We start from the raw sequence: 57,671 nt of genomic DNA, 5'->3' as shown, positions 1-57,671 counted from the left end.
TCGTTGGCGCGCCTGCCGTGAGCTTGGTATCGCGGTTAAAGGTTTTGTCAAAGCGCTCAGCGATGAAGAGTTGCTTATTGCTCAAGGTCAGGAAAACCATGAGCGTAAGAACCTTTCTTTCATCGAGACGGCTCTGTTTGCCCATCGCTTGTCTTCAGATTACCCGCAGACCGTTATTTCCAAAGCCATTGGCAAGGACGCGACTACTGTTTCCAAGCTTTTACGCCTTACCAATGGCTTGCCAGAAGAGCTGATCCGTAAGATTGGCCCTGCACCTAAGATCGGCCGTCCGCGTTGGGAGGAGCTTTCCGGCTTCTTTAGCAACGGCGCTTTGCCAGCGGGGCTGAAGAAAAAGGTTGATGCGCTTGTTGTAGAGCCGGCCTTTGACCAGCAGCCAAGTGACGAGCGCTTTGCAGCCGTTCTGGAAGCTGTGAAAGTGGCCGCCTCCCCTGCCCCGAGCAAGGATGAGAAGAAGGCACCTGCAGCGAAGAGCTGGCTTGGCAACAAGCAGGTCATGCTGAAGGAAAGCGACAGTGCGCTTAACATTCAGGTTGATGTGAAGAAGTCGCCAGCGTTGGCGTCGTTCCTTAAAGCGCGTTTGCCAGAGCTTTTGAAGGAATTCGAAAAGACCAGCAAGGAGGGATCTTGATGGTTTAATCGAAGCTGCGGGAAGTTCCCGCGCAAATGAAAACGGCCTTGCAGACGGCAATCTGCAAGACCGGTAATCATTGGTCAGACAAGTACGCAAAGCACTCGCCGTAACCGGATGTAGCAATCTCAACCTACTGCGAGACCTGCCACGAATCAACCGTCCATTGACGTGTTGAAGCGGGTTTTTTGTGCTTTCTTCCTGTTTGCCCTGAGATTTTAGGGAGGGATCGGTGTGAAACCGTATTCCCCACAGGATCACTTGTGCCTTAGCGCAAGTGGGGAGCAGTAACATGCACGGGCATGCAGGGACCGCAGGGTTTAGAAAACTCACGCCAGCTATGATCGCCAGCCAGCGTTTGGCGATGGCAAACGATATCGTCAAAACCACAAAGGCTGAAGTCGCGCTAGCGCTTAAGAAGGCGGCTCCGGCTCTCGGCATTGATGGCACGACCTATCACATTCTGGATATTCTCATTGGCTTGACCGTTGCCGACGACTGGCAGCCAGAGCGCCGCCCTATTGTGGCGATCTCTAATGAAAAACTCTCTGAATATGTTTGTCGCTCTACCCGCACTGTTATTCGTTCAATTCGTAAGCTCGTGGAAGCGGGTGTTCTTGCCTACAGAGACAGCCCGACAGGTCGTCGCTATATCCATCGTGGTGAGTTTAAGAACGGTAAACAGGGAGAGATCCGCAACGGTTTTGGCCTGGACTTCTCTCCATCACGTCAACGCATTGCAGAGTTAAAGCAAATTGGTGATGCTTTTGCACGCAAGCTGGCTGCTGAAAAGGAAGCTAAGCGTACGGTTACCCGGTTGTCCCGTGCAATAGCTGATATGGAGCGTTTGGCTTTCGCTGAGGGCATTGACCTTTCTGCAGTGAGCGAGGCTATGGAGCGTCTCTCACAGTCGGCTATGATGCCCGTAGAGCGTGCCGAAAGCCTGACCATTATCTTTGAACTGGCAACTGACATCATTTCAGAGCACGCAGAAGCTAGCGCACAGGGGAATAGCGCTGAATTTTCTAATGAAATGCCATGCGCGGATGACATTGAAGTCACTTCTTATAATAATACAAACCCTCAAAACTCTTTGATAAATAGTAAAATTGAGCGGAGATCGTCTAACGACGATCACTCAAAAAACAACTCGCCTGCAAACAGCAGTCTCGATATGGCTCCTGAAAAGGACCCAATTAGCAACTCTCGTGCCAGTGCTTCTTTTGCCGCGAATGCAGCAACCTCTGCAGAACTTCGTGGTGCTCTATCAAGAACACTGAAGCCTCATAGTTCATACCAACCTGTGGGTGAGGCCGATCTATCTCTCGTTTCCATCGGTCTCCTCAGCGCGGCAACTTCGCAAGTTCAACAGGTTTTGGGGCTCCAGTTGGATAGTTGGAAGGATTTGGCGGCGGCGAGCGATGATTTGCGGTTAGCTATTGGTCTATCTGCAAATGGTTGGGACAGCGCCTGCGCGTCGGTTGGTGATTATTTGGCCGGAGCTATTCTCGCGGTTACCGTCGAAAAGGCAATGCGCGATCCTGATGCAATTTCCTCTCCTGCCGGCTATTTCCGAGCCTGTGTGGACCGTGCCCAGGACGGTAAACTTGCATTGCATAAATCCTTGTTCGGATTGGCTGCTTCGTAGGTGTTGGTCTTATGCGAAGCTTGAACTGCGGCGAGTTGGGCAGGCTGGAATCGCGTAAGTTTTTGGCTGGGAAGAAGGAGTGCTGGGCTGCGGATTGATCAAGCCCCTCACTCGGCTCAATGCATATTTGGAAGCCCTACCCTGCCTTCATAAAGCAACGGCTCAGCTATCCGTTGAGGTTAGATAGAAAAGTTGCGCTGGGTTTTGTTGCTTGCGGCGGTGAGTTTAGCTCCGAAACACGTAATCGATCAGCAATGCAGGTGCTATAACTCCACGTTCAAAATGATGTTTCTCGCAGGGTTGCAGTACAATAGGCCCTACTCCCCTACCCTCTTTACCGTTAATTCTATGAGGGCTTTCGGCGTTGTTCTCCGTAGAACAACAGCGAGTGATTGTCTGCAAATAGCAGTCGCTTGAAACCAACCGAACGGGATCTCAGTCTCAGGATCTACGTCCCTTCCCTATTTACTTTAGACACTATTCATCCCTGACTATTGTAGTTAATGGTTTCTGACGATTCGAGCTTTTAAGACAGTTCTGTAAAAGAAGGAGTACCGATTGAGTGAAGGCACCTTTGCTGTAGCGGGTAATAAAACCATCTGTTTTCCGCCTTGGGAATTTGTTCTTTCGCCGCTTTTTCGCAGCGATCTGACTTCCTGATTTCTCCGAGATTTACTCGCCAATTATTGGAAACTTGTTGGGTGATGTTGAGCCGTAGCAGTGTCATTTTGGGCAACAAGCTGGGGCGTACTCCCCTCACCTCGTCGGTCGAATATCCGTTCGAATTATCACTATTTGGTTGTAGATTGACGCTGACGACCGATGACTTTTGGAACAATTTTTCGATGAAAATCGTTCCAAAGATAGACGCCAATTTGCTTTCCTATTTGGTTTTTTCGACCAACATATTTAGTGGTGTTTCGGTCTCTTCTTGGTCTCATAAATACGCTCAGATCGGGAAGTATTTATGCGTTTTACCGGCGTATGAATTTGGACCAATTTCCGTATCAAGTTACTGATTGATGAGGGAAAAGTGAACTAGTTTTCGGTACGACTTGGCAACTGCCAAGTGCCTGTAGTTCGTTCGGCTCTCGTGCTCTTGCAGGAGCCGAGAAGTCAATAAACTTGGCAGCTGCCAAGTCCCGATAAACCGCAGAAAACAGCCGTTTCCAAGAGAACTAACTTATTTGGAATTGATCTGGAAGAACCGACTTGGCAGCTGCCATACAGACAGATGGCGTCAGTTGTCAGGGCAAAATCGGAATGGTTCTATCGAAGTTTTCCAGCTCCTGCGAGGGAGTTGATCTGTGTGTTCTTTATGCCTTGAACTACACCAGATACTAATTGGATTTGGAGACATAAACGCAGACCATATTGAAGAATTCGGCGGGAGAAACGGGAGGGAAATGAGCTCAATTGCAGATGATGTTTACAGCGATTAATGGACGTCGAATCCACTATTGCGGCTCCCTACTCCACTAGCCGGATCTACAACCTCAGATCATAGTTTTCGTTTCTCGGTGGTTGTATTCTTTTATGTGTCACGGGCCTGTTTCAGAGCGAAGCAGAGGCAACTTTGAATGACCATCGCTCGCGCATTTCAGGTCACTGGCTGCAGTGCGCAAATACACCACGTAGAAGATTTCGCGCGGGCCCGCTCCGCACTCTTCTTCTGCAACCCAGCTCCCTAGACGATCTTATAGAGCAGCGTGGTTGAAGCTAGAAAATCGCTGTCCGGGTCTTTAGCGAAGTTGGGAATGGTGCCGCAGATTTCATAGCCCAGAAGCGTATAAAGTTTCTCGGCGCGATCGCCAGTCTTCGTGTCTAGCAAGATGTGGTGACGGTCAGCGATAATCGCTTCTTCTTCCAAGGCGGCCATTAGTGCCTTGGCAATGCCACGTCTTTGGTAATCAGGATCAACGAGGAGCTTTGAAACATCCGCGCGGTGTTTCTGGTTCGGCGGTTGTTCCAAAACGAGTTGCACCGTGCCGACGACTTTGCCCTCAAGCATCGCTGCAAAAAGGATGACGGCTCCGGTGGAAACTTTCTGGTGAACATTCTGCAGCCAGTAGGTCTTAGCGTCATCCATTGTAAAAGGCAGCACGAAGCTGACAGAGGCACCGCTCAAAACATTGCTATGGAGAATGTGAGCAAACGCATCGATGTGATTACTGAGGTCATCTGCGGTTAGTTTCTTGATTTGTAGTTCTGCCATATCTAACCCCCAATGCATTTAATGAGCGCTTTATTCAAAGGCGGTGATCTGAGCGTCCGACCCCAAGAACAGAGCGTTTATGCTTGCTGCTATAATGCTGCCCGTAAGGATCTTTGAATACAAGATCTCCAATTGGATAAATAATTGGCAGCTGCCAATAGATTTTGAGAGCGCAATAGTAGTCTTTTGGATGTTCTTTTAGTGCGTTCAGAGAAGTTCAGTTTAAGGGGACGTCTGTTTGGCTATAGATGCGTGAAAAACAGGCATATTTCTGCGATTTTCAGGTTGTTTTTCCTAGTTTTACAGGAGCAATGCTCTATAATCACAACGTAAGCTGCTCTTTAAAGGTCTCTACCTTCCGGCGTTCCAAAATTTACGCCGTTTTATTCAGCCTTTCGCCACTGCACAAAGCTTGGTTGTGCGCTGCAGCTATTTTATGCATATAAATTTCATGCTTGAACTAAGTTGATTCCCTGATTACCGTCTAGGTGTTGCCACGCAAGCGGTCGGCTTTGGCTGACATAGGGGGGAAGCTTTGCGTAGAGTGAGAAATCTAGACGGGTGTACTGGGTGTTTTGGCCAGTTTTGCGCAGTTTGTTTTGTCAGCTGCCAAGTTTTGCAGCTTAAGCGGTTTGAAAACGACGCTGATTTGAGCGAGGGCTACGCTCATGGATAGTGTTGTGACATCCAAATCCAGATTGCGCCTTTGGCTTCGCGTTTTGAAACTGAGCCGCCTCATCGAAAATGAACTGCGAGAGCGCTTTCGCAAGGAGTTCAACTCCACCTTACCACGTTTTGATGTGCTGGCCTCGCTAGAGCGCCACTCAGATGGGCTACGCATGAGCGAGCTGTCTACGGTTCTGCGCGTCTCCAATGGAAACGTGACCGGCATTGTTGATCGCTTGGTGGAAGAAGGTCTGGTCGTGCGTGTCGCTGTGCCGGGAGACCGGCGGGCGTCTCTTGTAAAGCTAACAGATGACGGACGTTCCCAGTTCGCATTGCAGGCAGAAGCTCACGAGCGCTGGATAAACGAACTGCTGGCGATGTTTCCTGAAGAGCAAGCAGAACTCTTGGCAAAACAATTGGAATTGGGCCTGCCGTTTGGCAAGGCATTGGGAGAACAGGTTTGAAAACGGCAAATACCAACACGGTCAACTTCAACTGCAGCATTGAAAATGGCATTGCGACTGTCTCCCTTGATCGTCCTGAGCGCAAAAACCCACTGACGTTTGAAAGCTATGCTGAGCTTCGCGATTGGTTCCGTGACTTGCATTACTGTGATGATGTGAAGGCGGTGGTGTTTGCCTCCAACGGCGGCAATTTTTGTTCTGGCGGCGACGTGCACGACATTATCGGCCCGCTGGTGAAGATGGATATGAAGGAGCTGCTGGCCTTCACTCGCATGACGGGCGATTTGGTTAAAGCGATGGTCAACTGCGGTAAGCCGATCATTGCTGCGGTAGACGGCGTTTGCGTTGGTGCCGGTGCTATTATCGCCATGGCTTCTGATCTGCGTGTTGCGACGCCGCAGGCGAAAACAGCGTTCCTGTTTACCCGTGTAGGCCTTGCGGGCTGCGATATGGGCGCGTGCGCCATTCTTCCTCGCATCATTGGGCAGGGCCGCGCTGCAGAGCTTCTCTACACCGGCCGCTCCATGTCTGCTGATGAGGGTTACAACTGGGGCTTCTTCAACCGACTGGTGGAAGCAGATGCGCTCGTTGGTGAAGCTACGGAGCTTGCCAGCCGCATCGCGAGTGGTCCGAACTTTGGAAACATGATGACCAAGACAATGCTGGCGCAGGAATGGTCCATGTCCATTGAGCAGGCTATTGAAGCAGAGGCACAGGCGCAGGCGATCTGTATGCAAACGGCGGACTTTGAACGCGCCTACCACGCCTTTGTCGGCAAGCAGAAGCCGGTATTCGAGGGTAACTGATGACTGACAAGAGCTTCTTGAACTGGCCGTTCTTTGAAGATAAGCACCGCACACTTTCAGCGGAGTTGGAGAGCTGGGCAGCTGCCAACCTGAACGCGCTGGATCATCACGATACCGATGCCACTTGCCGCAAGCTGGTGAGTGCACTGGGTGAGGCGGGCTTCTTGCAGAATACTGCAGTAGACCCTGACGACCCATTGGCGGTGCTGGATGTTCGCTCGCTGTGTTTGTCTCGTGAGACGTTGGCCCGTCATGATGGCCTTGCAGACTTCGCGTTCGCCATGCAAGGGCTGGGCACGGGGGCTATCTCGTTATTCGGAACGCCCTCTCAAAAAGCGGAGTGGTTGCCGCTTACCCGTTCAGGAAAAGCGATCTCTGCCTTTGCGCTGACTGAGCCAGAAGCAGGCTCAGATGTTGCGCGTTCATCTATGACTGCGGTGAAAGATGGTTCCAGCTACGTGCTGAACGGTGAGAAGACGTGGATCTCCAACGGCGGCATTGCGGATGTCTACACTGTCTTCGCCCGCACCGGTGAAGGTGAGGGCGCCAAGGGGCTTTCCGCGTTCATTATTCCGGCCAACACACCTGGTCTTGAAGTGGTTGATCGTCTCGCCACCATCGCCCCGCATCCGCTTGGCCGGTTGAAGTTTACCGACTGCCGCATTCCGACAAGCGCTCTTCTGGGGCAGGCTGGTAGTGGCTTTAAGGTCGCTATGTCCGTGCTGGATGTATTCCGCTCTACCGTTGGAGCAGCAGCACTTGGCTTTGCCCGCCGCGCTTTGGATGAAGCCCTTGGCCGAGTTTCTACCCGTCAGGTGCAAGGGGCTCCGTTGTTCGAGCTGCAAATGGTGCAAGGGCATATCGCAGACATGGCAATGGACGTAGATGCAGCCGCGCTGCTCATCTACCGCGCAGCATGGACCAAAGACAGCGGCGCACCACGCATCTCCCGCGAAGCAGCAATGGCAAAACTCTACGCCACCGATCAGGCTCAAAGTGTCATCGATAAGGCAGTCCAGCTTTTCGGCGGTGATGGTGTTCGCTGCGGTGAAACCGTTGAACGGCTCTACAGAGAAATTCGCGCCTTGCGCATCTATGAAGGTGCATCGGACGTGCAGAAGGTAATCATCGCCCGTCAGACAATGGGCGCATTCACCGGTTCCTGAGATAGGGGCTCTTGGAACTGGTTGAGGAGGGGAACAAACATGTTGGGACCAAGCGCACATACCGATACCTTTGCGCGTGATAATCTGCCTGCCGCAGACCAGTGGCCGGAGCTGCTGCTGGATCGCTTTGCCTATCCAGAATACTTGAACGTTGGTGTTGAGCTGACAGATGCCATGGTCGAGAAGGGCTTTGGTGATCACACAGCGCTGATCGGCAACGGGCGTCGTCGCACCTATAAGGAGCTGACGGACTGGACCAACAAACTGGCCCGCGCTCTGGTGGAAGACCTCGGCGTTAAACCCGGCAACCGCGTTCTCATCCGCTCGGCAAACAATCCGGCCATGGTGGCGTGCTGGCTGGCTGCGACCAAGGCAGGGGCGGTGGTAGTGAACACCATGCCGATGCTGAGGGCAGGGGAGCTGACGCAGATTGTCGATAAGGCTGAGATCACCCACGCGCTGTGTGATACCCGCCTTATGGATGAGCTGACAGCATGCGCCAAAGAAAGCAGCTACCTGAAAACGGTGGTCGGCTTCGATGGCACGTCCAACCACGATGCTGAACTGGACCGCCTTGCACTGGAAAAGCCGGTGAAATTCGACGCTGTAAAGACGGGCCGTGATGATGTGGCTCTGCTGGGCTTTACATCGGGCACCACTGGCATGCCGAAAGCGACCATGCACTTTCACCGCGATATGCTGATCATCGCTGATGGCTATGCAAAGGAAGTGTTGGGCGTAACTTCTGAGGATGTGTTTGTAGGCTCTCCGCCGCTGGCGTTCACCTTCGGCCTTGGTGGACTGGCAATCTTCCCGCTGCGTTTTGGGGCAGCGGCCACGCTGCTGGAGAATGCAGCGCCGCCTAAGATGATTGAGATCATCGAGAAGTACCGCGCCACCGTCTGCTTTACCGCGCCTACCGCCTACAAAGTGATGCTGACGGCGATGGAAGAGGGGGCTGACCTTTCCTCCCTGCGTGCCGCTGTATCGGCAGGAGAAACGCTTCCAGCACCTGTCTATGAAGCATGGATGGAAAAAACCGGCAAGCCGATGCTGGACGGGATCGGCGCAACGGAGATGCTGCACATCTTCATTTCCAACCGGTTTGAAGATCATGCACCCGCCTGTACCGGCAAGCCAGTGAGCGGGTACGAAGCCAAGATCATCGGCCCTGACGGGGAAGAGCTGCCTCGCGGTGAAGTGGGCCGTCTTGCGGTGCGCGGGCCAACAGGGTGCCGCTACCTCGCTGATGAACGCCAGAAGAACTATGTGCTGAATGGCTGGAACATTACCGGCGATGCGTTCTGGATGGATGAACAGGGGTATCTGCATTTCGCCGCCCGCAACGACGATATGATCGTTTCCAGCGGATACAACATTGCCGGACCAGAGGTGGAAGCCGCACTGCTTGCGCATCCTGCTGTGATGGAGTGTGCGGTAATCGGTGTGCCGGACGTGGAGCGCGGCTCTATCGTTCAGGCGCATGTGGTGGTCAATGAAGGCTTTGATGCGCAGGAGGGGCTTATAAAAGACCTGCAGGACCATGTGAAGGCAAAGATCGCTCCGTTCAAATATCCGCGCTCCGTCATCTTTTGCGATGAGCTGCCAAAGACGCAGACTGGCAAGGTGCAGCGCTACAGGCTGAAGGAACAAACACCCGCATAAAATACGCAATCATTGGGTGTAGGCGGAAAAGCTATCAATTCATCTATTGACGCAGGAACGTTTCTTTTCTTTGTTATATACCTGCGCAATTTTACGGAGGAGTGAGAGCGCCAAAGGCGCTTCGGGGAATTGCAGAATAAATAATTTCTAGAGGAGAAACCTGATGTTTTTGAAGAACTTGGGAATGGCCGTTTCGGCACTGGCCCTCATTGCGGGTGGGGTTACAAGCGCTGCGGCAGACAATGGCAATGTTAAAGTAGGCATGATCACCACTTTGTCTGGCGGCGGTGCCGGTCTTGGTATCGATGTACGCGACGGCTTCATGCTGGCAGTCAATCAGGCTGGCAACGAGATGCTGGAAGTTGTGATTGAAGATGACCAGCGCAAGCCGGAAGTTGCTGTTCAGCTTGCAGACAAAATGATCCAGTCCGAGAAGGTCGATATTCTCACCGGTATCATCTGGTCCAACCTTGCTATGGCTGTTGTTCCGGCAACCACTGCGCAGGGCAAGTTCTATCTGTCTCCAAACGCAGGTCCATCTCCTCTGGCGGGTAAGGGCTGTCATCCTAACTACTTCAACGTTGCATGGCAGAACGACAACCTGCATGAAGCCGCTGGCGCATACGCAAACGACGCCGGCTTTGGCAAAACCTTCATGCTCGCGCCGAACTATCCGGCGGGCAAAGATGCGCTGACCGGTTACAAGCGCCTCTATAAGGGTGATGCAGCTGGTGAAGTTTACACCAAACTTGGCCAGACTGATTACGCAGCCGAGATTGCACAGATCCGCGCGTCTGGCGCTGACAGTGTTTACTTCTTCCTGCCGGGCGGCATGGGTATTTCCTTCCTCAAGCAGTATGCAGGCTCTGGCGTTGATATTCCGGTAATCGGTCCTGCATTCTCCTTCGATCAGGGCATTTTGCAGGCTGTAGGTGCGGCAGCACTTGGCGTGAAGAACACCTCCCAGTGGAACAAAGACATCGACAACGAAGCAAACGCTGCGTTTGTTGCAAGCTTCCAGGAAGCGTATGGCCGTCTGCCATCCCTTTACGCAAGTCAGGGCTTCGATACGGCTAACCTTATCTTGAGCGCAATGGACAAGGCGGACGTGAAAGATGCTGATGCTTTCCGCGCTGCGCTGAACGAAGCAGATTTTGATTCCGTTCGCGGTGACTTCTCGTTTGGTAACAACCAGCACCCGATCCAGAACATCTACGTTCGTGAGGTCATCAAAGAGGGTGATGTTTACACCAACAAGATCATCGCTACCGGTCTTGAAAACCACGCAGACGCTTACGCGGCAGACTGCAAGCTTTAAGTAACGCAAGAAGCGCAGGCGGGTTTTGGGTAACCGCCTGCGCTTTTTCTTTTCAGGAATGCTTCCTCGCTATGTCACTCGTTCTTTTGATCGAGCAAGTGCTGAACGGTTTACAGTCCGGCGTTATGCTCTTCCTTATGGCTGCGGGCCTAACGCTGGTGTTCGGCGTTATGGGGTTGATTAACCTCGCTCACGGCTCGCTTTATATGGTCGGCGCGTTTGCCGCTGCTGCCACCGCCGCTGCCACCGGCTCGTTTCTTTTGGCGCTCATTGCAAGCCTTGCTGCTGCCGCTGCTGCTGGCGCGGTGATCGAACTTGCTGTTATCCGGCGGCTTTATAACCGTGATCACTTGGACCAAGTGCTGGCGACATTTGCCCTAATTCTGATTTTCTCTGAAGGAACGCGCTGGCTGTTCGGCTCGTTTCCGCTGTTCCTTGATGTACCGTCCTATCTCTCCGGTGCGGTAACGCTGCCATTCGGCATTCAGTACCCGCTTTACCGCCTCACCATTATCGGCGTTGGCCTTGCTGTTGCTGTTGCGCTGTTCCTGCTGGTGTCGCGCACCCGTCTTGGTATCCGTATCCGCGCAGGTGAAAGTGACCGCGAGATGATTGCTGCGCTTGGCGTTGATATCTCCCGCCTTTATACGGTGGTGTTTGCTCTGGGCGCTGCTCTTGCCGGTCTTGCTGGGGCAATGGTTGGCGCGATCCAGTCTGTGCAGGTAGGTATGGGTGAGCCTGTGCTGATCCTCGCCTTCGTGGTGATCGTAATCGGCGGTATTGGCTCGATCAAAGGGGCGCTCGTCGGCTCTCTGCTTGTTGGCCTTACCGATACTCTGGGTGGGTTTTTGCTGCCGCAAGCCTTTGGCTTGTTCATGGATGCTTCCAGCGCGACTTCGATCGGCTCTGCGCTTGCCTCCATGCTCATTTATATCCTGATGGCGGGTGTTCTCATCTTCCGCCCTTCTGGTCTTTTCGGGAGGGCATAAGATGAGCCGCGAAACATCCCTCAACTCGGTGATTGGCCTTGGCCTGCTGCTGGTTCCGCTCTGGGCCTATTGGGCAGACGAGCCGTTCATCATCACCCTTTCCACCAAGGTTGCCATTTTGGCCCTTGCTGGCGTTGGCCTTAACATTGCGCTTGGTCTTGGCGGTCTGGTCAGCTTTGGTCATGCGGCGTTCTTCGGCATTGGCGGCTACGCCATGGGCATTCTGGCAGCTCACGCGCAAACCTATGTACCGCTGATGGAATGGCCGTTTTTGATTGATGGCACCAAGTCCATGCCGATCATTTGGCTGGTTGCCATGGTGGTGAGTGCTCTGGTTGCCGTACTGATCGGAGCTCTGTCACTGCGCACCTCCGGCGTTTACTTCATCATGATCACGCTGGCCTTTGCGCAGATGCTCTACTACTTTGCGATCAGCTGGCCTGCTTATGGCGGTGAGGACGGGCTTTCCATCTACCTCCGCAACAGCTTCCCCGGTTTGAATACGCTGGTGCCAATCCAGTTCTTCGGTATCTGTTACGCTCTTCTGATGATCGTTATCGCGTTCTCCGCCCGCCTTGCTCGCTCGCCATTTGGGTTGGCGCTCGCAGCGGCACGCCAGAACGAGGAGCGCGTGGAAACGGTGGGCATGCGCCCCTATAACCTACGCCTTGCAGCCTTCGTAATTTCAGCTGCCATTACCGGTCTTGCCGGTGCGCTTTATGCAGACCTCAACCGCTTCGTCAGCCCGACCATGTTTAGCTGGCACATGAGCGGCGAGATCATGGTGTTCATCATCCTTGGTGGTGTCGCCCGTCTTTATGGTCCGGTTGCTGGTGCTGCGCTTTACATCATGTTGGAGCACTTCCTCGGCCCGATCTCCGAATACTGGCAGATCTATCTTGGCGCTCTGCTACTGCTCGTCGTTCTGTTCGCCCGTGGCGGTCTCATCGGTACGCTCGCCGGAAGGGAGGTTGCCCATGACTGATCTGGTTCTTGAAACTAAAGGCATCAGCAAGTCATTCGGTGCGCTGAAGGCCAGTAACAACATTTCGCTGGATTTGCGGGTAGGGGAGATCCACGCGCTCATCGGCCCTAACGGTGCGGGTAAGTCCACCCTTATCAAACAGATTGCGGGCGGTTTGACACCTGACAGCGGCTCGGTTCACTTTCTGGGTGAAGATGTAACCACGCTGGACCGTGTTGCCCGCGCCCGTAAGGGCCTTGGCCGAACCTTCCAGATTTCATCGTTGGCGATGGACTTCACTGTGTTGCAAAACGTTGTGCTTGGCGCGCAAGGGGCTAAGGGCTCTCCGTGGCACTTCTTCCGCAATGCCATGAAGGACAAACGGCTTCTGGATATTGCTTGGAATGCTTTGGAGCGTGTTGGCCTACAAGACCAAGCCAAGGTTCGTACAGCAGACCTTTCTCACGGCCAGCGCCGCCAGTTGGAAGTTGCCGTTGCGCTGACCCTTTCACCAAAAGCGTTTTTGATGGATGAGCCGATGGCGGGCATGGGCGCGGCTGGTTCTGCCCAGCTCACCACATTCTTGGAAAACCTGCGTACCGAAGCGCCGATCCTGCTGGTTGAGCACGACATGGATGCTGTGTTCGCCCTTGCTGACCGTATTTCCGTGCTTGTGTACGGCGAGATTATCGCAAGCGGAACGGCTGATGAAATTCGCCGCGACCCGCAAGTACAAAAAGCCTATCTTGGGGAGGAGAGCCTATGAGCTTGCTAGAGCTTTCCGGTGTAACCGCTTTTTATGGCCCCGCGCAGGCCCTGTTTAAAGTGTCGCTGAGCCTTGAGGAGGGCGAGGTGCTCGCCCTTATGGGCCGTAATGGCATGGGCAAGTCGACAACCATCAAATCCATTTGCCGTATGGTTGCGGTGAAAGAGGGCGAGCTGACGTTTGACGGGCATGACCTCAAGAGCTTGCCATCTCACAAAGCCGCTCGCCTCGGCATTGGTCTGGTGCCTGAAGGGCGGCGCTGTTTCCCAAACCTCAATGTGGAAGAAAACCTCAGCGCGGCGGCGCGCAAAGGGGCTTGGGACTTTGAGCGCGTCTGCAAGCTGTTCCCACGGCTGAAAGAACGGCGCACCCAGCTTGCAGCGTCCCTTTCCGGCGGCGAACAGCAAATGCTTGCCATTGGCCGTGCCCTGATGACCAACCCGCGTCTTCTCATTCTGGATGAAGCGACAGAGGGCCTTGCCCCTGTTGTGCGGCAGGAAATCTGGCAGGCGATCAGCGAGCTGCGCAAAGAAGCGGGCCTTTCCATTCTTGTGGTTGATAAGACCGTCAAAGAGCTGGAGAAGATCGCCGACAAAGCGGTAATTCTGCAAAGAGGCGAAACGGTTTGGTCTGGCGCTATGGCCGACATGAGCCAAGACATCGCTGCAGAATATCTGGGGGTTTAGAAATGGCGTTTCACTTTGCTCAAAAGGTTTTGTTCAAGCACTGCGATCCCGCGGGCATTGTGTTTTATCCGCGCTATTTCGAGATGATCAACGATACGGTTGAAGCGTTCTTCGATGAAGCGATGAACGAACCGTTTGAAGATATGCATCGCGGCGGACGGGGCGGTGTCCCGACCGCTCACATCGAGACGGACTTTAAAGCCCCGAGCCGCCACGGTGACCGGCTGGATATTGCGCTCGGCGTGACCCGTGTGGGCCGCTCCAGTGTGAACCTGTCTTTTCTTTGCACCTGCGGTGATGAGGTACGCTTTATGGCCAAATCGACCCTTGTCTACATCAATGACAAAGGCCGCCCTCAAAGCTGGACAGATAAGCTGAAAGCATCGCTCAACGAGGTGTTGGAGAGCGAATAAGATTGGGAAAATAAAGCTATCCACCTTAAGAGACATTGGCTGGTCAGAATGGGACCCAATTGGTCTTCTCGCACCTGGGGAAGTTTGGGATCATCTCGAATACGCAGATGAATATGACTCTTGTCTTATAGGAGTCGCCCAACGTCTAAGACGCGGTGATCCCGTGGACGATGTTATCAAGCATTTGGTAGAGATTGAGTGTAACCATATAGGGTTGGGTATGAGTAGTTGCACGATTGAGCGAGCCACCCGAACAGTCCTTCGAATACAGAACAGTAAAGAGGTTTGGGTCGAAAGTAGTTCGTAGATAGTTCAACTAGCGAGTTTCGTTGAGGGCTTTTCTATCCAGCATATCCGACCAGAGCTAATTTATAGTTACCTTTTCTGATGGGGTGAGTTTTGATCATATTCTTCCCGAACATGAAGCCAAACAGCTAATTTTATTCCTTAGCCGAAGCTCGCTAGACTGGTCACAAAGCTGGGCAGATAAGCTTAAGGCATCGCTCAACGGGGTGTTGGAGAGCAAAGGTTATCAAGCTTTGATTGTATAATAGGTGGAAATACTCTCCCGAATTGAATATATTAATTTCCATTAAGATTTTAAGCATAATGGATTTTTAGATGCCTTCCGCCGTATCTCGGTTACCCGCCGCTTTATTTTTTGCAGCGGGCCTGACTAACCCTGCCCATTCAGCCGAGTTTTTCTCACAATTGGAGTTAGGAGCGGCAGTTCTGGTCGGCGAGGAGAGCCAGTTTTTTGCTGAGCGTGGAGAGAGTACTCCCTTTAAAAGAATTCGCGATCTGAACGTAGACAATGGCGTATCAGGAGGCTTTGCACTTAGCGGCGTCTATGGTGCCATGTTGCGGCCGATGGAACATGCCAACGGCGGCATCTCACTGTCCGTCCAAGGGCGCTTTACAGCAACCCAATCAAACTCAGATGATGCGTTCTTAGATAGTGGACCAGGAGAACGATATGGTTGGGCTGGACTAGATAACGGTGGTGGATGGGGCACCAGTGACGGACACACTCTCTTCACCGATGTTGAAAGAGACTTCTTCTATAGTGGTGCAGCGATACTGCTCTCTATTCACCAAGTTGTCGGGACTGAAAGCAGCTTTGTGTTTGGCGTTGGTCCTTCCGCGCGTCGTTTAAGTGAGGAACGAAATCATCACGGGCTGATCAGCTCCACTGCTGTTACACAGGTGATGCAAAGCGACGAGCTTCGAACAGACTACTGGGGTGGTATCGTATCCGCCCAATTCCAGAGAGCTCTTAGGCCGGATCTTTCTGCTTCGCTTAAAGGTGAGTTCGGCGTGTTTCAGAGTGCGACCAAGTTCACGGCGGATCAAAATATATGGACGAACTCTGGTCCTGAAAGCGAAATATCTGCTTCATTGAAAACCAACAAGGCTGCGATGAGTGCAAGTCTCAAAGCCGCGCTGGATTACCAGTACACTGACGCAATCAATCTTGGTGGTTTTGGTGAGGTTTCCTACCTGTCTCACGCACCTCAGGTAGACTATGGCTCGGTTCCTACCGATGCAGCAGGTGGAAAGCTTCGACTGGTTGATGGTGACTTGCTTGGCTTTACGGTTGGCGTGCGGGCGACCATGACCTTCTAGACTGCGATCTTAATGGGATCAGAAATGCAAAAAGGCCGCTGGGAAGGCGGCCTTTTCTTATGTAGGGGAGGAGTAAAGGGGGGAGCCCCTACATTGCATTGACTAGCCAAAGCGTAACCGATGGCACCGCAATGAGGATAAGAAGGCGCACGATGTCGGAGGTCCAGAACGGCAGCACGCCTTTGAAGATAGTTGGCAGGGAAACATCGCGCAGCACATTGCGCAGGATGAAGACGTTCATGCCAACCGGCGGTGATATGAGGCTGATCTCCGTCACAACAACCACGATAATAGCGAACCAGATGAGCACAGATTCAGGATCGCTTAGCGCTTCCACGCCAAAGTCCAACTCCATGATAACCGGATAGAATACAGGAACGGTCAGCAGGATCATGGAAAGGCTCTCAAGCACACAGCCAAGGGCAATGTAGATGAGAACGATGAGCGCGATCACCAGATAGGCGTTGATGTCCATATCCAGCACCCACTCCAGCAGGTAATCCGGCAGGCCAGCAAAGTTCACGAAGTTGGCGAAGATTTCTGCACCGATGATGATGATGAAGATCATCGCGGTGGTGCGCACGCTGTCCAGCGTTGCGTTGAAAAGCTTCTGTGTTGTGAGACCGCCCATTCCCAAAGCGATGAGGAAGGACACGCCAGCACCAATACCTGCAGCTTCTGTTGGCGTGAAGAACCCGCCATAGATACCGGTCATGATAAGGGCGAACAGGCCAATTACTGCGCCCACGCCTACTTTTTCGCGGGTGGTGAATGGCTCGGTGTGGTTACTCTTTGGGGCAAGTTCCGGCTTGATCAAAACAGCAATGTAGATGGCTGCAAGATAGAGAACGACGCCCAGAAGGCCGGGAATAACACCAGCGATGAACAGCTTGCCGATGTCGGTCTCGGTAATAAGGCCATAGATGATGAGGATCACGCTTGGCGGAATAAGAATGCCGAGTGTTCCGCCCGCTGCGATGGAGCCTGCTGCAAGACTGTCAGCATAGCCGTATTTGCGCATGGACGGCATGGCAACCTTGGACATGGTTGCAGCGGTTGCAAGGGACGAGCCGCAAACAGCGCTGAAGCCGCCACAGGCCACAATGGAGGCCATTGCCAAGCCACCGCGTGCACCGCCGGTTAGACGGTTTGCAGCAGCATAGAGGCCATGACTTACACCGGAAATGGTGAGCAGGTTGCCCATGATGATGAATAGCGGCACCACCGAAAGGGAGTAGGACAGGCCGGTTTCAAACGTCGTGGTACTAATCATGGACCATGTTGCGCTCCAGCCGCGCAGGTAGGCAAAGCCAACTGCACCGACGGCGATCATCGCAAACGCGATAGGTACGCGCAAAAAGATTAGGGTCAGCAGCACAGCGCCGCCAAGGAGCGATTCAAACATGGATTAGTACCCCCGACGAAATGCAGTAAAAATCAGCTGGAAGGCGTAAAGAGCAGCAAGCGCGGTGCAAAGTGCAGCCAGCCACGCAAGGGGTGCGTATGGAACGTCCAGTGCATTGGTAACTGCACCGTCATGACCAAGCTTTAGTCCTTCAGCTCCGAGGCGCCACGCCAGAATGCCCAGAACCACGCAAGAGAACGTGGAGGAGACAAAACGCATGAAGTTTTGTCCAACTGGCGGAACGAGGCCGTAGAAAATGTCGACTTCTACATGGCCTTTCGCATGGGTTGTTAATGGAAGGGCAGCAAATACCAGCGCACAGAGCATGAGCTGGGTTAGTTCAAACGCACCTCTTACCGGAGCGTTCAACCAGTACCGTCCCACCACGTCAGCAAGTGTTAGAACCGTCAGGCCCGCGATAAGCAAACAACAGCCGATGCCAACACCAAGGTTTATCATTTTGGTGAGGGAGAGCGCTTTACGCGCCCTCCGTTGCTCGGTGCGTGCTTTCGTCACTTGGCAACTCCAGACTGTTTGCGCATTTCAGCAAGAGCTGCTGTGCCGTCAAAGCCATCTTCAGCAATTGCAGCAGACCATGCTGCTTCATAAGCGGCAGCCTTTGCCTTGATGCTGTCAACGAGGGCATCTGGTGCGTTGTAAAGCTCGATACCTGCTGCGGTGATCTTCTTGGTCGCTTTCACGTCTGCATCGTTCCATGCCTTACCAACGCGCTCAGCGAAGGCAACGCCGGAGATCGCTTCAATAGCAGCCTGATCTTCAGCAGAGATATCGTTCCACTTGCCTTCGTTCATCACGAGGAACCAAGTGGTGTTGTAGATGCCGCCCGGTACTTTCATGGAGTACTTGACGTGTTTGGTCAGGTTGAAAGCGGTAAGCGCTTCGTAGGTGAAGGTCGCGCCGTCAATGATGCCGCGGGAAAGCTGCTCGTACACTTCAGAGGAGGACATGAAAACGGAGTTTGCGCCCATGTCTTTCACGAGGTCTGCAATGTAGCCACCTGGAACGCGGATCTTCAGACCCTTCATGTCGTCAGCGGTTTCAACCTTGCGAACGTTGTTGTGCAAGAGGCCCGGGCCGTGAACAAAGAGGCCAAGAACCTTGGTGCCCTTGTGTTCTGCCTGCGCATCCAGATCACCAGCGTAAACATTCCAAAATGCCTTGGAGCCAGCAACAGCATCATCACCGATGAAGGAGAACTGGCCAATGCGCGAACGCTCAAAGCGGTTGTCTTTGGTAAAGGAGTGCAGGCCGTAGGTGATGTCTGCAACGCCATCAACTGCCATGTCGTAGTGGGCAGGTGGTGCGCCAGCAGGCTTTGCCAGAACGCGAACGCTTACGCGGCCGTCAGTTACCTTTTTGATTTCACGTGCCCAAGGCTTGATCGCGTTTACAACGATCGGGTGCTTTGGAGGCAGCCAAGAGCTGAGAATGAGCTTGGTGTCAGCGCTTGCACTGCTGGCCAGCGCGAACGGGGCCATCAAACCTGCAATACCTGCGGCGATAAGGGTCTTCTTCAAAAACATATAATCCTCCCAGAATGTCTGGCCTGAAAAGAGGCTTTCCTCCTCGCTCTTCTCAGGCCCCTTTGTGTTCGATGGGGTGCGTTATTGCGTTAGTCAGTGAACTCTTTCTTATGAAGCCACTCAGCGTGCTTTGGTGCGCGCTTGGTTTTGCTCCAGTCTTCAAGCATCTGCCACTTCACGGCATCCAGCTTTTCAAGCATTGCTTCTTCCTGCGGATCCGGACAGGCCAACTCAATGCGGTGGCCGTTCGGGTCGAAGAAGTAGATGGAATGGAAGATGGAGTGATCTGTTACGCCCAGAACCTCGATGCCGTTGTTTTCAAGGTTTTCCTTGAATTGCAGCAGGGTTTCACGGTCCTTCACCTTAAAGGCGATGTGCTGCACCCAGATAGGGGTGTTTGGATCGCGGCCCATCTCCGGCTTGGTCGGCAGCTCGAAGAACGCCAGAACGTTGCCCATGCCTGCATCAAGGAAGATGTGCATGTATGGGTCCGGCTCGTGGGTAGAAGGAACCTTGTCTTCAGCGATTGCCAGAACGAAGTCCATGTTCAGGTTCTTGGTGTACCACTCGACGGTTTCTTTCGCGTCTTTACAGCGGTAGGCAACGTGATGGATTTGCTCGATTTTCATCAATGAAACTCCCGAAATATGGTGCCCGAAGGGTTTAGCTGTCGCTGGCCAGAGCAAGTGCCTCCCGAAGCACCGCTCTGTCGCCCACATGGTTTGCAAGGATAAGAACAAGCTTGGCGTTGATCTGCTGGCTCTCTTCCAGTGTCTTGCCTTCGTGCGCTTTCAGCAGCTCGGAATAAAACCCGTCAGGGTCTTTCAGGTTTGGCTTGGTTTGCAAGGTGCTCATGGTCTTGTCTCCCCTTACCGGCCAGTTGCGCGCGCTAGTGCCTTGCGCACATCGTCTTCGTCGTAGGATGTCCAGCGGGCCGCAACGTGCTGATCCGGACGCATGAGGTAAACAGCGCTTTCGCTGTCGCCCAGATAACGTTCAGCCAGCAGCTCGTCCTTGCCACAGGTGGCGTGAACTGCGGTGACTGGAATACCGTCAAACTCCAGAGCCTCAGGCACAGTGGTGTTGATGGCCAGCAGCTGGAAGCCGTTGCCCAAAAGGTCCATCAGCCAGCCGCCCTTGAACGGAGCATCACTTGCAGGAGAACCAGGACGGGACCGCATTGGCAGGTCTGCCGTGTCCGGTGTGTTCAGGCGGGAACCGTCATAAACACACGGAACAGACAAGCGGCCGGAGTTAACCAACGGACGGGCAAACTCTGCTTTTTCTGCCAGCTCAAGCACGCTATTGCGGAAGATGCGGCTCATTTCTGACTTCGGTGTAATGAAGTCGGTAGAGCGGGATGAGTTCAAAATGTTCTCGTCCGCACCAAAGATGCGCTCTTCGTCGTAGCTGTCCAGCAGGCTTTCAGGCGCTTTGCCATCCATAACCAGCTTCAGCTTCCAGCCAAGGTTGTCGGTGTCCTGAAGACCGGAGTTCGCACCGCGTGCACCGAAAGGAGACACCTGATGGGCACTGTCACCGGCAAAGATGACCGAGCCTGCACGGAAGGTTTCCATACGGCGGCACTGGAAGGTGTAGATAGACACCCACTCAAGTTCGAACTTCACATCCTCGCCCAACATTGCTTTCAGGCGCGGGATGACGTTTTCCGGCTTCTTCTCTTCTTCCTTGTCGATGTCCCAGCCCAGCTGCAGGTCAATTCGCCAGACGTTGTCCGGCTGCTTGTGCAGCAGAGCAGACTGCCCGCGATTGAACGGCGGATCGAACCAGAACCAGCGCTCTGTCGGGAACTCGGCATCCATCACCACATCGGCAATAAGGAAGTTGTCTTCAAAGATGCGGCCTTTGAAGTCTAGATCGAGCATCTGGCGGATTGGAGAGGCAGCGCCGTCACAGGCGATAACCCAATCCGCTTCCAGCTTGTAAGGACCCTCTGGCGTTTCCAGAGTAACGGTGGCAAAGCCGTCACCGTTTTCAACGCCAACCACCTTGTTGCGGCCGCGAATTTCGATTGGCTTGCCTTGCTCTTGAAGCTCGGTAACGCGCTCTACAAGGAACTGCTCCAGATAGTACTGTTGCAGGTTGATAAAGGCAGGGCGCTTGTGGCCTTCTTCCGGCAGCAGGTCAAACTGGTAGACCTGACGCTCGTCAAAAAACACCTTGCCGATATTCCACTGAACGCCGGTATCAACGAACTGGTCTCCACAGCCCAGTCGGTCGAGAATTTCCAGCGGGCGCTTTGCATAGCAAACCGCACGGGAGCCCCAGCTTACCTTGTCGTTGTCGTCCACCACGACAACCGCAACATCCTGCATGGCCAGATCAATGGCAGCGGCGAGGCCGATAGGGCCTGCGCCAACCACCACCACCGGCTTGCGGACAGGCATCGGAGAATCCTGATCCGCACTGCGGGTGTATGGGTAGAGGGGGACTTCAAAGATTTTCGTCATGAACCGTACCTCCCGAGTGGTTCTCGATTAGCCCTGAAGCGCTGCCCACATGTCCAGATCGCGCTGAGCAGTCCAGATGCGTGGGGTATCGATGCCGCGTGCTTCGTCGTAAGCGCGGGCAACGTTAAACGGCAGACAGTGTTCATAGATGGCGAAGTCAGAGAACTTCGGATCACACTCGGCGCGTACTGCGTCCCATGCTTCTTTCAAGGAGCCGCCACGCGCTGCAACTTTCGCTGCTGGCTTGTAGGTGCTCTCTACAAAGTCACGGGTACATTCGATGGCTTTGTTCACCATCTCGCTGCCGACGAGGGCATCACCACGACCCGGTGCAATTGCATCAACGTCGTAAGCCTTGATGTTGTCGAGGGTCTTGCCCCAGTCGTTGAAGTGGCCATCACCGCAGTAACAAGCGGAGTGGTACTCAACGATGTCACCGGTGAACATCACGTTCTGGTCTGGCACATGGATCACCGCATCACCTGCGGTGTGCGCACGGCCCAGATGCTTGATGTCTACACGGCGGTTGCCGAGGTAAACGGTCATGCTGTCGGAGAAGGTGGTTGTCGGCAGTGTCAGGCCCGGAATGCTCTCATGACCTTCAAACAGGCGAGGGAAACGCTGGAATTCACTGTCCCAGTCTTCCTGACCGCGTTCCATTACCATGGCGCGGGCCTTGTCGGACATGATGATCTGCGATGCACCGAACGCGCTGGCACCCAACACGCGTACTGCGTGGTAGTGGGTGAGAACCACGTGGGAGATTGGTTTGTCGGTTACGGTGCGAACGCAGTCGATTACCTTCTGTGCAAGGCGAGGGGTCGCCTGCGCTTCTACGATCATCACGCTGTCGTCGCCGATGATCACGCCGGAGTTCGGGTCACCTTCTGCGGTGAAGGCATAAAGACCTTCGCCAACTTCGGTAAAGCTGATGTTCTTTTCGGTCATATCACCTTGAGAGGCAAATGCTTTAGACATGACGTTATTTCTCCGCGCGTGGAAATTTGTTTACGAGAGCTGGAAGAATGGAGCCGGTGCACTCACCAAAGCCGATGCGGTATCCATCGCCCTGTGCCCAACCGGTCAGGGTCATGGTGTCGCCATCCTCAATGAAGGTGCGGGTCTCGCCGCTGTCCAGAGTGAGGGGCTCTTTGCCACCCCAGCTGATTTCAAGCAGGGAGCCGTACTGGGTCTTTTCAGGACCGGAGATGGTGCCAGAACCCAGAAGGTCGCCTGTGTTCATTTTACAGCCGCTAGAGGCGTGGTGCGCCAGCTGCTGGGCTGCGGAATAGTACATGTTGTTGTAGTTGGTGCGGGCAATGGTCGTTGCCTTGTCACCGCCGTTTGGCAGCATGCTCACTTCAAGTTCAATGTCGTAGAGCATCGGTCCCGGCTCTGCGAGGTAAGGCAGCAGCTCCTTTTCACGCTCTGGCGTAGAGGTGCGGAACGGCTCCAGCGCAGCCTTGGAAACAACCCAAGGGCTGATGGAGGTCGCAAACGCCTTTGCCTGGAACGGGCCAAGCGGCTGGTATTCCCACGCCTGAATATCGCGGGCGGACCAGTCGTTCAGCAGAACGTAACCGAAGATGAGATCATCAGCTTCCTGAACGGAGATCGGCTCGCCCATCTCGGTTGGCAGGCCAACGACGGCGCCCATTTCCAGCTCGATATCGAGACGCGCACATGGGCCGAAGCGAGGTGCAGTGTCATTCGGGCCTTTGAGCTGGCCCATCGGGCGGCGTACCGCAGTGCCAGAAACGATGACGGTTGAAGCACGGCCATTGTAGCCGATTGGAATGTGCAGCCAGTTCGGCGGCAGTGCGTTTTCAGGACCACGGAACATGGTGCCCACGTTGAATGCATGCTGACGACCGGCGTAGAAGTCGGTGTATTCGGAAACGGTGAATGGCAGGTGCATCGCCGCTGCATCCATTGGGATGAAAGCAGCTTCCTTCAGCGCATCATTACCCTTGAGTGCAGGGTTGCCGCCGTCTTTCAGCAGGTCTGTCAGCTGTGCACGCACACCATCCCAAGCCGTTTTACCAAGGCCCATGAAGGCATTCAGCGCTGGCTGGTCAAAGACCGGCTTGTCGCCGCCTGCGTTGATGAGACCTGCCTCTTCCAGAGCGGCAAGATCGACGACGTAATCTCCAATTGCTGTACAGCAACGAGGGCTTAGTGCTTTTGTACTGAAGACGCCAAAAGGCAGGTTCTGAATTGGAAAGTGACAATTCTCGACCGCGGCGCTTTCAACCCAGCTTTTCATATGACTGTGCTCCCACCCGTGCGAAACCCTTAAGTGATTCCGCTTTCCTGTTCGCTTTCATCCAAAAATAGTTTCATACGAAACCTTGTCAACGAGAAAGTAGGTCTCCTTAGACGTTATTACTAAGATGACAGTTGCGTAAGTTTGGTGGAGAGATTAAAATGCTATATATTTGATATAAATCAATGTATCGCTACGAATGGGCAAAAGGAATAATTGACTTTTGGTTTCAATCGTAACTATAGAAGTTAAAATAGTGCGTACATATTTTCTAGTACGCAATGTAACAGTATGAAGTATGGGCCATAACGCGATGGTGTTCGAGCTAGGAACCTTCTTTCCCTACCGCGTTCGTAAGTTCGCAACGACTGTAAGTGAGGCGTTGCAGCAGATTTACAGCGTCGAATACGGGCTAACGACCTCCGAGTGGCGCACTATGGCTATTTTGGGGACTAAAAACATTCTTTCTGCCAGCGAGATTGTTGAGCGCTCGTCTATGGACAAGGTCAACGTATCGCGGGCTGTGCAGTCACTGAGATCACGGGGCTATCTCAAACGGGACATAGATGGAGACGACCGGCGCAAGTCGGTACTGCGACTCACTGATGAGGGCATTCGGGTATTTGATGATCTGATTCCCAAAGTGCGGGCCGTGGAAGAACGGCTGCTCAAAGACCTGAGCGAGTCTGACCTTCTTATCATGATGGACCTGATGGAGCGCATTTCCCAGCGGGCAGAAGAACTGGTCAAACAACGGGAGACTTCGGGCTAGCACTATGCCAGCCCGCGACATTGGGAGGAATTATGTCAACGGCGGTTCTCTATGATTACTGGCGCTCCTCCGCCAGCTACAGGGTACGCATCGGCCTAAACCACAAGGGCATCTCTTATGATGCTGTGAAGGTGGACTTGCTTTCTGGCGAACATCGGGGCGCAGAGCATTTGGCACGTAACCCGCAAGGGCTTGTTCCGGTTCTGGAAATAGACGGCAAGCGCTTCTCGCAATCCCTCGCGATTTTGGAGTATCTGGACGAGGTTCAGCCTCAACCAGCGTTTTTGCCTGAAGATGCTGAAGGAAAGGCGAGGGTACGCCAGCTTGCTCATGCCATTGCTATGGACATTCATCCGGTTTGCAATCTTGGGGTTGTTAAGCGGGTGCAAGAACTTGCAGGTGGCGACGATGCGGTGAAAGTGAGCTGGATGAAAGAGTTTATGAGCAAGGGATTGCTCGCTTTTGAAGAACTCTTGAACACGCCGCAGACCGGTCAGTTCTGTTATGGCGACGAGGTTTCGCTGGCAGACATTTGCCTTGTACCGCAGATGTACAACGCCCGCCGTTGGGGGGTGGATCTTTCTAAGATGCGCAAGCTGACAGCGATTGCTGATAGGGCGGCGGAACTTCCGGCGTTCAAGGCGGCCTATCCATCAGATTGATACGCACCGAACGACCTTTACAGAAGGCCGATGCTCGAAAGGGCATCGGCCTTTTTGTTTTTGCTGGAATTTTAATGGGTTAGCGTCGGTTGGCTGTTACCACTCCCTTGATTGTTTTCCGTGTGAATTCGGGGCTACCGACACCGGCGCGTGTCGTTAGGATCAGGCTGAATTCATCGGGAGAAACACAAGAATGGCTCCACTTTGGCAAGCGTTTGAAATGTCTAATCAAATGCTTTTGTGCAACTTACTCTTTGACTCACGAGAGCGGGACCTCAAATTACACTCCGTCGCTTGTCATGAGCGGTTATTTATGGATCTTGTAACCCGTGTGCTCAAGCCTGACTATTTTCTGGAGATTGGCGCCCACGAGGCTGATACCGCTTTGCGGATTGCCCGGAAATTGCCGGAGTGTACCTCGGTTGGCTTTGAGGCGGACCCGGGCGTTCACAAACACTTTTGTGAGGAATTTGAGCAGCAAGGCGTGCCCGAGAATTTTCATTACCGGCACATGGCTGTGACTGACAAGGTCGGTGATGTCGAGTTTTTCATGCAGCCCAAGGAAGACCCCGAGTTCCTTTTTGCCAACAACTCATTGAAAACAAAGCCGGGGCAGGAATACGAGAGTATTCGTGTGGAAGCGGCAACGATTGACAGCCTTTACAAGCCCAAAAGCGAAGAGACGGCGGTTTTGAAGCTCGATGTGGAAGGCCACCATTATGAGGTGCTGGAAGGGGCGACGGACTTTCTGGACAACACGCAGGCCATCTACGCAGAGGTTGAAGATTACAAGATCTGGGAGGGGCAGAAAACCGTGTTCGAGGTCTATGATCTCCTCGACGGGGCAGGGTTTGTGCCTGTCACGCGGGATGTCGAGACACCGGGCCAGTACAACGTTATGTTTTTGAAAAAAGACATCGCGTTTGATCGGCGGTTTCGCGGGCGCATCGCCCTCTATTTCAAAGAACTCTCCCTTTTGAATGAATTGGCAGGCCGGAATGTCGCGATCTACAACAGGCCGGTTTAACTGGCTAAGCCCGAAGAAAATTCGCGGCTATATCAAAAGCATCTATCAGCTGCGCAATACGCGTTTGCGGGTTGATAAGATCGAAAAGCTCATTCGTTCCTCCGGCGCTACTGCTTTTGTAGGGGGCGGCGCTGGAAACGTTGGGAAAGCGCCAGCCGATGCGCTGCGCCCGAATGTGAAGTTCAAAACCTTGCTGGCGGAAGACTTTCACATCAATCCCAAGAACTTCGGCAACCTCTACCGTTTTTTGAAGATGACCAAGTCAACTGTTGTGGTTGGACTTGCCAAAGGGTCTGACCGGCAAAAGCTGACCTGTGCAAACGGCAACTACGAGGAACATCGAGAGCTGCTTGAACCTTATCTGCCGCAGCTTGAGGCTCTTTCTAAGGAACAGTTGCTGGCGTTTCGGTATAGCGATGTTCCCGTTTTCAAAAGTGCGAAGAACGAGCTTTTAGCCTTTGTGCTCCCCAAGGAGGAGTGGCAGACCAGCGCTATCGAGCGGGAAAACGCGCAGGTGCTGAACCACGCTTGGAAGCATGACCGCGAAGCGCTGCTATTATGCTGTGCTGCCGCCATGTACTGGATTGATTATTGGCGCAGCTTTCCCAATCTCAACCGCTACGAGATAGCGTTCGTTTTTTCTGGCGCTCACACTTACGCGGCCGTTTTGCTTGAGATCCTGCGGTTTACAAAAGTGCGGGCATTCGTGCTTGAAACGTTCATGACCGGCAAGCACTACTTCATGGAAGAACGGTATACGGCCATTCCAAACGCCTCCAGATTTCAGATCACGGCCAAGCGGAAGATGGAGCAGTTGGCAATTGGCGACTTAGAGCGCATTCATATGCACAACGCGTTTGTGATGCAGGCCAACAAGAACGTTAAACAGCCCAGTGAAGAAACGCTGCAATTTACCAAGGACGGGCGCGAAATCTGCTTGATCCTTGGACAGGTTATCAATGACTACGCGTTTGTTTGCGGCTCTGGTTCTGTCCTCAATACCATTCCGGCTTATCGCGGGTTGATCGAGGGGCTTTTGGAAAATCCCGATAGGCTGGTTATTTTCAAAGCCCACCCTTGGGAGCGGAATAAGAACAACGCCGAGCAGACATTTACTGAAGGGTACATCAATCAGTTTTTGCAGCAGCTTCCAGCCTCAGCGCGGGAGCGGGTGTTTGTAACCACTGACTGGAACTTGAAGCAGCTGTTCCGCGTCTCCGACCGCATTTTCACACTGAGTTCGCAAGGGGGTATAGAGGGCGCGCTTGCTGGCTTTAAGCCGTATCTTCTGGGTGGAGGCTTTTATAGCAGCTTGGGCTTTACCCATGACTATGAAGATGTTGGTGCGTTGCTGACTGATCTGGAAAGCGGGCTGTTACCATCCACTCTCTCGCTCAGCGAATACAAGCAGATGGAAGATGTTTTGAGCGCGCTTGTTCTGGAGCATCTAATTCCGGTTGATGGCGATGCAGATGCTGCGATCTACAACAAGCTCAAGCCCTATCCAGAAGTGCCTCATAAACAGCAGGGTTCAAGCGAACTCGCCATTGTTCGAGACTTTGCCTAATGACGATATCTGTAAATTTTGTTGCCACCAAAAAGATGAACAGCAAGATATTTACCGATATCTTCCGCAGGTTCATCAACCGCGATGACCTGCACACGGTTGTATCAGAGCGGCCGCTGGAAGGGTTCGACATCTACCACTATCACCGCCCGCAAATGGAAAAGGGTGAGTTGATGCCCGGCGCCGTGGTGACCGTTCATCATGATGTGATCAATGACTTCGACCCCTTCGTGGATTTTGAAAAGTTCAGGCCTCACTATGAGAACGCTGGTCACATCATCTGCTTGAATTCCAATCAGGCGGAATACCTGGCATCTCAAGGGATCACTCAGACAACCATCATTCCGCACGGCTATGAGGATAGGCTCTTTCGGCGGCGCCCACTCAGGCGGTTCTCGGCAGATTACAAAATCAAAATCGGCTTCATCTCCAAGCGCTATGGAAGGCGGGTGAAGGGCGAAGTTCTGCTCTATGAGATGCTGGAGGGATTATCTCCAGAGCGGGTGGAGTTTGTGCTTGTCGGAGAGGGGCGTTCGCAGGATGCCGCCTACATTCGCGAAATGGGGTTTGAGTGCGAGTGCTTTGAGTTTCTTCCCTATCGGCTGTTTCCCAAAGTCTATGAGGAGATTGATTTTCTTTTGGTTCTCAGCAACGCTGAGGGTGGGCCAGCCAATATTGCTGAGGCGGTTGCCAGCGGAACGCCCGTGCTTTCGCGCCCCGTTGGTATCGCGCTGGACGCGGTGAGTGATGGCGTTAATGGGCTATATCTCAGCGGCGAAGCCAGCGAGAACGCCGAGGTAATCCGCAGGCTCGCTGACAATGAGCAGGGCTTGTTCGATACGCTTATGGTGGGCGCACACAAACAAGAAACCGCAATTACGTGGAGCCAAGTGATTGATCGCCACATTGAGGTCTACGAGAAGGTGCTGGCGAAACCCAAATCATCCGCTGTGAAATTTGAAGGTGTAGTGCCAACACTCTAGGCGTTAACTAGGTCGGTTGGCTCAATGATCAACCGGCTTCAGGTTGCACTCTCATCGCTTGCTGGACCTGTTGTTTCATCGCCGTAAATGTAGCGCGGGCCTCTGCCGTAAGAAGCGGCTGCATCACCGGCGTTATAAAGCTTGCACGAGTCTAGTGATAGGCAGCCGCAGCCAATGCATCCGTCTAGCTTATCGCGGAGATTGGTGAGGCGAGTGATTTTTTCGTCCAGCGTTTTGCGGAAATGATTGCTCAACCGCGTCCAGTCGGCCTTCGTTGGTGCTTTGCCGGTGGGAACTGTGGCTAGCTGCTCGCTGATCTCTGAAATCGTGAAGCCAAACTCCTGCGCCACCAGGATCAACGAAAGACGGCGGATGTCTGCCCGCATAAACCGTCGCTGGCCACTGGCTGTGCGAGCGGGAACCACCAGCCCCTTGCTTTCATAGAAGCGGATTGCCGAGGTTGAAAGGCCTGTTCTTTCAGAGAGATCACCGATGGTTAGCAGCGGTTTGTTAGCTGTCATGAAATTTTCTCCAGTGCAGCCTTGACTTAAAGTTAACTTGAACTTTTAAAAGAGTCGCCATTGAACGTCAAAGAGAGGGACACATTCGATGGCAAATTCATTTCTGGAACATGTGAACGTCACTGTGAGTGATCCGGTTGCCACGGCAAATCGCTTGGTTAACTGGTTCGGTTGGCACATTCGCTGGCAGGGGCCGGCGATGAATACCGGCACGACGGTCCATGTTGGAACCGATAGCTCCTACATCGCGGTTTACACCAGCAATACTGAGAGTGAGGGAGCGGGCAACACCTACAAGACGCGCGGCGGGCTTAATCACATCGGTGTGGTGGTGGACGATCTTGATGCTGCCGAAAAGAAGATCCTCGCCGACGGTTACAAGACCAGAAACCACGGCGATTATGAACCCGGCCGAAGGTTCTATTTCGAAGATGAGGACGGTATCGAGTTCGAGGTTGTAAGCTATGCCAGTTGATTGGTTGATCGCACTGATTAGCGTCATAGCTTTTCGGCCAACCGAAAAAGGTACCAACAATCCTGCCTCAAGAAATTGGAGGGCTTTGGAAGAAGAAAGAACCAACCATCCGCGCTGGTTTCTTCCGCTATTCTAAGGTTACGGCTAAGACGCTTTTCTAAACAGCGCCAAAGCTACCAATAGGATTTGAGAGGACCAAATCACCAAGTCTTCTCAAACCAATAGAGGCGATACCTCGAGCTAATGCCCGTAGCTGCACACTGGTGAAAGTGGAATTGCGAACTAAGACGCGCCTCTAGCTTAAACATGGGCTCGTCGGTAAGGCGGTGGAGAACGATGAGCCCAGTTTGCCCTACCGCTGTTGAGTGGCTTTGCCGGTCACAATCAAAAATTAAGTAGGTATTTAAACTAGTGTGAGTTGCTGCTAGTTTGCCCTCAGTAGTGAGGGTTGTTTTGTCTTTTAAGCATTTGTTTTCGACGACAGCATTAACCGGATTGGTGTTGTCTCAGGTCGCAGTTGCGGGATCCATCGGTCATCAGAGTGCGTTGCGAGCACCGATAGGGGATTATAGCGGCTTCGACGGTGCCACCAGTGATACGCGGGCGCTGTTCTATCGTAGCTTGGCTTCATCACCGCAGATTTTGTCGGGTCAAATAGAGGCTGGAAGCTCAAGCACGCCGCTGGTCGTTCAAAACTGGAATGGTCTAGATGCTTATGACGCCTTAAGCGGACGTCTTTATGTGGCAGGTCTTTCGTCCTCTTTGCCACTGGTCTCCGAGGTTGATATTACGCTTTATCTCTCGCGGCAGGCGGCTTTGGCTACAGACAATCTGTCGATTGATGTGATCGGTCTGTGGTCACAGGCGAATGCCGCAGTCACCAATTCCGGCGCCATTACAATGGGCGTGACTGCGGGAAACACGAGTTCTAACGGCGACGCTACCTCCTATGCAAAAGCGACGGGAATACGCGCTGGAAGCATCAACAATAGCGGAACTATCCATCTGACCTCCCAAGGAGGCGATGCGAGTGCGAACAATACAGCGAACTCTGATGCTGAAACGACCGGATTACATGGTTCCACGGTTGAGAACACGGGTGAGATCACGGTTCGCGCTGATGCAGGCATAGCAACTTCTTCGACAGGCTCTGCTTCTGGGGATGCGAGGGCCTATGCTATTCGCGGTGATGCAGTCACTAACAGTGGTGATCTAAACGTAGCTGCCACCGCTACTAGCGGATATGTCCAAGCACGCGGCATCTACGCGTATGGTGGAACTGTTTTCGATAATTCCGGTTCTATTTCGGTAGAGGGCCATGGCGGGGACCAAACGGTTCAGGCAATAGGCATCTACGCCCATGGCGGAACTTTGGAATCAAATAGTGGAGCAATTGACGTTAAGGCGTCCTCCCAATCGGGCGACGTTGAAGCATTTGCCATCAGTACCTACTTTGATTCCGGTAGCGGGCAGGGGTCTTTAGGGAAAAACTCCGGTAGGCTCTCTGTTGAAGTAACAAATGCGGGCGCCAATATGGAGGCCTATGGCATTCGTGGTAATGGTGGCCATACTGGCGAAAACACTGGCGACATCTCAATCATCGGAAAAAACGTTCGCGATGATATTGATGCTTACGGCATTCGCAGCGCAACCCTTTCACTCAACAGTGGGAACATATCCATTGGTGTTGCCAGCCAGAACGGCTCGGTAGTTGCCTCTGGGATTGCCGCTACCACAACGGAAAACAATGGAAACATTGACGTGGTGGTAGAGGAGGCAAAGTTAGGGGCGACCGTTAATGGCATTGAAGGCGATATAGAAACCAATAGGGGTGATATCCTCACTCATGTCAGTTCAGAAGGGAACATCAACAGTGACGGGATAGGCGGGGCTGTTGGCACCAACCGCGGCTCTATCTCTAGCGTTGCACTATCAACGAACGGCTCGTCCTATGCCCGTGCGATCAAAGGAACCGTGCAGAATAATTATGGCGACCTAGACGCCTTAGCTGTTTCCGATGCACATCAAGCCTACGCACGAGGAATTAGCGGTGCTACGGCAAATAACTGGGGTCACATAACTTCCAAGGCCTATAGCACGCAGCGTTACGCTTATTCCTACGGCATTCAGGGCGACCTTGGCTTCAATGCCGGTGATCTTAATGTTGAGAGCGTGAGTACCGGCGCACAAACCTATGCCTATGGGGTGCAGGGAAGCGTTGGTTCCAATCTTGGCGACATGAATATCCTTTCTAGGGGCCAGATACACACCTACGCTTATGGCATTCAAGGAGCGACGGCACACAATGCTGGCAGCATTTCGGTGCGGTCGCAGTCGACAGGTGATAACGCAAGGGCCTATGGAATTCGCGGGACGGTGGGCCTCAACGAGGGCGATATCTCCGCAACCGCTCTCGCAGGCACCAGCAATTCATTAGCAAAAGCTCGTGCCTATGGTCTTTATGACAGTGATGGTGGTTCAACTCCCTCCAATATTTCTCGAAACTCGGGTGCTATATCGGTTTTCGCCTACGCGGGAACCGTCACACAACTCGGTGGAGCTATTGATGCGTCTGCGGAGGCCGCCGGCGTCTCGTTACAAGCGGACAATGGGGGAGACCCTGTATTTGGAACGCTACTGGAAAACGACGGTTCGATCAAATCTGTTGTGGTAGGCGGGACTCTGATTGGCTCTACACCAGCCTACGCTGAAGACGGTTCAGTGGCTGCCTACGGTATACTGGCAAATGTTGGTGTTAATCGCGGTGAGATATTCGTCGAGGCCACTGGCTCTTCAATAAGCGGCGCAAGCAATGCAACTGCTTGGACGCAGGCCTATGGAATAAAGGGCGATGTTGATGTCAATTACGGCAATGTGAACGTTGAAGCGATTGGCGGTACAACAGATAATGACAAGGCTCGCCCTTACGTTCAAAGCGCAGGAATAGACGGCAGAATAACCCGGAACTACGGTGACATTACCGTCACAAGTGAAGCTGAAAACAGCTATGTCCAGACTTATGGATTAGACAGTAACGGGCATGATATCGAGATTAACGGGGGCGCGATTAAAGTAAGAGGAACTTCCTCTGACGACTCTGTTCAGGCCGCAGGCATCAGGGTTATCAGCGGAAACCTTGGGCTTAACAGCGGCGCCATTGATGTTTCTGCCGTTAGCACTGATGATTATGTCCATGCTGACGGCATCGACTTGATCGACGGGTCTTTAACAGAGAATACCGGAGACATTCGGGCCTACGGTCACTCAACCTCGAAATATGTCCATGCCAAAGGCATTAGCGCCTATAACGGAAGCATCGGGACAAACTCAGGTAATATCACCACTGTTGCGGAGGCAGGGGAGGGGTATGCGAATGCGCAAGGCCTTATCGGTATCGTAGACGCAAACCACGGTGACCTTTTCTCGCAAGCAACCTCCGACAAGGATTGGAGCCGAGCTGTTGGCATCTACAGAACCTCGGGCTTCTTGGTGAATAGCGGAGATATTTATGCTGCCGCCAAGTCAAACGGAGGCGTTGGCGTTAACGGAGAGGCTTATGCCTACGGCATTACGCTAAACGGCGATACTCGTTTGCATTCAACAGGTTCCATTCGCGTTGAAGCTCAAGGTAATGCCTCTAGCCAAGCCTATCAGGTCCAAACCAATGGTCATAATCTAACAATTGAGGCCTACGGCATTCTTTTTGGTGAGGACTTGGGTTTGGCGGAATATGCCGGCACCTTCCAGTCTTCCACCGGAGATAAAGTCACGTTCGTCAAAAATGGCGTCGGCGGACCGGAGAAGGCCGATCTTTACGCCCATATCAGCAATGGAAGTATTGAGGGGCAGGCCTATACGCTACCAGCGCTAGAGGAAAATGCAGTGCTGGCTGAGGGGCAGTTCGCCAGCGTGCAGGTGCATTCTGATTACGCGGACTGGGAGGCCAGTTTTGTTGAAGGTACTCAAAACACAAACCAGCAGCAGGTAATCTTTAATTATGCGCCTGAGAATTCTCCGGCGTTGACAGCTGCGGCAGCGTTGAGGGGCTTTGCTTCAAACCTCCATGACCTTGCCGGAGCGGGCCACCGTTTCGATGGGTCGTTGCGAGGTGATGCGTCACAGGGCATACCCCCTATGGCATATGGAGTAAATCCCACGCCGGATGCTGGACAGAAAGCCATCTCTAAATTGTTGCCGTCTACCCCAAGCGAGACTTCCTTGGTAGATGTAAGCCATGGCTATATGAAGGCAATTGTTTCCCGTCAGAGTGGTAACTATGACAGTTCGGGCTATGACCTTAATTCCACAGGGCTTTTATTCGGTCTCAATGTTGCCGCAACAGAAAGCTGGTTGGTGGGGCTTAGTGGTTATTACGGCTCCACCGATCTTGATTTCTCGCGGGCAGATCTCGACGGTGTGTTTGGCGCTGGCGAAGTATTTGCTATCGGCGCTCATACAACCTACGAGCTTGGGCTGGCGCAACTGGGCTTAAGCTCCCTCTACATGCACGCCCGAAACAAATATAGCGCCTCATCTCAAACCAGTACGGCCCACGATTACTATTCGGCCAATGCCCTTAGCACCCGCGCGACGGTTAATTGGGGTGTTGAGATCGGTGGCCACCTGTTTACTCCCGAGCTTGGTCTGGAGCACCTTTGGTATCAACAGCAAGGCTTTACCGTATCGGGGCTTGGACCTCTGGATACCGGATTTTCCGCTGTGAATGAAAACGATCTGAATGTCACAGCAAGCCTTGGCTGGACGCGGGCATTTCAACGCGGCGGGTGGCACATCCAGCCATCAGCGAAGGTAGGTCTGCGTCATTCTCTAACTGGCAGCAGCATAAGCGGGCAGATGTATCAAGGTGCAAATGGTGTTGAGGATCTGGACTTTGATGCAGATAGAACGCATCTACTAACGTCAGCAGGGCTCAGCCTGTCCAAAGGAAATGTAGACTTTTCTCTTGGTTACAGCGGAAGTTACTCTGAAAACACAGCGCATTCCGCAGTTGAGGGGCGCTTTTCCCTGAAGTTCTAGCGGGAGAGGTTTGTCGAATACTTTTGGGGAAATGGTTGCTAACCCAGAAAACACCGGAGTGAGGCCAAGTTCTCATCACAAACGCTGGTTAGGTGCCGCTTTTTGCAAGGGCACCTAACGGGCGAATACAACAGTGAACCATCTGGAAAAAGATATCGGCTTTACCGCTGAAGAGAACGAAGTCGTTTTGGTCGCGTGTCAGCGTAACGAGTTGTTACGCCTGCCATATTTTCTGGAGTACTACCGCGGCCTTGGTATCAAGTCGTTCATCATCATCGATAATGGCTCCACAGATGGTTCCCTTGAATATTTGATGGCGCAGGCGGACGTCTACTGCATTCAAGACCGTACCCGCTACAGCATTTTGGAAAAGTGCTTTAGAACCAATATCGCCAACAAGTATCTGGATAATCGCTGGGTATTGTTTGCTGATATTGATGAACTCTTGGCAATTCCGGGTGATGGCGCCGTAAGCCTGCCTCGTCTGTGCGAATGGTGGGCAAGCAACAACTGGTTTACTGTCAGCTCTCCAATGGTTGATATGTACGCAGCATCGCCATTGGCGCAGGTTCACTATGAAAAGGGTGAGCCATTCTGGAATGCTTGCCCGTATTTTGATGCCCGCGGTTATCGTATCTTCCTAAACAGTTCCAAAGATACCAGCTACATTCCCAATTTTCGCCTCTATGGCGGTCCTAGGGAACGGTTTTTTGCTGGCAAAGAAGCCCGCCTTTCCCCATTTGAGCAGTTCTTGGATGATGCTTACTTTTCGCCCCACCGGCCGCTAAAACGCCGCTTCTTACAGAGCAGAGTACGCTGTTATCTCAAAGAAAAGCACGCGCTTGGCACTATCCTCATGCAGAAGTCGCCGCTGCTTTTATGGAAAAAGGGCATGGAAATCTCGCCCGGTGCGCATTTCCTCATGCTCACAAACGGCTACACAACGGCGAATATCGCGCCGGATTGGTGCCCGTTGCTGCACTTTAAGTATTTTCAGGATTTTAAGCGCAAGTGCGAGGTGGAGGTAGAGCGTAAGGAACATTGGGATGGGGCAAGCGAATACAAGCTCTACAACAATGCTATGGCGCAGTTTCTGCACCTAAACCCGATCTACGCCCATACCGCCAAGTACACTGGCTATGCCAGCATGCTGCCATCTGGTCTTGCCAGATGCTCCGCCAAGACAGAGGGTTTCGTAAAGCGTAGTTTGCAGCAACAAGGCACTGCCAAGGTAGCGGCTTAGGCCTTGTAGTCGAAGCCTGTTTCGCGGCCAAGCTGCTTAAGAAAATCAACCATGAAGCGCGTGCGCTCTTCTGCAACTTCCCGCCCTGCATTGGTGCACATGGTCTGAGAAAGACGCAGCAGCTTGATGGGAAAATGGTCCACCGCGAAGGTTTTATCATCCAGCCGGCGATGCTCGCCAAAGGGGTCGCCGCCATCAAACAGGCCGCCGCCCAGTTTTGCTGCAATGTAAAAGGTGCGGGCAATGCCTATAGCGCCAAGCGCTTCCAGCCGGTCCGCGTCTTGAATGATCTTCGCTTCTAGCGTCTGTGGTTCAATGCCTGCAGAAAAGCTATGGGCTTCAATAGCGTGCTGAGCAGCCTTAATCTGTTCATCGCTAAGCCCTGCACGGGTGAGAATTGGCCCTGCGGCCTCTGCAGAAAAGGTGGAGGCCATTTCCCGCTGCGGGTGGTTTTTGGGCAGGTTTATAAGGTCATGCAAATAGGCGGCTGCGGTTAATACAACAGGGTCTCCCGCGCCTTCTTTTTCAGCAATCTCAAGCGCGTATTGACGAACGCGGCGAGCGTGGAAAATGTCATGGCTTGCATCCTCGTCCTGCTCGGCGGCACGTAGAGCTGCTTCAAGTTCGTTTACAAGCGCGTCCATCTTCATAATTCCCGACATAAACCCCGATCATCCTTCAATAGCCTTTCTATCATGAAAGGCCAAGGTGTGCTGTCTGCTCCTAAGCTTTGTTCAATGCAACGGGTCCATGATCGGTAACACCGCTTTTGCGTCACCCTCTTCAACCATTGAAACCATTTGCGCAAATGGCATTGGCCTGCCGAAATAGTAACCCTGATAGATGTGAATGTTGCTCTGCTTGAGGGCCTCGACCTGGTCGGGGTGTTCAACGCCTTCAGCGATTATTTGCGCGCCGCCGCTTTCGCCGATCAAGGCAAAGGCAGTTATAATTTTTGGATGTTTGCGAATGGTGTCCAGACTGACAACAGTCATGTCGATTTTCACGTAGTCATATTGGAATTTAAGGAATGTGGTCAGGTTCGAATAGCCTGTACCGAAATCATCAAGCGCCAAAGTGATGCCAGCTTTCTGAAGTTCCTTGAAAATCGCAATATAGCTCTCCTCTGTTGACCACATCTGGTTCTCGGTTATCTCGACAGTTAGTTCCAGCCCTTTCGTCTGCATTTTCTGCGCAAGGCGAACCAGCTCTTTCAAAATACCGGCGTGTTTAAAGCTGATCGGAGAGACGTTTATGGCAACTTTGAAGCCGTTTGGGAGTTTGAAGTCATCGACCGCATGCGAAAGCCGGTCTATGACCATGTAGTCGATATCCGGCAGAGTTTCCGTTTTCTCAAAAAGGTCGAAGAAGTAGGGCGGCGTCACATTGCCTTTTGCGTCGATATAACGAACGAGGACCTCGGCGCCGTTAAATGTCTGCGAGCGGGCGTCAAATTGAGGCTGTACGTAGATGGTGAAGTCTCCGGCTTGGAGAATGTTGTTTACTGCGAAGCGGGCGGCGTTGTGATCGGAAATCAGGTCTCGGTGCTCGGAAATACGAAGTGCATTGCCGGTTTCAGTGCCGCGTACGAAAATGGCGTGGCTCATCAATTCGGTGTGGCTTTTGCTGATGAACGGCCGGTAGACGAAAACGCCCAGAACGATAAGAGCGAGCTGCACTACACAGGCGAGCATACTACCGCCAGTACCTAGCCAGACATTATAGAGCGGTGGCGTCATCCAATTGATATCATTGACGATTGGAGGAATGAAACCAACATAGGTGAGCCAATAGGCAATCGTGAAGTTGATAAGGGGAACGAACAAAAACGGGATAAACAGTAACGGGTTGAACACAATCGGCATACCGTAGACGATCGGCTCGTTAATGTTGAAGACAGAGAATGGCAGGCTGGCCTTGGCTACACCGTGAAAGGCCTTTCTGTGTGAGCTTAAAAGCACTGCGATAATAAGGGAAAGCGTAGAGCCACACCCGCCTATCGCAGCATAGATGTCCATAAAATCATAGGTAAGGAAGCTATAATATTGAATGCCGTGACGTAAAGTGTTCATGCGGAAATTGCTTACAGTTTCGAACTGATTGAGTATTTCTCCAAGTACGTTGTGACTGTGGACGCCAAAAAACCAGCAGAGCTGACGTGTGAATTCGTAAAATAGGCCCGAGGCGTAAGAATCAGGAATAAGGTTTACGCCCCAACGAGTCGTTATGTCCCCCAGTGCCAAATCGATCTGTACCATTACATGGTAGAGAAAAATTGAAGCGATAAAGACGATTGTTAGCTGTATAAGTGTCTTGAACGCTCTGTCACTAATAAAATCGTTATATAAACATAGTATTTTCACATGTGACGTGAATTCAATAATGAAGGAGCAGAGATAAGATACAGTAATAGCTGTCAGTATGTTGAAATTGGACTCAAAATTTCCGTAACCGTATAGAAAAGATAAAGTTGAGATTGATAGAATAGAGCAGATCATACTTATCGGCACCGAGATGCGCCGGTACGCAGCATTTACGCAAGTTAGTACTGCACAAAATATGAACGGCATTAAATTAAGAAATCTGTCGTTTATGCCAAATAAAATTGAGCCGACCTTAATATATCCAATTTGATTTAGAATAGTTATAGCTAGAATTAATACTGCCCTAAATACCATTAGTGGCATAATCAGTACTGATGTTGTTATTAGAACATTAGCAGTTTTTGATCTGGATACATTTTCCAGTAAAGATTTTATTATAGAAACGGTTTTGCTGCTCCGCAGGGTAAACATCGGTTTTTTCAATACATGCGTGTTGGAAGGACTTTATGCAACCATTGGTGTTTTTTGCGTTGAAAAAAGAAAGTCAGGTTGAATACGAACTACTAGTTAGGGGAATGAACAGTTCGTTGAAGTTCTCTTAGGTTAATCCCTTTTTGTAAGCACAACAGGTCGTGCTGCGGCCAGCCCTGAGCACCGCGTTCAGGTTTCAGTCTTTTCTTTAGCTCTGTGTGTTTTGGTGTTTTGAAAGAAGCGCGAGGGATACGCCAATGCAAAAGCTTGAATTGGGACGTAAAACATCCACCCAAGGAATGGTGGACTATCACGCCAACTCCTCAGCCCAGCAGTCCATCATTCTCGGTAAGGACGAAGAGATCCGCTCGCTGGTGCGCCGAATGGGGGCGCAATTGTCAGAATTTCGCATTGTCGACTATGGCTGCGGCCCCGGGCCCAGTGCCATCCAATCGGTAAAGCCGGCGCTAGAGGCCTACCGAGGCGCAGGGCATGACGGGCCAGTGGTTGTTAGCCACGCGGACCAGCCCGGTAACGACTGGAACGGCTTGTTTCAGCTTGTCTTTGGCGGTGAGGGGTATCAGCAGCACATTCCCAATGTGCGTAGCCAGGCTTTGGTGGGATCGTTTTACAAGCAGCTAACGGGCGAGGGGAGTGTTGATTTAGCGCTCTGCTTTGCGGCCAGCCATTGGTTAAGCCGCGCGGTTCGCGTTCATTCCCCCAATACTCTTTGGTTTGCCGACCTCACCGGCGCAGCGCGAGAAGAGATGGTGGCATTTGCCGAGCAGGACTGGAAAGACTTTCTGACACTGCGTGCGAAAGAGTTGAAGTCCGGCGGTTATCTCTTCCTTTCAACGCTGGGGTCATTTCCTGATGCGCAAGAGAAAAATGGGGCTGCGGCCTCTGGCCGTGGTATTTACCGAGCGCTCTATGAAGTAGCGCAGGGTATGCTGGCAGATGGCATGCTAAGGGCTGATGTGCTGGATACTTTCCTGTTTTCGCTCTGGTTCTTAACTGCAGATGAAGCGCGCAAACCGTTGGTTGAGGATGAGTTCCTCTCCTGCGCCTATTCAGTAGAGTGCATCGAGGTTGTGCCTGCCGCAGAAAACCCGGATGACTTTTTCGCTCCCCTAGCAGCGGACAAAAAGGAATATGCGCAAACCTACACCGGTTACATTCGTGCCTTTGCCGATAGCACGTTGCGAGCGAACCTTTTTGGGCCTTCAGCAACAAATGCCAATGATGAAGAGGCAATTTCTGCCGAGTTTTATAACCGGCTCTGCGCTATCTACGAAACGCGCGGGGCGGAATTCGCGTTTGAGCTTTGGCATCTCAACGTTGTTTTAAAGCGCAACTGATTGTCAGGCTGTGTTAAGGCGCAGCCTAGCAACCAATCAACCAGCGCTGAGCAAACCCAAGGCGCGGGCGGCAGAAACGGCATCTGCACGCTTGTTGCAACCCAGCTTTTTGTAGGTGTTCTTGAGGTGGAACTTTACTGTCGCTTCCGACAGGCCCAAACGCGTTGCGGCGAATTTGTTGGAAGCGCCTTCCGAGATAAGCATCAAGACGCGCCGCTCCATGCGGGTGAGCAGATCGGCGTTGGTTTTTGAGGGCGCACTAATCGGGTTGGCGTTGGAAAGGCTATCAAGAACACCGCGCAACTGGCCGCTGGAAAGCAGGAAGGTACGGATGTGGCGATCAGCAATCGGTTCTTCCAAGAATACGATATCTTCATAAAGCGAGCCGATGGAGCCGCTGCGGGCAGCCTCGGTCAGCACCTGCATCAAGGTGGTTGATGCAAGTGTGGTGTGCTTCTGCCTGCGGGCGATGAATACCTTAACCGAACTCAGCATACGGTGCTGGTTGGTTGTGAGGTTATAGTTGGCCAAGAAGCAGTCAAGCTGGCGAAGCAACAGAGGGCGCTTTGGGCGCTCAAAAGCGATGTGGCGCATCCACGCCATTGCAACGGCGATCTCTTTTGGATCGCTCAACAAACCCAGATCATGAAGTGCGCCTTCCACCCACGTACGGTTGACGCGGCTTTGAACGGAGTTCAAGTGATGGCTTGCTTCCAACCAGCGGCCGTTGTTCTGCAATAGCTCGATACGGCGCATGGTAATGTTGAAACGAAAATGCGGGGCGCGCCAATGGGTTTGCCGCCAGCTTTCCAGATAGTTTCTAGCGGCGTTAAGCGTGTAGTGGCGATTGATGATCTGCGCACCAAAGTAGATGGCAATATCGGCAAGGCTTGGCCAGATGCCGTCCAGCTTGAAGGCTTCCATGTCGGTTGCAAGAAAGTCCAGCAGCGGCCGGCTATCGCCCTTTTCATAGGCAATACAGCAAGCAAGCAGGCTGTTCACCCGTTCTTCAAAGTCTGTCGCGTAGCCGAAGTTTTTGAGCAGTGCATCGGCGCTGGTCTGCGCTTCTTCCGCGCGGATTGTATCACCCTGCTTCAGGGCAATAACGCATTGGTGCACACGCACATAAAACAGCATGGCCGGAATGCCTGCCTGCTCGTAGTGGTGAAACGCCCATTTGCTCAGACGGCTGGCTTCTGCAAGGTCGCCCGTTCGCATCTGTAGCTCTAGCATACTGTTGTAGAAACTGCCGCGCAGCAGATGCTTGGTGGTCGGGATGTCCGCCACAAGGCTGTTCATCTTCGCCAGTGCTTCATCTTCTACAAGGTGGTCCTCGTAGGTTGCCAGCAGCAGACGCACAGAGCGCTGAATGACCGAATACCGCTCCGGTGATGAGATCACATGGGTCAGATCGTTGTAGCGTTCGCCCCAAACGTCGCACAGCAGCTTAAGGCCGCGCACAACATCACCGGTTTTTGTTGCCAGCAAAGCGCGGGCAGAAACAACCTCTTCATGGGTGACGGAGTGGGGAAAGCCGCGCAGCACCGGCTCCATTTTCTCACGGCCATAGCGGTGCAGAAAGAATGGTCCGCCGTATTGCGAAAATAGTTCTGCCGCCTCGTGCATGTGGTCCGCCGCTTGCAACTCGCGAATGGCTTCGGGGACCAGATCAATCTGCCGCAAGATCCGAGAGGATATGGTGTGAACGCTCTCGCTGTCCTGCGTTTTGATGCACTGGTCAATGGCAACGGCTGCGGCTGATCGCAGGCTCGGAACACCCCAATCCAGTTTGTGCTTGTGCAGCTGCACAAGCGGGCGGAACTTCAGTTCAAACTCATGCAGGTGAAACAGGCTGACAGATTGGCTTTCCAGTCCTTCCGGCCGTTCAAGAATAAGCTTTAGGAGCGAAAGCTCCTCAATACCGGCTTCTGCAAAAAAGAAGGCCTTGAGGAAACGGACCAGAACAATATCGTCCGGCGCACGCTCTCCCTGCCTTGCTACAAGCCACGGCCAGCCAGCATTATCGGCAAAAGCTCTGCGCCCTTCGATAGCGCCGAGTGCTTTGCGCATTTCCTCTTCGCTCAGGCTTAGGTCTTCATAGTTGACGGCCTGCGCCTTGCCGTAGAGCACCAGGCGGTCACACCATGGCAAATCCCAAGCGGGTCTGCGGGTTATGATAATGCGTTTGCGGGTGGAGGTAATCAGGCTCTCGGCTAGCGCTCCATCTTCTGCGCGGTCCAGATCCATAAACACAAATGGCAGGTCTTTACGCTCGGACCAATGGTGGTGGCTACCGGCTGAATGTGTGGAAACATCATCAGCCCACGGCTCATCCGTGCCGTCGCTTAGATGGGCGATGGTTTTGATGAGCTCTGTTTTGCCAGAACCAGCCGGAGCGTTGACGATGATGAGCTGCTGGTCACCTTCAACAATCGAGCGCGCAAGAGCATGGGTTTTGCTACGCAGGCTTGCGAGCAATTTCTGCTGTGTTTCGCGCGCTTTTTCTTGTTTGCCGCCGTGCATGTCGTTCGCCCCTTCGCCTCCCTGATCCCGTCGAAATGCCCATAACCGGATCAGGCCGCTTAAGCCTGACAGATGGAGGAGGGGGCGTGTTTCAGCTATTTGGGGCAAGTACCTAAAGCAACGCAAATGGGCAAATTGCCGATCTAACCCGTTGAATTAACGTAAAAACTGGCAAGCTGGAAGAAGTGTCGCAGTAACGCGTAAAAGGCACCTACAAATACCTACCAAGGGTAGGTGCTGGCTTTGAAAACCTATCCTTCTATTGAAAAAAGCTACCCTTCCGCACCGTTGCGACAGGTGCCCTTTGCTTGTTGAATAGCGTCAACAATGCTGCCCTGTCTTGCGCAGGATGCAAGCGCTTTCTTTTAAAAATTCTACGGCTTATGCGAGAAAGGCAATCCCGCAATGACACTGGGATATGTAGAGCTGTGTGCCCGCCGTTTGGTCGGGTTCGCCCTCGTCTTATTAGTCCTATCGCTCATGACATTCGTGCTCGCACGTGTCGTGCCGGGTGATCCTGCGCGTATGGCGCTGGGTCCAAGTGCAACGCCGGAGCAGGTCGCAGCCCTGCAAGTTGAAATGGGCTTCGACAAGCCGCTGCCAGAACAGTACCTGCTTTATCTGGGCAACGCCGTTAAGGGTGACTTTGGTAAGTCCCTTGTGACTGGCCGTCCGGTTACCGAAGAAATCATGAGCTTTCTACCAGCCACTTTGGAGCTGGTAATCGTCACCATCTGCATCATCATCTGTGTTGCTATTCCGCTTGGCGTTATCACCGCCCGCTACCGCAACTCCTGGATCGACAGCCTTGGCCGTGTGTTCTCACTCACCGGTGTAACCATGCCATCGTTCCTGTTCGCAATTCTTTTGCAGATGCTGGCCGCCACCTATTTTCCGCAGTGGCCAATTCTTGGCCGTGTTGACCATACCCTTGGTTTTCAGGCGTCCATAACCGGCTTTATGACCCTTGATGCTCTGCTTTGCCTGCGCTTTGACGTGTTCTTCAGCGCTGTTCAGCATCTGGTGTTTCCGGCAATTGCGCTGTCCATGTCCGGTATTGGTCAGATCACCCGCATCACCCGTAGCGCGATGATCGAGCATCAGCGCCGCGACCACACCTTGACCCTGCGCTCCTTCGGTGTGCCGCAACGTGTCATCACCTTCCGCTATCTGCTCAAGCTCTCCTCCATTGCACCTATCACCATTCTGGGTCTGGAGTTTGCAGCGCTGATCGGTAACGCGTTCGTGGTTGAAATGGTGTTCAGCTGGGGTGGTTTTGCGTCCTACGGCCTTGAAGCGATTTTGCAAAAAGACCTGAACGCTGTGATGGCCGTGGTGATGGTTGCCGGTATCTTCTTCATCGTGGCGAACCTTGTCATCGACATCATTCTGGCGCTGCTTGATCCGCGTCTTCGGTTCAAGGAGGCAAAGTAATGTCTGCTGTTTCTTCCTCTTCCGCTGCCCTGCAGCCAGCTGCACCAAAGGTGCTGAGCGCTCGCTATATGGCTTGGTACCGGTTCTCCCGTAACCCTGCCGCTGTGATCGGCGCGTTTATCGTCACCTCGGTTATTTTGATCGCCGTGTTCGCGCCGCTGATCGCGCCATATGCCGAGCATGTTGGCTCTGTGGTGAACTTCCGCGCGCGTCACCTGCCGCCAGACCTTGAGTACCTTGCTGGTACTGACAAAGTGGGCCGCGATATCCTGAGCCGTACCATTTTCGGCTTCCGTATCTCGCTGCTGCTGGTTATCGGCGTACTGGGTGTGTCTGTTCCAATCGGTACCATTCTCGGCCTGGTTTCCGGCTATGCGGGCGGCATGACCGAGCGTGTTATCACCGGCCTTACCAACATCATGCTGGCTTTGCCGCCACTGGTGATGGCGCTGGCAATCGGTAACGTGCTGGAACCGAACCTCACCAACGCGATGATCTCCGTTACCCTACTGTGGTGGACATGGCATGCGCGTCTGGTTTACCGCGTTACCCGCACTGTTGCTTCTGAGGATTACATCGAAGCAGCTCGCCTTTCCGGTGCTTCCCATATGCACATCCTGTTTAGGGAAATTCTGCCGAACTGCGTAGCGGTTATCTCCGTCAAAACCACCCTTGATGCGGCTTACGTGATCCTGTTCGGCGCGTCCCTGTCGTTCCTCGGCCTTGGCGTAAAGCCTCCGACCCCTGACCTTGGTTCCATGGTTGCTGATGGCCGTCAGTACCTGCCGGATATGTGGTGGGGCGTGCTGACACCGGGCTTTGCGATCTTCTACGCCACCCTTGGCTTCAACTTGCTGGGCGATGGCCTGCGCGACATGTTCGATGTGGAGGCGTAACCCCATGCTGCTAGACGTTAAAGACCTTAACCTGTCTTTCCGCACCTATGGCCAGACCCGTCACATCCTTAAGGGCGTGAACCTGCAAATCCCTGAGGGTGGCCGTGTTGCGCTGATCGGTGAAACCGGCTCGGGCAAGTCTGTCACCTCCAAGGCGATCCTTGGCACCTTGCCGGATACGGCTCGCATTACCAGCGGTCAGATCCTGTTTGACAGCGAAGACATTTTGCAAAAGAAGGCAGAAGCGCGTGAAAAGATGAAAGGCACTGCCTTTTCCATCATCATGCAGGACCCGCTGTCTTCCTTTAACCCGGTGTTCCGCATTGGCCAGCACCTTGAGGATGTTCTGCGCTATGCCGATATCCGCTTGGGTGAGGTGACCAACCACGAAGACCGTATCCGCCGCATTGATGAAGTGCTGCAGATGGTTCAGTTGGGCGATCCTGAACGCGTGCGCAAGGCTTATCCTGCGCAGCTTTCCGGCGGTATGCGCCAGCGTGTTCTCATTGCGCTTGCTCTGCTGCATCAACCACGCCTGCTCATTGCAGATGAACCAGGCACCGCGCTGGACGTGACCATTCAGGACGAGATCCTCAACCTCATCAATCGCTTGGTGGATGAGAACGGCCTGTCCTTGCTGATGATCACCCATAACCTTGGCGTTGTTCGCCAGACCGCTGACGATGTTTACGTTATGCGCTTTGGCGAGATCGTCGAGCATGGCCCGATTGGCTCCATCTTCCGTGCGCCGAAACAGGCCTATACCCAGCAGTTGGTGGAAGCGATTCCTGCCCTTTACGGTGAGCGCGTTAAAGAGCAGCCGCAGGTGGAAGTGCTGGAAGGCGAAAAGCCGGTTATCGAAGTTGAAGACGTAAGCAAGATCTTTGAAAGCCGCCGCTTCCTGCGTGGCAAGAGCGAGTTCAAGGCCGTGCAGAACGTATCGTTTGATGTGTTCCGCGGCGAGGTCTTTGGTCTGGCTGGGGAATCCGGTTCCGGTAAAACCACCATGGCCCGCATGATCATGGGTATTATGGAAGCCTCTACCGGCTCCATTACCATTGATGGGCACACGCGCGGTTTGTGGAACAAGGACAAGGATCTACGCAAGAAGATCCAGATCATCTACCAGAACCCGGGCACCTCTCTGAACCCGAAGCGTACCGTGCGCCAAACGCTGAGCGTACCGCTGAAGGCGCTTGGTTACGATGCGCAGAAGATCGACGCGCGTATTCGCGAGTTGCTGAACTACGTTGAGCTGCCAGAGCATTACATGTCTGCCTACGCTCACGAGCTTTCAGGCGGCCAGAAGCAGCGCGTTGCGATTGCCCGTGCGATTGCGGCAGAGCCGGAAATTATCATTCTGGACGAGCCGACATCCGCGCTCGACGTATCGGTGCAGGCATCGGTTATCAAGCTGCTGCAGCGCCTGCGTGACGAATTGGGACTGACCTATCTGTTCATCTCCCACGACCTGTCCCTCATGCGCAATTTCTGTTCGCGCATTGCCATCATGCGCAAGGGCCAGCTCGTAGAGCAGGGCACGGTACGCGATGTCTTTGAAAACCCGAAACACGATTACACCCGCACGCTGATCTCCGCCATTCCGGTGATGACCGAGGAAGAAGAACAGCAAAAACCGGAAGTGAGCGCCGAAGTGCGCGCGCAGTTCTTGGTTTAACCGGCGGAAAAACAACGATAGATAGTCAGGAGCAAGCTGTGTACCGTATAGGTGTTGATGTTGGCGGGACCAACACAGACGCAGTTATTTTGAAAGACCGTGAGGTGGTTGTTGGCCTTAAGCGCCCAACCACAGCCGACGTCACCAGCGGTGTTGTAAACGCGCTGGAAGCAGCCATCACGCAGGCGGGTATTGACCGCAAGCTGATCAGCGCTGTGATGATTGGCACCACCCACTTTACCAACGCGGTTGTAGAGCGCCGCCACCTGAACAAAGTGGCCGCTATCCGCATTGGTTTGCCTGCAGCAGCCTGTTTGCCGCCAATGGTAGACTGGCCTGCGGACCTGCGCGAAGCAGTGGGCGATTATGGCTACATGATCCACGGCGGTTACGAGTTTGACGGCCGCGAACTGCACCCGCTTGACGAGCCTGCGCTGATCCAGATCGCAAAAGAGATCGCGGACAAGGACATTCGCGCTGCTGCCGTGACCTGTATCTTCAGTCCGATCCAGCAGAACATGGAGGAACGCGCCAAGCAGATTCTTCAAGAATACTGCCCGGACCTGCCTGTTGTGCTGTCTTCCGACATTGGCCGCATGGGTCTTTTGGAGCGTGAAAGCGCATCCATCATGAACGCGTCCTTGCTGGAACTTTCCGAGCGCACCATTGATGCGTTCTCTGAAGCGCTGGTTTCTTGTGAGCTGCACTGCCCGTTCTTCATCACGCAGAACGACGGTACACTGATGGCGGCTGAATCCGTCAAGCGCTTCCCGGTACAGACCTTTGCGTCCGGCCCAACCAACTCCATGCGCGGCGCTGCATTCCTGACCGGCGTTAAGGATGCAATCGTGGTTGATATCGGCGGTACCACCTCCGACGTTGGCGCGCTTCAGCATGGCTTCCCACGTCAGGCTTCCACCGTGGTGGATGTAGGCGGTGTTCGCACCAACTTCCGTATGCCAGACGTGTTTGCAATCGGTCTTGGCGGCGGCTCTCTGGTAGAGCAGGGCGCTGATGGCAAGGTTACCGTTGGTCCTAAGTCCGTTGGTTATCGCATTTTGGAAGAAGGTCTGGTTTTCGGTGGCAACACCCTGACAGCTTCTGACATCGCGGTTGCAACTGGCATGGCGGAAATGGGCGATGCCTCCAAGGTAGCAGACCTTGACCCAGCGCTTGTTGAAGCTGCACGGGCACGCATGGCTGAAATGCTGGAACGCGCTGTTGAGCGCTCCCGCCTCAGCGCTGCGCCGCTTCCTGTTATCGCCGTTGGTGGTGGTTCCATCCTGATGCCTGAAAAGCTAGGTGATCTGGAAGTTGTCCGTCCTGAAAACTACGCCGTTGCAAACGCTGTAGGCGCTGCAATTGCGCAGATTTCCGGCGATGTGGACCGCATCTTCGCGCTTGAAAATGGCCTGACCCGTGAAGATTGCCTGCGCATTGCAGAAGAAGAAGCCCGTGCCAAGGCAATTGCTGCTGGCGCACAGGCAGACACAATCGAACTAATTGAAAAAGAAGACGTACCGCTTGCGTATCTGCCGGGTCATGCAACCCGCATTCGTGTGAAGGTCGTTGGCGAAATGGGGCAGATCGGTGGCTAACAAATCCCAACCAAAACTCTGGGTTCTGACAGAGGAAGACATCGACGCGCTGGAAATCGGTTCCGCTATTCTTGGCACCGGCGGCGGCGGCAACCCTTACATTGGTAAGCTGCGCGCCAAGCAGGCGATGCGTGAAGGCCTCAAGCTGCAGATCATGGACGTTGATGACGTTGATGATGATGCGCTGGTGGTTTCTGTTGGCGGTATCGGCGCCCCTGTTGTGGGCTACGAACGCCTCAAAGAAGGCCGTGAAGGTCTGCGCTGCCTGCGTACGCTGGAAGACCGCCTCAACTTCAACGCTGTTGCTGTTGTGTGTGAGGAAATCGGCGGTCAGAACTCCATGGAACCGCTGATTACCGCAGCGCTTGCCGGTCTGCCGGTTCTGGACTGTGACGGCATGGGCCGCGCGTTCCCTGAAATGCAGATGGTGACCTTCTCCATTTACGGTCACCGCACCACGCCAAGTGCGCTGTGCGATCTGCACGGCAACACCGTAATCATCGACCATGCGGTATCCGAGCTGTGGCACGAGCGTATGGCCCGTGCGGCGACTGTTTCGCAGGGCGGTGCTTCTGTTCTTGCGTCTGCTCCGATGAAGGGCAGCTTCGTAAAACAATACGCCATCAAGCACACCTACACGCAGGCAATTGCGCTTGGCCGTGCAGTGCTGAAGGCTCGCGCCGAGTTCCGTGATCCTGTTGCAGCAGTTGCAGAGCAGGAAAAAGGCAAGGTCGTCTTTACCGGTAAGATTCAGGACCTCAAGCGTCACCTTTCTAAAGGTTTCGTATTTGGTGAGGCCCATCTCAACGGCATCGACGCATACGAGGGTGATGAAGGCTCTATCGTTATTCAGAACGAGAACCTCATCTTCCGTCGCAACGGCAAAGTGGAAGTGGTTGTTCCGGATCTCATCATCGTTCTTGATGTTGAAACGGGTGAAGCCATCACAACCGAAATGCTGCAATACGGCCAGCGCGTTGCCATTTTGGCACTGCCTGCGCCAGAGCTTCTTAAAACGCCTGAAGCTCTTGAAGTTGTTGGCCCACGCGCCTTCGGCTTTGACGATGTTGAATACATCCCGATGAGCGTCGAACGCTAATCCAATTCGCGGCGGGTGGTTTGCCACAAAACCTTGTCACCCGCCGGTTTTTCCAAGCAGACAGAGCCGAAATTTCTTGGTGGAGCTGGGCACTGTCTTCCCGTAATTCTTTCGGAAAATAGGACAATGCCCATGAAAAAGGCACTCTTGGCCGCTGTTGCCCTTTCGCTTGCGAGCCCGGCTGCAGCACTTGCTGAAGACAAGGTTTCTATCACTGTAAACATCGTACAGTTGGTAGGTAAGATCGACCCTGCTGTGATCGGCAGCTACACCGAATACATGGCGGCGGTAAACTTCTACGATGGTTTGACCACTGTTGCGCCAAGCGGTGAAATCATCCCGCAGCTGGCTGAAAGCTGGTCTGTCAGCGAAGACAACCTGACCTACACCTTCAACCTGAAGAAGGGCGCTACCTTCCAGAACGGTGATCCGGTTAAGGCTTCCGACGTTGTGTACTCCCTCAACCGCCTTGTTGCTATCAACAAAGGCCCTTCCTACCTGTTCTCCGGCCTTATTGCTGAAGACGGCGTGAAGGCTCTGGACGATCACACCGTTTCCATCACCTTGAACAAGGTGTACGCACCGTTCCTTTCCAACACTCCGCTGATCCTCGTTGTTAACGAAGCGCAGGCAAAAGCCAACGCGACCGCTGAAGACGAATGGGCAGAGCTTTACGTTGGCCAGAACCCGATTGGCGCAGGCCCTTACAGCCTGAGCAGCTGGAACCGTGGTTCTGAAATGATCATGGCTCGTAACGTGAACTATCACGAGGGCTGGTCTGCAGACAAAAAGCCGATTGACGAAGTTCGCTTTGTTATCACCCGCGACGAAGCAACCGTTCGTGCGCTTGCAACCCGCGGCGAGCTGGCTTTCTCTTCCCAGTATCAGGCTAACGAAACCTACGATGCTATCGGCAAGATGAAAGGCTATGATGTTCTTGAGCTGGACACCGCGTCCAACCTCTACATCAAGCTGAACCACCAGAAAGCACCGACCGACGACGTACACGTTCGCCGTGCTCTGGCTTATGCGCTGGACTACTCCACCGTTCGTGAGCTGATCTTCCCAAGCTCCGACCTCAACGGTCCTCTGGCTGCATCTTTTGCTGACGCTTACAACTTTGACCTGCCTGCTGTTGAGTTCAACCTTGAAAAGGCAGAGGAAGAGCTGAAGAAGTCCAAGTACTACGGCAATGGCCCAATCAAGCTTGACCACGTATACGCTGACGACACGCCTGTTTCTGAAGAAATCGGTCTCCTGTCCAAGGCAATTCTGGACAGCATCGGCTTTGAAGTTGATCTGCGTCCAGAACCATGGACCCGTATGACCGAGCTGGCTGCAAACCCGGAAACCACGCCAAACGCAACCCAGATCTATCAGGGCCCAAGCTACCCATCTCCTGATGCGGTGTTCTTCGTGTCCTACCACTCCAAGGCTGCTGGCACTTGGGCGTCTACCTCTTGGGTGAACGATCCTAAAGTTGACGGCCTCATTGAGAAGGCTCGTGGCCAGACCAACCCTGATGAGCAGAACGCAACCTACAAGGAGCTTCAGGCTTACCTCGTAGACCAGCAGTCCGACATCTACGTTGGTACCCAGAAGCGCCAGCACGCACGCAGCGTTTGCTTGCAGGGCTTTGAATACATTCCAATGCAGAGCTGGGACCACGACTTCTCCCGCCTGTGGTGGGATTGCTCCGCAAAGTAATTTGTCTTTGAAAGCGGCTTGCGTGCTTCCGTTCGCAAGCCCGTCATGGACATGAAAAAGTGCCCGCATCACAAACGTGGTGCGGGCACTTTGCGTTTCATATGTGGTGCTACCGCACGCGCTTAAAGACGGTATTGCTGCGGACTAGGATGCTCACCTAGAAGCAAATAGAAGTTGTTGCGCAGGTGCGCCTGCATCACACATCCTCCCTCTTCTGGTTTTCAAGAAGCCGTCTGCCTATGTTTGCTTGTGCCCGTTCGGCAATTGCGCCGCTTACCTTAAGTACATCTATTGTCGCTGCTGGCTTGGTGCTGGCAACGCCTTCCTTTGCCGCCAGTTTTCCGCCAGCCCCTGCTGTTGGTCATCTAGGCCACGTGGTCGTTGATCCTTACGGAAATGCTCCGCTGAGTGCATTGGTGGACCTTGGTGGCAAACATCCAAGCCAAATGCGGGTGAGGGTGCATGGCAAAGGCGAAGAGGGCGTGGAAATCGCCTACACCGTTTCTGAAGAAGCGCTGCGCCGCCATGATGGTGTGCCGATCGTGGGGCTTTACCCGAACTTCCGCAACACAGTGACGCTTGAGTATGCGCTTGGTGATGAAGTCATTACCGAAGACTATTCCATTCTCACAAGCGGTTTGGTGAACCCTTACCTCGACAATCGCAGCATTACCGCTGTGCCAGAGGTGCATGTAACCAAGGTGGATGAGCGCTTTGAAGACCGCCTCTATCTGGTGAACACCCACACCTATACCCCGCAAGGAACCGACTTGCATTGGGCAGGGCGCAAAAGTGCCCGCGATAAGAAAGAGGGAAGCTGGGGTTCATCGCCGGAACAGGGCTCTGCTCCGTTTGAAAGTGCACCGCTGACCTTCGTAGTCGATACCCAAGGCGAATATCGCTGGTGGCTGGACCCAAATGCGGTTTTTGACGGTCGTTCTATCGATCTGGACAAGCGCGGCTATTTCATGGGCTTCCATGAGGTGCAAGGCGGTGAGTACACCTTCGTAAACGGCCAGAACTGGGGTTATTTCGACCTACTTGGCCGCGTGAAGGAATATGATCTGCCTCGCGGCTATGCAGATGCTTCTCACGAAGCGCGGCCAATGCCAAACGGTCATGTACTGGTGCGAGCCTCCAAACAATACTATGTGAACCCGGAGGGCGATACCGTTCACACCGTGCGCGACTTTATTCTGGAGTTGGACCAGCGCGGCAACCTTGTTGATGTTTGGTCGCTACCGGATATTCTTGATCCATACCGCGATGATTTGCTGAAAGCGCTGAACCTTGGCGCGGTGTGTGTGAGCACCTCGTTTGAGGCGATTGGCTCCACGCTTGCAGAAGATTTGAAGTCCGCATCTCTCACAAAAAAGAAGCATGCGATTGATGCTCCTTACGGAGATATTCCCGGTGTTGGCGCAGGGCGCAACTGGGCGCATGTTAACGCCATTGACTATGATGATGTCGACGACAGCATCATCCTTTCCCTTCGCCATCAGGGCATTGTGAAGATTGGCCGCGACAAGAAGGTTAAGTGGATCCTGAGCCCGTCGCAGGGTTGGACCGGCGAACTTGCCAGCAAAGTTCTGACACCAGTTGATAGCAAAGGCGACAAGCTGAAGTGCACCGAGTTCGGTGCTTGTGAAGGCGGTTTTGAGTTCTCTTACACCCAGCACACTGCATGGCTGAGCGACAAAGGCACCTTGACTGTTTTTGACAATGGTGATGGCCGTTACCTCAATCACCCATCTCAGCCGACTGGAGACTTTAGCCGTTTTGTCGAGTACCGCATCAACGAAGACAATATGACAGTTGAGCAGGTTTGGCAGTACGGGCAGGAGCGCGGTATGGAGTGGTACAGCCCGATCACCTCCAACGTTGAATACCGTGCAGACCGTAACACCATGTTCGGCTTTGGCGGTTCTATTGATCTGTTTGAGCGCGGCAAGCGCACCATCGGCAGGATCAACGAGATTGACTACGAAAACCACGATGTTGAAGTGGAGATCGACGTGCTTTCCGACAAGCCAAACGGAACACACTACAGAGCGCTGATTGTTGACCCGTCAACGCTTTTTCAGCAATAAAAAGATCGAATGAAGAAAAAGCGCTGCGGTTGAGAAACACGCGGCGTTTTTTTATGGCCTTAAGAGGCTTTATCGAGATTGTCCGAGCTTGGCGCCAACTCGATGATCGAAACGGGATCGCTACCCTTGATGCGTTCAAACGGATTGGCGCTGACGGGTTTTGTTGGAATGCATTTGGCAAAGCTCCAACGGTTACGACCTGCCAGCTTACTTTGGTAGAGAGCGCTGTCAGCGGTAGCAAACAGGTTCTCGCAGTGGCCCGTTGCCATGGCCGCGCCGATGCTTAAGGTCACCAAGCTGTTGTCATTACCCCAGCGCATTGGTTTTACGCGTTTCAAGAGATGGTCGAGCAGGTTCTCAAGGTTTGCGCCCTCCAGAACAACCAGACCGGCAAACTCATCGCCGCCCAAGCGGTAGGCTCGGTCTGACCCGAAGATGTCTTTCAAAGCCTGCGCAACGCGAACGATAACGCGGTCACCATGCTGATGGCCAAAGCCATCGTTGATCTGCTTGAAGTGGTCGATATCGACAAGAACAAGAGCATAGGACTTTTCAGTCTCTGCCACCTTCGGCAGGTCTTCATCAAAAGCGCGTCTGTTCTGCAATCCCGTCAATGGGTCAAGGCGAACTGCCTCGCGATGGGTGAGGTAGCTCTCTTCAACGCTTTGCAGTTGCTTCAGGCTCTTTTTGATGAACCACTGCGATCCGGTGTCATCCAGACGCGGCGAGTTACCGATGTTCGTCAGGCGCTCTTGTAATATGAGCTGCTCCTGCTTGAAGACCTTCAATAGCGAGTAGACGCCCAAAATCGAAATAATGGAGATGACAAACAAAGGGCCAAGCAGGCTGAACAGTTCATGCACCAGCGTGTATTGGAAAACGGATGGCGGAACGTAAAGGCCGACTTCCCAGTCAACAGAGCCAACAGGCTGGATCAATGTCGTTCCGTGCGTCAGCTTTTTGAGCATGGACGGCTCTGGCTTTAGCTGCGCCGAGCCTTCTTCGAAAAGCTCAGGATTTACGATATTGATGATCTGACCGGTTTCGCTATTGCGAATGAAGAGGCTGCCTTCAAGCGAGCCTAGTGTTCTTTCAAGCGCCGCCTGCGTGGAGGTCAGCGACATATCTACCAGAATGAGGCCGAGGAGGTTGCCGTTATCATCGCACACCTTGCGGGCAAGCGTTACGACAGACTGGCCCGAGATGAACTCCTCATACGGGCCGAACCACATTTGCTCGACATCATCGTGTTCGAGAATCTTATACCATGGCCTGTTTGTTGGCTGATAGGTCGCAGGCTGGACCCACTTGGGATAGGTTTCTACCGCCTTTGTAATGTGGTTGTAAAAGAAAACGAAAGAGTCTTTCTCGAGGCGAATTTGATAGGCAATTGCCCATCGTTCATTGATGGCTGGCTCGCCCCGTTTAATCGCTTCCTTGTCAATTCCTTCCAGAATTACGTCTTGCTGACGCTCACTTTGTAAAATGCGCTGCTGTATGAATGTTGTTTCAAGCGTCTGCAGCATTTGTTGGTAACCATCAAGCTGCAGGGTGTTGTGTCGCTTGAACAGAGCGCCAGCGAAAATAAGAACGAGAACAAAGGTTGCGATACCCAGAACAAGGCAGAGCTTTGCCTGAGTATACGGACGCTTGGAAAACATGAGTTATTCAAAAGGTGTTTATACTTTGGTCGATCACCATTGCAACAAATACGGATGAAATAATATAGGTAGAAAGTTTATTTTGTAACTAATCGGTGACAAAGTAAGTGGTGCGTCAATCTGCTCATAGCTTAAACACAATAGGCGCAAAAACTGCGCCTAGTATGGCAGTGTTGTGTAATTAAACCCTGTTACTTTGCATTAGAATGGCGTTTACTGTGCAATATATGCTGCGTCTCTTGCGCTGATCGTACAGTTTCTACGCGCATATGCTCAATACGTTCCAGCGCCTGCCTACTTTCTTCTACATCTACTTCCACCGCATGCATGGTGGTATCAGAAAGGGCAGAGAGGCGATTTGTTTCACGAATGATCTCTTCGGTAGCTTCATGTTGCTTGGCAACTGATCCACCAATGGCCTGAGCGGTGTTTCTTAGTTCATCCAGCGCCTTAAAGACTTTTGAAAGGATTTGTGAGTTGGCTTGCGTAACATCGCGCGCAGTCAGCAGGTGCTTGTTCAATGCGCTTACTGCACTTTCCGTTTGTTCCGCCAACTGCTTTACTTCCTGTGCTACAACAGCAAAGCCGGAGCCTGCATTGCCAGCCCGTGCAGCTTCAATAGAAGCGTTCAGCGCAAGCAGCTTTGTTTTGTTGGCGATGTCGGAAACGAGTTTGGTAAAGTCACCGATCTGATCGGTAAGGCGCTCGATCTCGAAAGCCTGTTCACGGGTTGCAACAAGGCCTTGGCGGGTTTTTTCTACCGCATTCATCCCTGCAACCACTTCCTCTTCAATCTCGTTGATAGCGCCGGTAAGCGCGGAAACTGCCTCGATAACTGTGCCCACGCTGGTATTCGTGTCACGCATGTTATTGAGGCTCTCGTGAATTTTTTCATCAGAACGACGAATGAAGCGCTCGAAGTTTTCCGCTTCATCACGAATATCAAAGAGCTGGTTGGACAGACGCTCAAGGGCAGTGAGGGAATATGGATTGTCGTCGGTTGAAGGGCCCTTCAGTGTCTGGTGTTCAGCTTCCTTGAACTGCAGATCCTGAAGCGTTTCCTTAGCCTTGCAACACTCGGCAATGGCAAGCTGTAAGCGGCTTACGGCCTGCTGCGATGGGCCAAGCTGAGCAACCGCGTTGCCGCAAGTTTTAAGCTCAAAATCGCCGCGAGAAAGAGCCAGAATCGCTGTTTCCAGAGCATGTAGACGCGAGTAACGGGTGCCCGCGGAAAGCACGAAGACAACAACGCCAAAGGCGATCATGGCGATAGGGAGCGGCAGAGGGATAGAAGAAGAGGCTTGCGGAACGCAAAGACCCAGAAATCCGAGGGTTATCAGGATCGTCGCGACAATTTCCAGCGCGCGCCCCCTAATCAATGTGCTGTTCGGTCTCATGATAGCTTTGGCTGCTTCTCTTATAGGACAACCCATGCACGGCGGACTGTCCGTTTAGTTTTTTTGAAGCACCCCATATGCGCCTATCTGGAGCAAATTGCGTGGTATTTTTTGCCAAATTCGAAAGATAGTACCAAGAAAATGCCATGTTTGAGCATAAGTGACGCGTTTTCCTTTAGGGGATTTGTTTAGTTGCTGCGCGAAATGCTCAAATAACGACAATTATACTAAACTGCTTCTAGTATGGCAGTTACTTGGGCAGGTCGCTCGAATCTCACTGCAAAGCTTTGAGGTTGCCGAGTGTGCGGCAGCAATTCAGAAGTTCCCGCCATTGGAAGAAAGCCACTGTATATCAACAGGCTACGTGTGGAGTAAGCCAGACAGAGCAGCAAGTAAGTGAAAAGCTGATTAGGAAGGTTCTGGGAAAGAGAGGGAAATGGGAACCCAGACCAGATAAAGGGGATGGCGGGTTCCCATTCTCTTTTGCGCCGGACCTTAAAAGCCGACTTGCTCTTAAACTCCGCTTGCCTTTTTTCCCCGATAAAGCAAGGCACTTTGTGAAGGTCAGCAAAGTGGTAGGTTCACAGTCGGTCCAGAAGAATGAACAGGGGAAGATCCTACACGGCACAATTCTAAGGTGAATCTATGGGAAAAATTATCCGGTAAAATGCCTAAAATAAATATTTATTATGTATTACATAAGAAAAAAGGCCCCAGCAGTAAGTACTGCCGGGGCCCTGAATCCCCTTCTCTAAGGAGAGGATGACTATAAGATCATGTGATCTTAGAAGTCGTGCTGTACACGCAGGGTGAAGCGGGTGTCTTCGACTTTACCTTTAACTTCGAAGTCGTCCTGTGCGTGGGAAAGAACACCAGCAATGCGCAGGCCTGGAGCAGGGGTCCAGTCTACGGAGCCAGCTACAGCGTAACGGGTGTAGTCTTTGTCAGTCGCGCCGTCTGCGTCTACGTCGAGGTAGGTACCTTCAGCACGTAGGGATACGTCTTCCATAACCTGGAAGATTGCGCCAGCGCCGAGAGAGTACGCAGTGGTGGTTTCGCCATTGACCATGTCGAAGTCGCGGTCTTTGTTGCGAGCGCCAACGTAGGACAGAGCACCATCAGTGTAAGCTGCCTGGAATACGATGGAAGAACCTGGTGTCAGCATGTCAAGGTTGAACTTTGCAGTACCCTGAATAGCATAACCGAATTCGTTATCGTAGCCAACTTCTGCAACTTCTTTAACTGCTGCGTGCAGGTTCAAAGAGCCCCAACCCTGATTGTAGCCGAAGCCACCGATTACTGCAGGAAGACCGCCGTCTTTAACGCCCATGTCGCGTTCGTCGGAAGATTCGATACCGATGAAGCCGGTTACGCCGTTGCCGAGGTTCTTGGTGTAGGTTGCAGACCAAGTGACGGTATCA

At 53.0% G+C, this 57,671-nt stretch carries 46 protein-coding genes (1 of these 46 only partly in view); 29 read left to right on the top strand and 17 right to left on the bottom strand.

The window, feature by feature from the left end:
- Window positions 1-649, top strand: partial view of a plasmid partitioning protein RepB gene (gene repB, locus E1162_RS02840; RefSeq protein WP_155126488.1) — the 3' portion only. Its footprint begins 401 nt before the window's first position; 649 of the gene's 1,050 nt are visible here — the last part of the coding sequence; its start codon lies beyond the left edge, outside the window; the stop codon is at window positions 647-649.
- Between the two features lie 292 nt (window positions 650-941).
- The gene (repC, locus tag E1162_RS02835) at window positions 942-2,297 is read left to right on the top strand and encodes a plasmid replication protein RepC (protein WP_155126485.1); all 1,356 of its coding nucleotides are present in this window, start codon (window positions 942-944) and stop codon (window positions 2,295-2,297) included.
- Between the two features lie 526 nt (window positions 2,298-2,823).
- Here the strand turns inward: repC and E1162_RS02830 are convergent.
- Both E1162_RS02830 and E1162_RS02825 read right to left on the bottom strand, forming a co-directional pair.
- The gene (locus E1162_RS02830; RefSeq protein WP_155126482.1) at window positions 2,824-3,171 is read right to left on the bottom strand and encodes a hypothetical protein; all 348 of its coding nucleotides are present in this window, start codon (window positions 3,169-3,171) and stop codon (window positions 2,824-2,826) included.
- 813 nt (window positions 3,172-3,984) lie between these two features.
- Complete coding sequence (locus E1162_RS02825; protein WP_155126479.1) at window positions 3,985-4,512, bottom strand: GNAT family N-acetyltransferase; 528 nt, start codon at window positions 4,510-4,512, stop codon at window positions 3,985-3,987.
- Window positions 4,513-5,180: 668 nt separating this feature from the next.
- Here E1162_RS02825 and E1162_RS02820 point away from each other — a divergent pair.
- The 11 genes from E1162_RS02820 (at window position 5,181) to E1162_RS02770 (ending at window position 16,041) form a co-directional block, all read left to right on the top strand.
- Entirely contained in the window at window positions 5,181-5,642 is a 462-nt protein-coding gene (locus E1162_RS02820; protein ID WP_155126476.1) for a MarR family winged helix-turn-helix transcriptional regulator, read from the top strand.
- On the top strand, window positions 5,639-6,448 hold the full coding sequence (locus tag E1162_RS02815; RefSeq protein WP_155126473.1) for an enoyl-CoA hydratase family protein: 810 nt from the start codon (window positions 5,639-5,641) through the stop codon (window positions 6,446-6,448). The genes E1162_RS02820 and E1162_RS02815 overlap by 4 nt, the downstream gene beginning before the upstream one ends.
- Window positions 6,448-7,614, top strand: coding sequence for an acyl-CoA dehydrogenase family protein (locus E1162_RS02810; protein WP_155126470.1), 1,167 nt, complete (start codon window positions 6,448-6,450; stop codon window positions 7,612-7,614). Before E1162_RS02815 ends, E1162_RS02810 begins: the two co-directional genes overlap by 1 nt.
- 39 nt (window positions 7,615-7,653) lie before the next feature.
- Window positions 7,654-9,279, top strand: coding sequence for an AMP-binding protein (locus tag E1162_RS02805; RefSeq protein WP_155126467.1), 1,626 nt, complete (start codon window positions 7,654-7,656; stop codon window positions 9,277-9,279).
- 163 nt (window positions 9,280-9,442) lie between these two features.
- Window positions 9,443-10,597 (top strand): ABC transporter substrate-binding protein, encoded by a 1,155-nt coding sequence (locus E1162_RS02800; protein ID WP_257098611.1) that lies wholly within the window; start codon window positions 9,443-9,445, stop codon window positions 10,595-10,597.
- Window positions 10,598-10,668: 71 nt separating this feature from the next.
- Window positions 10,669-11,586, top strand: a complete 918-nt coding sequence (locus E1162_RS02795; protein WP_155126464.1) for a branched-chain amino acid ABC transporter permease — start codon at window positions 10,669-10,671, stop codon at window positions 11,584-11,586.
- Window position 11,587: 1 nt separating this feature from the next.
- Window positions 11,588-12,571, top strand: a complete 984-nt coding sequence (locus E1162_RS02790; RefSeq protein ID WP_155126461.1) for a branched-chain amino acid ABC transporter permease — start codon at window positions 11,588-11,590, stop codon at window positions 12,569-12,571.
- Window positions 12,564-13,316 carry an ABC transporter ATP-binding protein gene (locus E1162_RS02785; RefSeq protein ID WP_155126458.1) on the top strand — a complete coding sequence of 251 codons (753 nt, stop codon included), beginning with the start codon at window positions 12,564-12,566 and terminating at the stop codon, window positions 13,314-13,316. Before E1162_RS02790 ends, E1162_RS02785 begins: the two co-directional genes overlap by 8 nt.
- Complete coding sequence (locus tag E1162_RS02780) at window positions 13,313-14,002, top strand: ABC transporter ATP-binding protein (protein WP_155126456.1); 690 nt, start codon at window positions 13,313-13,315, stop codon at window positions 14,000-14,002. The genes E1162_RS02785 and E1162_RS02780 overlap by 4 nt, the downstream gene beginning before the upstream one ends.
- Before the next feature lie 2 nt (window positions 14,003-14,004).
- A complete protein-coding gene (locus E1162_RS02775; protein WP_155126453.1) occupies window positions 14,005-14,415 on the top strand; it encodes an acyl-CoA thioesterase in 411 nt (136 codons plus the stop codon).
- Window positions 14,416-15,036: 621 nt separating this feature from the next.
- Window positions 15,037-16,041 (top strand): hypothetical protein, encoded by a 1,005-nt coding sequence (locus tag E1162_RS02770; protein WP_155126450.1) that lies wholly within the window; start codon window positions 15,037-15,039, stop codon window positions 16,039-16,041.
- Between the two features lie 88 nt (window positions 16,042-16,129).
- On the opposite strand, the gene E1162_RS02765 is transcribed toward E1162_RS02770, so the two are convergent.
- From E1162_RS02765 to fahA, 8 genes are all read right to left on the bottom strand, one after another.
- Window positions 16,130-17,446, bottom strand: coding sequence for a TRAP transporter large permease (locus E1162_RS02765; RefSeq protein ID WP_155126447.1), 1,317 nt, complete (start codon window positions 17,444-17,446; stop codon window positions 16,130-16,132).
- Window positions 17,447-17,449: 3 nt separating this feature from the next.
- The gene (locus tag E1162_RS02760; protein WP_371311783.1) at window positions 17,450-17,962 is read right to left on the bottom strand and encodes a TRAP transporter small permease; all 513 of its coding nucleotides are present in this window, start codon (window positions 17,960-17,962) and stop codon (window positions 17,450-17,452) included.
- Complete coding sequence (locus E1162_RS02755) at window positions 17,959-18,990, bottom strand: TRAP transporter substrate-binding protein (protein ID WP_155126444.1); 1,032 nt, start codon at window positions 18,988-18,990, stop codon at window positions 17,959-17,961. The genes E1162_RS02760 and E1162_RS02755 overlap by 4 nt, the downstream gene beginning before the upstream one ends.
- Before the next feature lie 89 nt (window positions 18,991-19,079).
- A complete protein-coding gene (locus E1162_RS02750) occupies window positions 19,080-19,619 on the bottom strand; it encodes a VOC family protein (RefSeq protein WP_155126441.1) in 540 nt (179 codons plus the stop codon).
- 34 nt (window positions 19,620-19,653) lie between these two features.
- Complete coding sequence (locus tag E1162_RS02745; protein WP_155126438.1) at window positions 19,654-19,845, bottom strand: DUF2783 domain-containing protein; 192 nt, start codon at window positions 19,843-19,845, stop codon at window positions 19,654-19,656.
- A gap of 14 nt (window positions 19,846-19,859) precedes the next feature.
- Window positions 19,860-21,461, bottom strand: a complete 1,602-nt coding sequence (locus tag E1162_RS02740; protein WP_155126436.1) for an FAD-dependent oxidoreductase — start codon at window positions 21,459-21,461, stop codon at window positions 19,860-19,862.
- A 27-nt stretch (window positions 21,462-21,488) separates the two neighbouring features.
- The gene (locus E1162_RS02735) at window positions 21,489-22,439 is read right to left on the bottom strand and encodes an MBL fold metallo-hydrolase (protein ID WP_155126433.1); all 951 of its coding nucleotides are present in this window, start codon (window positions 22,437-22,439) and stop codon (window positions 21,489-21,491) included.
- Window positions 22,440-22,443: 4 nt separating this feature from the next.
- Window positions 22,444-23,727, bottom strand: a complete 1,284-nt coding sequence (gene fahA, locus E1162_RS02730) for a fumarylacetoacetase (protein ID WP_155126430.1) — start codon at window positions 23,725-23,727, stop codon at window positions 22,444-22,446.
- A gap of 298 nt (window positions 23,728-24,025) precedes the next feature.
- Here fahA and E1162_RS02725 point away from each other — a divergent pair, with 298 nt between their 5' ends.
- The 5 genes from E1162_RS02725 (at window position 24,026) to E1162_RS02705 (ending at window position 28,738) form a co-directional block, all read left to right on the top strand.
- Entirely contained in the window at window positions 24,026-24,499 is a 474-nt protein-coding gene (locus tag E1162_RS02725) for a MarR family winged helix-turn-helix transcriptional regulator (RefSeq protein WP_155126427.1), read from the top strand.
- Window positions 24,500-24,531: 32 nt separating this feature from the next.
- Window positions 24,532-25,161, top strand: coding sequence for a maleylacetoacetate isomerase (gene maiA / locus E1162_RS02720; protein WP_155126424.1), 630 nt, complete (start codon window positions 24,532-24,534; stop codon window positions 25,159-25,161).
- Window positions 25,162-25,474: 313 nt separating this feature from the next.
- Window positions 25,475-26,188, top strand: a complete 714-nt coding sequence (locus E1162_RS02715; RefSeq protein WP_257098610.1) for an FkbM family methyltransferase — start codon at window positions 25,475-25,477, stop codon at window positions 26,186-26,188.
- Complete coding sequence (locus E1162_RS02710; RefSeq protein WP_257098609.1) at window positions 26,160-27,755, top strand: capsular polysaccharide export protein, LipB/KpsS family; 1,596 nt, start codon at window positions 26,160-26,162, stop codon at window positions 27,753-27,755. The genes E1162_RS02715 and E1162_RS02710 overlap by 29 nt, the downstream gene beginning before the upstream one ends.
- Window positions 27,755-28,738, top strand: a complete 984-nt coding sequence (locus E1162_RS02705; protein WP_155126415.1) for a glycosyltransferase family 4 protein — start codon at window positions 27,755-27,757, stop codon at window positions 28,736-28,738. The genes E1162_RS02710 and E1162_RS02705 overlap by 1 nt, the downstream gene beginning before the upstream one ends.
- A gap of 38 nt (window positions 28,739-28,776) precedes the next feature.
- Here E1162_RS02705 and soxR read toward each other — a convergent pair whose 3' ends face one another.
- The gene (soxR, locus tag E1162_RS02700; protein ID WP_155126412.1) at window positions 28,777-29,259 is read right to left on the bottom strand and encodes a redox-sensitive transcriptional activator SoxR; all 483 of its coding nucleotides are present in this window, start codon (window positions 29,257-29,259) and stop codon (window positions 28,777-28,779) included.
- A gap of 88 nt (window positions 29,260-29,347) precedes the next feature.
- Between soxR and E1162_RS02695 the strand changes: the two genes are divergently transcribed.
- The 3 genes from E1162_RS02695 to E1162_RS02685 all read left to right on the top strand — a co-directional run bounded on the left by E1162_RS02695 (window position 29,348) and on the right by E1162_RS02685 (window position 36,014).
- Window positions 29,348-29,734, top strand: a complete 387-nt coding sequence (locus E1162_RS02695) for a VOC family protein (protein ID WP_155126409.1) — start codon at window positions 29,348-29,350, stop codon at window positions 29,732-29,734.
- 453 nt (window positions 29,735-30,187) lie between these two features.
- Window positions 30,188-34,771, top strand: a complete 4,584-nt coding sequence (locus E1162_RS02690) for a hypothetical protein (protein WP_155126407.1) — start codon at window positions 30,188-30,190, stop codon at window positions 34,769-34,771.
- A gap of 133 nt (window positions 34,772-34,904) precedes the next feature.
- On the top strand, window positions 34,905-36,014 hold the full coding sequence (locus tag E1162_RS02685; RefSeq protein ID WP_155126404.1) for a glycosyltransferase family 2 protein: 1,110 nt from the start codon (window positions 34,905-34,907) through the stop codon (window positions 36,012-36,014).
- On the opposite strand, the gene E1162_RS02680 is transcribed toward E1162_RS02685, so the two are convergent.
- Both E1162_RS02680 and E1162_RS02675 read right to left on the bottom strand, forming a co-directional pair.
- The gene (locus tag E1162_RS02680; protein ID WP_257098608.1) at window positions 36,011-36,676 is read right to left on the bottom strand and encodes an HD domain-containing protein; all 666 of its coding nucleotides are present in this window, start codon (window positions 36,674-36,676) and stop codon (window positions 36,011-36,013) included. The genes E1162_RS02685 and E1162_RS02680 overlap by 4 nt on opposite strands.
- A gap of 72 nt (window positions 36,677-36,748) precedes the next feature.
- Window positions 36,749-38,701, bottom strand: coding sequence for an EAL domain-containing protein (locus tag E1162_RS02675; protein WP_257098617.1), 1,953 nt, complete (start codon window positions 38,699-38,701; stop codon window positions 36,749-36,751).
- 365 nt (window positions 38,702-39,066) lie between these two features.
- On the opposite strand from E1162_RS02675, the gene E1162_RS02670 reads away from it, so the two are divergent.
- Window positions 39,067-40,167 carry a class I SAM-dependent methyltransferase gene (locus E1162_RS02670; protein WP_155126398.1) on the top strand — a complete coding sequence of 367 codons (1,101 nt, stop codon included), beginning with the start codon at window positions 39,067-39,069 and terminating at the stop codon, window positions 40,165-40,167.
- 36 nt (window positions 40,168-40,203) lie between these two features.
- Here the strand turns inward: E1162_RS02670 and E1162_RS02665 are convergent, their stop codons facing one another.
- Window positions 40,204-42,690 (bottom strand): helix-turn-helix transcriptional regulator, encoded by a 2,487-nt coding sequence (locus tag E1162_RS02665; protein WP_155126395.1) that lies wholly within the window; start codon window positions 42,688-42,690, stop codon window positions 40,204-40,206.
- Between the two features lie 405 nt (window positions 42,691-43,095).
- Between E1162_RS02665 and E1162_RS02660 the strand changes: the two genes are divergently transcribed.
- The 7 genes from E1162_RS02660 to E1162_RS02630 all read left to right on the top strand — a co-directional run bounded on the left by E1162_RS02660 (window position 43,096) and on the right by E1162_RS02630 (window position 53,192).
- On the top strand, window positions 43,096-44,124 hold the full coding sequence (locus E1162_RS02660) for an ABC transporter permease (RefSeq protein WP_155126392.1): 1,029 nt from the start codon (window positions 43,096-43,098) through the stop codon (window positions 44,122-44,124).
- Window positions 44,124-45,020, top strand: a complete 897-nt coding sequence (locus E1162_RS02655; protein WP_155126389.1) for an ABC transporter permease — start codon at window positions 44,124-44,126, stop codon at window positions 45,018-45,020. The genes E1162_RS02660 and E1162_RS02655 overlap by 1 nt, the downstream gene beginning before the upstream one ends.
- 4 nt (window positions 45,021-45,024) lie before the next feature.
- The gene (locus E1162_RS02650) at window positions 45,025-46,698 is read left to right on the top strand and encodes a dipeptide ABC transporter ATP-binding protein (protein WP_155126386.1); all 1,674 of its coding nucleotides are present in this window, start codon (window positions 45,025-45,027) and stop codon (window positions 46,696-46,698) included.
- A 38-nt stretch (window positions 46,699-46,736) separates the two neighbouring features.
- The gene (locus E1162_RS02645) at window positions 46,737-48,296 is read left to right on the top strand and encodes a hydantoinase/oxoprolinase N-terminal domain-containing protein (protein ID WP_371311779.1); all 1,560 of its coding nucleotides are present in this window, start codon (window positions 46,737-46,739) and stop codon (window positions 48,294-48,296) included.
- Entirely contained in the window at window positions 48,289-49,395 is a 1,107-nt protein-coding gene (locus tag E1162_RS02640) for an S-methyl thiohydantoin desulfurase family protein (RefSeq protein WP_371311778.1), read from the top strand. Before E1162_RS02645 ends, E1162_RS02640 begins: the two co-directional genes overlap by 8 nt.
- 132 nt (window positions 49,396-49,527) lie before the next feature.
- Entirely contained in the window at window positions 49,528-51,102 is a 1,575-nt protein-coding gene (locus E1162_RS02635; protein ID WP_442587041.1) for an ABC transporter substrate-binding protein, read from the top strand.
- 239 nt (window positions 51,103-51,341) lie between these two features.
- On the top strand, window positions 51,342-53,192 hold the full coding sequence (locus tag E1162_RS02630; protein WP_155126377.1) for an aryl-sulfate sulfotransferase: 1,851 nt from the start codon (window positions 51,342-51,344) through the stop codon (window positions 53,190-53,192).
- Between the two features lie 59 nt (window positions 53,193-53,251).
- On the opposite strand, the gene E1162_RS02625 is transcribed toward E1162_RS02630, so the two are convergent.
- The 3 genes from E1162_RS02625 to E1162_RS02615 form a co-directional block, all read right to left on the bottom strand.
- Window positions 53,252-54,853, bottom strand: coding sequence for a diguanylate cyclase domain-containing protein (locus E1162_RS02625; RefSeq protein WP_155126374.1), 1,602 nt, complete (start codon window positions 54,851-54,853; stop codon window positions 53,252-53,254).
- A 191-nt stretch (window positions 54,854-55,044) separates the two neighbouring features.
- Window positions 55,045-56,250 (bottom strand): methyl-accepting chemotaxis protein, encoded by a 1,206-nt coding sequence (locus E1162_RS02620; protein ID WP_257098607.1) that lies wholly within the window; start codon window positions 56,248-56,250, stop codon window positions 55,045-55,047.
- Window positions 56,251-57,034: 784 nt separating this feature from the next.
- On the bottom strand, window positions 57,035-57,671 hold a 637-nt coding region (locus tag E1162_RS02615), incomplete at its 5' end, for a porin (protein ID WP_257098606.1).

This window comes from Pseudovibrio flavus (assembly GCF_009711345.1).
Lineage (GTDB): Bacteria > Pseudomonadota > Alphaproteobacteria > Rhizobiales > Stappiaceae > Pseudovibrio > Pseudovibrio flavus.
This window is presented reverse-complemented; position numbering and strand designations above follow the sequence as displayed.

Coding starts and splice junctions, on each gene's coding strand:
- repC (WP_155126485.1), top strand. CDS start 942: ATGCACGGGCATGCAGGGACCGCAGGGTTTAGAAAACTCACGCCAGCT.
- E1162_RS02825 (WP_155126479.1), bottom strand. CDS start 4,512: ATGGCAGAACTACAAATCAAGAAACTAACCGCAGATGACCTCAGTAAT.
- E1162_RS02820 (WP_155126476.1), top strand. CDS start 5,181: ATGGATAGTGTTGTGACATCCAAATCCAGATTGCGCCTTTGGCTTCGC.
- E1162_RS02810 (WP_155126470.1), top strand. CDS start 6,448: ATGACTGACAAGAGCTTCTTGAACTGGCCGTTCTTTGAAGATAAGCAC.
- E1162_RS02805 (WP_155126467.1), top strand. CDS start 7,654: ATGTTGGGACCAAGCGCACATACCGATACCTTTGCGCGTGATAATCTG.
- E1162_RS02800 (WP_257098611.1), top strand. CDS start 9,443: ATGTTTTTGAAGAACTTGGGAATGGCCGTTTCGGCACTGGCCCTCATT.
- E1162_RS02795 (WP_155126464.1), top strand. CDS start 10,669: ATGTCACTCGTTCTTTTGATCGAGCAAGTGCTGAACGGTTTACAGTCC.
- E1162_RS02790 (WP_155126461.1), top strand. CDS start 11,588: ATGAGCCGCGAAACATCCCTCAACTCGGTGATTGGCCTTGGCCTGCTG.
- E1162_RS02785 (WP_155126458.1), top strand. CDS start 12,564: ATGACTGATCTGGTTCTTGAAACTAAAGGCATCAGCAAGTCATTCGGT.
- E1162_RS02780 (WP_155126456.1), top strand. CDS start 13,313: ATGAGCTTGCTAGAGCTTTCCGGTGTAACCGCTTTTTATGGCCCCGCG.
- E1162_RS02775 (WP_155126453.1), top strand. CDS start 14,005: ATGGCGTTTCACTTTGCTCAAAAGGTTTTGTTCAAGCACTGCGATCCC.
- E1162_RS02770 (WP_155126450.1), top strand. CDS start 15,037: ATGCCTTCCGCCGTATCTCGGTTACCCGCCGCTTTATTTTTTGCAGCG.
- E1162_RS02765 (WP_155126447.1), bottom strand. CDS start 17,446: ATGTTTGAATCGCTCCTTGGCGGCGCTGTGCTGCTGACCCTAATCTTT.
- E1162_RS02755 (WP_155126444.1), bottom strand. CDS start 18,990: ATGTTTTTGAAGAAGACCCTTATCGCCGCAGGTATTGCAGGTTTGATG.
- E1162_RS02750 (WP_155126441.1), bottom strand. CDS start 19,619: ATGAAAATCGAGCAAATCCATCACGTTGCCTACCGCTGTAAAGACGCG.
- E1162_RS02745 (WP_155126438.1), bottom strand. CDS start 19,845: ATGAGCACCTTGCAAACCAAGCCAAACCTGAAAGACCCTGACGGGTTT.
- E1162_RS02740 (WP_155126436.1), bottom strand. CDS start 21,461: ATGACGAAAATCTTTGAAGTCCCCCTCTACCCATACACCCGCAGTGCG.
- E1162_RS02735 (WP_155126433.1), bottom strand. CDS start 22,439: ATGTCTAAAGCATTTGCCTCTCAAGGTGATATGACCGAAAAGAACATC.
- fahA (WP_155126430.1), bottom strand. CDS start 23,727: ATGAAAAGCTGGGTTGAAAGCGCCGCGGTCGAGAATTGTCACTTTCCA.
- E1162_RS02725 (WP_155126427.1), top strand. CDS start 24,026: ATGGGCCATAACGCGATGGTGTTCGAGCTAGGAACCTTCTTTCCCTAC.
- maiA (WP_155126424.1), top strand. CDS start 24,532: ATGTCAACGGCGGTTCTCTATGATTACTGGCGCTCCTCCGCCAGCTAC.
- E1162_RS02715 (WP_257098610.1), top strand. CDS start 25,475: ATGGATCTTGTAACCCGTGTGCTCAAGCCTGACTATTTTCTGGAGATT.
- E1162_RS02710 (WP_257098609.1), top strand. CDS start 26,160: ATGTCGCGATCTACAACAGGCCGGTTTAACTGGCTAAGCCCGAAGAAA.
- E1162_RS02705 (WP_155126415.1), top strand. CDS start 27,755: ATGACGATATCTGTAAATTTTGTTGCCACCAAAAAGATGAACAGCAAG.
- soxR (WP_155126412.1), bottom strand. CDS start 29,259: ATGACAGCTAACAAACCGCTGCTAACCATCGGTGATCTCTCTGAAAGA.
- E1162_RS02695 (WP_155126409.1), top strand. CDS start 29,348: ATGGCAAATTCATTTCTGGAACATGTGAACGTCACTGTGAGTGATCCG.
- E1162_RS02680 (WP_257098608.1), bottom strand. CDS start 36,676: ATGTCGGGAATTATGAAGATGGACGCGCTTGTAAACGAACTTGAAGCA.
- E1162_RS02675 (WP_257098617.1), bottom strand. CDS start 38,701: ATGCCACTAATGGTATTTAGGGCAGTATTAATTCTAGCTATAACTATT.
- E1162_RS02670 (WP_155126398.1), top strand. CDS start 39,067: ATGCAAAAGCTTGAATTGGGACGTAAAACATCCACCCAAGGAATGGTG.
- E1162_RS02665 (WP_155126395.1), bottom strand. CDS start 42,690: ATGCACGGCGGCAAACAAGAAAAAGCGCGCGAAACACAGCAGAAATTG.
- E1162_RS02660 (WP_155126392.1), top strand. CDS start 43,096: ATGACACTGGGATATGTAGAGCTGTGTGCCCGCCGTTTGGTCGGGTTC.
- E1162_RS02655 (WP_155126389.1), top strand. CDS start 44,124: ATGTCTGCTGTTTCTTCCTCTTCCGCTGCCCTGCAGCCAGCTGCACCA.
- E1162_RS02650 (WP_155126386.1), top strand. CDS start 45,025: ATGCTGCTAGACGTTAAAGACCTTAACCTGTCTTTCCGCACCTATGGC.
- E1162_RS02635 (WP_442587041.1), top strand. CDS start 49,528: ATGAAAAAGGCACTCTTGGCCGCTGTTGCCCTTTCGCTTGCGAGCCCG.
- E1162_RS02630 (WP_155126377.1), top strand. CDS start 51,342: ATGTTTGCTTGTGCCCGTTCGGCAATTGCGCCGCTTACCTTAAGTACA.
- E1162_RS02625 (WP_155126374.1), bottom strand. CDS start 54,853: ATGTTTTCCAAGCGTCCGTATACTCAGGCAAAGCTCTGCCTTGTTCTG.
- E1162_RS02620 (WP_257098607.1), bottom strand. CDS start 56,250: ATGAGACCGAACAGCACATTGATTAGGGGGCGCGCGCTGGAAATTGTC.